This is a genomic window from Plantactinospora sp. B24E8 (genome assembly GCF_039871735.1).
In the GTDB taxonomy this organism is placed as follows: Bacteria; Actinomycetota; Actinomycetes; order Mycobacteriales; family Micromonosporaceae; genus Plantactinospora.
The window spans coordinates 1-57,671 of sequence record NZ_JBDPMH010000012.1; the positions used below are offsets into that span (position 1 = coordinate 1).

Sequence of the window (57,671 nt, forward strand, 5' to 3'; positions counted from 1 at the left end):
TCGCGCTGATCCGCTCCTACCTCGCCACCGCCACCGCACACGGCCGCAACATCATCAACGCCCTCACCGAACTCGCCGCCGGCCGTCCCTGGCTACCCACCGCCGTAACCACCACCTGATCAGTCACGCTGAGACGTCCCCCGCACACCCCTGATTCCAGTTCCGGTTGCGTATGGTCGCGCGAAGCGGCTCGCCGCGCGACAGTAGAGGTCTGGCACATTCCGGGGGTTTCGCCTCGTCACGATCCACTGGCAAGATGCGTTCGGTGAGATATGACGCCAGTGCCTCGCGGCGGATGTCGGAGCGCCGTACTCCTTGAACCTCGGCAAGGTTGTCGAGCTCGACCATGTTGACCGGCAGTCTGGAACTCGCCAGCATCATCGGTGCGTCAGGCGGCGTGGCCCGCTTCACGGGTTCGGCGGCTGGAGTCATCGCCAGCCAAGGCGGCGGCGAGACGTCTTACGTCACGTCTAACCAGGCAAGCACCTCATCCTTGGTCATCTTCTCGAAGTCGGAATCACTCACCGCACTCGCCTCCACCACTCATTCAGTTCCAGGCCCACGTGCCACACCGGCGGCTGTCAGGCGGCTTCGTCGGCGAGTACGCCCTCCTGGCGACGGATCAGGCGCCACGCCGCCCGACGGGCGCTGCGGTTGAGTGAGCTGCGGAAATCCTGTTGCGAGCCGAAGTAGCGGCGGCCCAGGTCAGCCGTCGAGTCGAAGTGGTCCATCATCTTCTCCTCGAAGACCGGCTCGAAGACGTGACCGAAGTTCTCCTCGTCGTTGGCGACCGCGGCCTGGCGTACCTTCGGGTCGGCGACCGCCTCGTTGAACGGCTTGACCACGTCCTCGTCGGTGAAACTGGTGCCGTACTTCTCGTTGAAGCGTTCGATCAGCTCGGAGAGCAGGTCCTTGTCCGGCTGCTTCGCGCCGCCGGCACCGTCGCCGAAGCCCTTCATCTCGGCCGGTCCTTCGGGGTTGAGGCTGACGTCGTGTTCGCCGGTCTTCTCCACCCGCAGGTGGCTGAGGTCGACCTCGCCGATGTCCACACCGCCGTCGTTCCGTCGCGGCAACCTGTTGAGCAGGTGCCGGCCGTAGAGGTAGAGCCGCTCCAGCTCGGCGTCGGTGTACGGGACGATCTGGGCGAGGAAGCCGTACTTGCGGACGTAGTCGTTGAGGTCGGCTCGGAAGTTCTCGGCCGTCTCCCGATCTTCTTCGTCCTCAGCATCGAGCAGTGCGGCGAACCGCTGCACCGCCGGTTCGAGGTGCCGGTACAGCTCGGCGTGCAACTTCGCCCATTTTGCCGCGTTGCCGGCCGCCTGTTCCTCGGCCGCCAGGTATGCCTCGACAAACGCCTGCATCTCCGCCTCCACCAGCAGCGGCGGGGACATCACCCGGCTCTGCGCCGTGTAGAGCAGGTTCGGGTCCGAGGGCAGGGTTTCGGCTTCCTCGAAGTACGGCCGGAACGCCTCCTTGATCTCCTCGGCGTCGTTGACGAAGTCCAGCACCGCCAGATCGCCCTGGCTCTTCCGCTCGGCGGTCCGGTTGAGCCGGGACAGGGTCTGCACCGCGGAGATGCCGGCGAGCTTCTTGTTGACGTACATCGTGGTCAACAGCGGCTGGTCAAAGCCGGTCTGGTATTTCTCCGCGACCACCAGGATCCGGTATTCGCGCTGGCCGGCGGCGGTGCCGGCGCGGGCGGTCCTGTCGTCGGCCCGGGTGTAGGCGAACGCCTTCGGCAGCGCGGTCTCCGGCAGGCCGCCGTTCTCCTTCGACTCGGTAGTCTCCTCGCCGTCGTAGCTGAGGGTGCCGGAGAAGGCGACGAGTACGCCCAGGTCCGGGTAGTCGCGGTCGTCCAGGTAGCGCTTGATCGCCCGGGACATCTGTACGGCGGACTGCCGCGACGCGGTGTCAGGGTCAGGAGGCATCGCGAGGTTCCGGCGGCAGCAGGGCGCCGCCGGTGAGGCCGGCCCCGAGGGTACGGGCCGACTCGTCGGCGAGCCGCCCCGCGAGTTCCGCGGCGGCCCGCAGGTCGTGCAGGTGCTGGAAGGCCCGACCGTACCGCCGCTGTTCCACAAGCGGTAGCAGCGGGACACGAAGCCGACGCGGGTCGAGTCGGACGATGGTGCTGCCGGTCGCCGCCGACCGCACGTTCTCGTCGGCGCCGAGGAAGCCGGCAAGGAACCACGGGTCGAGCCGCTCCGGATCCGGCCGCAGCAGGATCAGGTGCCGGCCGAGCGGCGTACCGGCGTCCCGGTCGTCGGCGACCCAGGCCGACGCCCCGGCACCGGCACCGGACGACATCCCGCCCCGGAGCAGCTCGGGCAGCAGGACGTCGCCGGCCTGGACGGTCAGCTCCGGGTCGGTGGCGGCGTCGTCGAGACCCCGGGTCGTCGCCGGGGCGCGCAGCAGGGTGAGCGCGTTGCCGCGCAGCAGGTCGGCGACGGTGGCGCTGCGCCAGGGCTGCCGCTCCTCCCCCGCCGGCGACCAGCCGTCGCCGCCGGTCAGCGCGGTCAGCTCCGCCGCCGTCGCGCGCAGCCGCGCCAGCAGCGCGGACCCGGTCTCGGCCAGTTCCTTCGGCGCGGCGGCGGCCGGCGCGGTCCGGACGTGTCGGGCCGGGGTCAGGTCGACGGTCTCGTCGAGCAGGTCGATGACCGGGACGGCCCGGGCGATCCCGGGTACGCCGTCGAACGTCTCCGGGTCCGCGCGCCAACGCTGCCACACGTCGAGCACGGTCTCCCGCAGGCTCGGCCAGTCGATCCCGGACCGGCCACCTGTCGACCCGCCACCGGCCGAGGTCGATCCGCTTCGGCTCGACGCGGCCCGGAGCGGGGATGACGTGGCCCGGGCGACGCTCGACGCGCTCCGGGCCAGCGGCGGCGACGCCGGCTCGACCGGGTCGACGAAGAGCACCGTTCGGGGTGCCGACTCCGCCGGGTCGGGGCGGCACAGCAGCCAGAGTTGCAGCCCGACGTGCAGCGGGGTGGCGGCCCCGGCCGGCAGCGCCACGACCGCCCGCAGCGCACCCTTGCGGAGCAGTTCGGCCCGCAGCCGGCGGCCGGCGGAGCGTTCGGCGGTGGCCGGTGGCATCAGCAGCACCGCCGGCCCGCCGGGTTTGACGTGGGCCAGGCAGTGCTGCGCCCAGGCGAGTTCCGATTCGCTCCGTGGCGGCAGCCCGAACAGCCAGCGCGGGTCGCCGGCCAGCTCCGCGTGCCCCCAGTCCCGGTCACCGTACGGGGGTACGCAGAGCGCGGCGTCGGCGGTCAACTGCGGAAAGGCGTCGGCCCGCAGGCTGTCGCCGGCCGCCAGGCGGGAGGTGGCGGACGGGTCCAGCACCCGCAGGCGTACGCCGGCCAGCGCCGCCTGGACCGTCACCAGATCCTGCCCGGACAGTTCCCGGGCTCCGAGGCCGAGGGCGGCGACCAGCAGACTTCCGGCTCCGCACGCCGGGTCGAAAACCCTGAGCGGGTACGACGACCCCGGCTCGGCGACCAGTGCCGCCATCAGCTCGGCCAGTGGTGCCGGGGTGTGGTAGCCGCCGCTGGCTCCGGTCACCTCGGTGTCGTGGTCGGCGAGCACCTCGGCGGCGACGGTCGCCCCGTCCCGTCGTACACAGGTCAGCAGCGCGCGGAGCAGGTCGGCCCGGTCGGCTCGGAAGGCGGGAACGTCGTCGGTGCCGGGCAGTTCGTCGGCGGCCGACCGGGCCAGTTCGGTGGCCCGGGTGCCGAGTCGGACATCGGACAGCTCGGCCAGGGCGTCGACCTGGTCGTCGGGGAGTCGGGACACGGCGAGGACCAGCGGCAGCAGTCGCAGCGGCAGCTGGTGACCGTGGTCGTCGGCAGCCCGCAGCGCCACCCGCAACTCGTCTGCCGCCGAGTCGGTCGGCAGCTGTCCCCGGCCGGAGAGCCAGCTCCGGACCGCCGCAAGGTCGTACGCCGGGCTCGCCTCGGTGCCGCCGGTCGGGGCCGGGAAGTCGGGGTGTCGGCGCCGCCAGTTGCTGACCGTGGCCCGGGTGACGCCGGCCAGCCGGGAGATCTCGGCGGCGGTCACCAGCGCACTGGACTTCGGCATCAACACGTCCTGTCGGTTCGGCTCGGACAGCGGTACTGCGGTGATCACCGTACACCGACAACCCTAAAGCGCTTAAACGCGTTTGACAACGCTTTCACGGCATGGTGTCCTGGATGAGCTTTCAACGGTCGCCGGTCACGCCGCCGGTACCGCTCCCCCTGCCTGCCGTCAGATCGCCGGCTCCCCCTCCCGCACCAGTTGGCCTTCCGAAGGAGTTCCCTCGTGTCCATCACCCTGCCCACGGCCGCCGTCGAGGGCATCCAACTGACCGTCATCCCGTTCCGCACCGATGCCGTGGTCGGCACGGTCGGGCTGCCCGCGCTGCTTCAGCTCGTACCGTCGCCGAAGCTGGAGGAGGACCGGCGGGCCATGCGGTACACCCCCGGCGCGATGCGCCGACACGCCGAGATCCGTAGCCTGGTCCAGCGCACCCTCAAGGCCACCCAGAAGGGGCGCAACGTCGAGGCGTACGCCCGCTACATCGCCGCCGGCATCTCCGGCGACTTCGGATCCGGCTGGTCGACGCCGCCGATCACCCTCTGGCTCGCCGACGAGCCGGGCGCGGTCAGCGAGGAACTCGTCCCGGGCAGCGGCATCCGGCGGATCACCCTGCTGGCCAACTCGCCGGTCGTGGCGATCGACGGCGAGACCCAGGTGACCGCCCTGCACGAGCTGTACGACGACCCGGAGCGTTTCGACCTCACCTACTCGGCCCTCGGCGCGGTCCGGCTGCCGTTCGAGCTCTACTGGGGACTTGCCGTCGAGGACGCCCGGCAGATCTTCTACGACCGCAACGTCGAAGGCGTCCCGGTGGCCAAGAACCTCGCCATGTCCATGGACCAGCGCGACTTCGGCACCCAACTCGCCCACCGGATCGCCGACTCGGTCAAGGTCGAACACGAGGGTCGACTCGTCCCCCTCAGCCGGCTCGTCCAGGCCCGCAAGCGCCAGCTCACCCGGACCGATCCGGAGTTGATCACCCTCTCCGCGCTTCGGGTCCTGGTGGTCACCACCATCTTCGGACGGGCCGGCCTCGGTCGCTCCTCCGCCACCCTCCGCACCGCCGACCTGCCGGAGGGAACGTCGCCGGAGCAGGTCGAGCGACGGGTCGTACCGCTGCTCTCCACGCTGCTCGGTCACCTCTTCCCCCAGCTCGCCGCCCGGTCTGCCGTCTCCGCCCCGGCGGTCCTGGCCGGCCTCGGCATCGCGGCGCACCACGCCACCGGCTGGTCCTCCTCGGGCGGCCCGCTGACCGACGACGACCTGCTCAACCTGCTCGCCGACATCCGCTGGGAGCGCGAAGCCCAGTACTGGGACGGCATCGCCGCCAGCGCCAACGCCGCCGGAACGCTCAACTTCGGCGGAGGCGCCAAGGACTCCGGCGGTCGGGTTGCCGACGCCGTCCTCTACCCCGACACCGAGAGCGGTCGCAAGATCCGCGGCCGGTAGTCCCGCACCCCATCCGAATCCGGAGGTACGCCGTGCCGACCCCAGAACCGGAAACCGTCGACCAGCTCCTGGCCGACCACCTCGACCGCGCCGACCTGCCCGAGAACGCCGCCACCCTGGTCCTCGCCGCCCTGCTCGGCGAGGACGAGTTCCAGCAGGCGCTCGGCGGCAACCCGCCCACCCCGCCACCGACCACATCGGACGAGGCATCCAAAGCCGCCGAACCGATCGGCACCTACCTGACCAGCATCGAGGTGACCGGCTTCCGGGGCATCGGCCCCACCGCCACCCTAAACCTCAAACCCGAACCAGGGCTGACCATCGTCACCGGCCGCAACGGCTCCGGGAAGTCCAGCTTCGCCGAAGCCGCCGAGTACGCCCTCACCGGCGACAACAAGCGCTGGTCCGGCCGCAGCAGCATCTGGCAGGACGGCTGGCGCAACCTGCACGCCGGACAGAACCCGAGCATCCGGGTCCGGCTCGGCGTCGACGGCCACCGCAACGGCGCCACCGTCGAACACCACTGGCAGCCCGAGGACGGCCTCGCCGACGGTACGGCGTTCTTCCAGCTCGCCGGCGAGCCCCGACAGTCCGTCGCCGCCCTCGGCTGGTCCGCCCCACTGGAGCTGTACCGCCCCTTCCTCTCGTACGCCGAACTCGGCGGCCTGCTCAGCGGCCGCCCCAGCGAGATGTACGACTCCCTGCACCGCATCCTCGGACTCGGCCGAATCGTCGAGGTCGAAACCATGCTCAAGACCGCCCGCCGCGAGATGGACCAACTCCGGAAGCTGCCCGCCGAGACCCTGCCCGCACTCCGTACCGCCCTGGCCGGTCTCGACGACGAACGGGCCCGGCAGGCCGAGGCGGCACTCGCCGGCAGGGTCGCCGACCTCGACCAGCTCACCGCACTGGCCACTGTGGACAGCGTCGACGACGACCGCGAAACGATCGTCCCGCTGCGCCAACTCGACCTGCTGGAACTTCCCAGCGCGGACGAGGTCAATGGGCTCGTCGACCGGCTCCGGACCGCGCTGACCCGGATCGAGGCACTCGCCGCCACCCCGGCCGAGACGTCCCGGGCGGTCGCCGGGTTGCTCCGCGACGCACTCCGGCACCACCACGAGCATCCCGACCAGCCCTGTCCGGTGTGCGGGGGTCGCACCCTGGACCGGGCGTGGGCCGATCGGGCTCAGCGGGAACTGGACCGGCTCACCCGGGAGGCCGAGGAGCTGGAGGCGGCACACCGGACCGTCGCCGAGAGCCGACGGGCGCTACGGGAACTCGTACCGCCGCAGCCGGCCGCCCTCGCGGCCGACCTCACCGCCGACGGGGTCACCACCGGCGACGTACGCCTGGCCTGGCAGCAGTGGACGGAGCTGGCAGCCGCCGACGACCCGGTCAAGGTCGCCGAGACCGCGCCGGCCGGCTACCTGGCGCTGCGCGCGGCGCTGGAACCGGTCCAGGCCGCCGCCCGGGAGGCGCTGCGGCGCCGCCGGCAGGCCTGGCAGCCGGTCGCCGACCAGCTCCGCGCCTGGGTCGAGAGCGAGCAGGCCGGCCGGCAGGCGGCCCGGATGTACGCCGCGCTGCGCAAGGCGGTCACCTGGCTGCAGCAGGTCGCCGACGAGATCCGCAACCAGAAGCTGGCCCCGGTCGCCGCCGAGGCGACCGGGATCTGGAACACGCTGCGTCAGGAGAGCAACGTCGACCTCGGCGGCATCCGGTTGGCCGGTGCCGGCCCCAGCCGACGGGTCGACCTGAGGGTGAGCGTCGACGGGGTGCCGGGAGCGGCGCTCGGGGTGATGAGCCAGGGTGAACTGCACTCCCTCGCACTCGCCCTGTTCCTGCCCCGGGCCACGATGCCGGAGAGCCCGTTCCGGTTCCTCGTCATCGACGACCCGGTCCAGTCCATGGACCCGGTCAAGGTGTACGGACTCGCCCAGGTGCTGGCCCGGGTCGCCGAACACCGGCAGGTGATCGTCTTCACCCACGACGACCGGCTCCCGGCCGCCGTACGCCACCTGGACCTCCATGCCCGGGTCCTCACCGTCAGCCGGCTGGCCCGCTCCCAGGTGACGGTCGGCGGCGAGGGCGGCAACCCGGCGCTGCGCTACCTCGCCGACGCGAAGACCATCGCATGTGACGAGGAGATGGCCGCCGAGGTCAAGGTGCCGGTGGTCGGCAACCTGGTTCGCGACGCCATCGAGTACGCCTGCCACGAGCGGGTCCGGGCCCGCGACTTCCGGGTGGGCCGGCCGATCGCCAAGACCGAGGCCGCCCTCGACGCGGTGCAGGGGCTGCGGGCGATCCTCGCCCTGGCCCTGCTCGGCGACCCGAAGCGGGTCGGTGAACTCGGTGAACCACTGCGCCGGCTGCACCCCGCCGCCCCGCACGTGGTCCGGGACGCCAACAGCTGCGCACACGGTGGTGGCACCGGCGTCGACCTGGTCCGGCTGGTCGACCAGGCCGGCCCGGTGGTAGAGAGGCTGGCCCTGCCGTGACCCCACAGCTGTTCCTCGACGCCGCCGCGCGGCTGATGACCGCACCGACCCCGAGCACCCGTCGCTGCTGGCAGCGTGGCAGCGCCTGCCTCACCCGGATCGCCCTCGAACACGGACTGCGCGGGTTCTGGCAGCGGCAGGCCCCGTCGGTGCTCGGCTGCCGGATGCGGCAGCAGCTGATCGTGCTGTCGAGCCTGCTCGACGCCGAAACCGCCCGCACCGCCCGGGCCGCGTGGTACGGACTGTCCCGGGCGATGCACCACCACACGTACGAGCTGGCGCCGACGATCGCCGAACTCGACAACTGGCACCGGGACGTGACCCGCCTGCTCGACCGCCTCGACAACCGCACGGAGGTGCAGCCATGAACCCGCAACCGCCCATCCCGCCGACGGCCGGTGACGGCGTACCGGTGAGCCCGGGCGGTTCCGAGCCGCCGCCGCTGCTGCACATCGAGCGGCTGTCGACACCCCCGACCCGGCCCAGCGCCCGCGGCCCGGTGCCGTGGATCGCCGGCATCGTCAGCGGCCTGGTCCTGGTCGGCGGCGGCATCGTCCTCGGGATCGGCATCGGGAGCAGCGGAAACGCCGGGCGGACCGAGGTCGCCGGTGGCATCGTGAGCACCCCGGCGGCCACCACCGCCGCCGCGACCCCGACCGGTACGCCGACGGCCACTGCCACCCCGGCCGCCACCCCGACGACGTCGAAGCCGAGCGCGCGGCCGACGTACCGGACGCTCAGCGCCCGGCAGTGGAAACAGCTGGCGAAGGACCCCGACTCGTACGTCGGCAGGACCTACCTGGTGTACGGGGTGGTGACCCAGTTCGACGCGGCGACCGGCGACGACACCTTCCGGGCCGACGTCGGGCCGAAGAACATGGCCGACGACTGGGACTACGAGACCAACACCCTGCTCACCGGCACAACCCGACAGTTGCGCAACGTGGTGGACGACGACGAGTTCCGGGCGAACGTGACCGTTCTCGGCTCCTTCTCGTACGACACCCAGGTCGGCGGCAACACGACGGTGCCGCTGCTCCGGATCGACAGCATCCGGATCCTCTGAGTCCGGGACTCCAGATCATGGAGCCGGATCGTCGTTCCCACGACGACCAGACTCCGCGTTCGGGAATCTCTCGGAATCGGGACGGCAGGCTATCCGAAGACGCGGCGGAACCGACGTGGCGGCAGCAGGGAGCGGAGCTTGTCGGCGGCGCCGGCGAAGTCGGAGATGTCGGTGAGGCATCCGTGGCCGGTGTGGGCAAGCCAGAGCGCGCCGTTGCGCTCGGCCACCAAGGCGTCAGAGAGCGGCACGGTGTGCACGTCGCCCTCTCCGTCGACTGTGGAAATGCGGTCCATGCCGATGACCAGCGTTCCCCGGTTGCGGCGCCGCTTCAGCAACGGCGGTCGGAGCACCTCACCCGAGGGCACGTGGCGGGTACGGGGACAGGGGTCCTCGGTGCAGCCCGACAGGCTCGGCCTCGCCCCGGACGGTACGACGATCGTCGCGGTCGACAGCCAGCCGGACATCAGGTCCCGCGCCGCCGCCGGGGTGAGGCCGCGAAGTTCGGCCCGAGCGTCCGGGATGTGGTTGTCGGCCGTACCGAACAGCTCCCGCCCGGTCGCGGGCTCGAGTTCGGCGACCGACCGTAGCCACTCCACCGACGCCAGCCTGGCCCGCAGGGCCTCCGGTAGGGCCGTGTTGGGCTCCTCCCGCGTCTCGTGGTCCAGCTCGGCCTGCTCGGGTCCGTCACGGACCAGCCGGAGCAGCTCGGTCCAGAGCAGCCCGGCCGCGGCCGTCGAATCGGAATCCCGGACCCTGCCACCCTTCGGGCTCACCGTCAGCCCGAACTCGTGCCGGGTGCTGTCGACGGCCAGGAACACGGGATACGCCGTGAGGGCGAGTCCGGCCCGGTCCAGGGCCGCCTGCACCAGCGTCATCAGCACCCGCAGCAGCAGGACCACCGCCGCGCCGGGTTCGGCACCGAACGACAGGCCCGGTCCGTGCACCTCGTCGGCGTACCAGATGGGTCCGGTCTGGTGTCTGACCGGCGGCGTGGGGTGACTGACGCGCGGGCCCGGCGGTAGTGGGAGGCGGAGGTCCGCCGGTATCGCGGCGGTCGTGGCCAGCACGGCGTTTCCGCCGGTGAAGTACGTCGTCACGTGCCGGCGGATCTCGTCGGCGGTGAAAAGTCGGTAGTCCACGACGGGCCAGCGGGCCAGGCCGGGGCCGGACGGTCCGAACCGTCGGGCGAGCAGCGAACCCCACGGATCCCGCAGGTCCTCGACATCCGGGAGGTACCGGTCCTCCGGGTCGGCGTCGGCGACCGCGTCGACCAGATCCTCGCCCGGAAGGTCGCTGACGGCGGCGCAGACGGCGGCGAAATGCTCCGCGATCTGCTCCGGAGACCCGGCCGCGGTGAACGACGTGTCGACGACGGAGGTGCCTTCCGTGGACCTGTCGGCCCGGTCGGGTTCGGCCCGTCCGACCAGCGCCTGCACCAGATGAGTCAGGCCGGTGGTGTCGAGTTCCTCGTCCCGGGCGCCGCAGCCGAAGGTCAGTGTCGCGGCCGGCACACCCGGCAGGTCCTCCCGGAGGACGGTGACTCCGTCGATCTCGCCTCGCCACATGGGCGGATCGTAGGCTGGCCGTTCAAGCCGGCAGCTACACACGTGACCGGGTCCGCTCGCGGTCCGCTCCTCCGAAGCGGCGTCACCAACCGGAGTCAGCGCGGACGCTGACCGGCAGATGACCCGGTGTCTGACATTTACCCGGGAGAGCCCCGGTTCGGCAGATCCGACCACCTCGACGTGTTGCGCGGATGGCGACAACCCCAGAACCCGGACGACCCCATCACATCTATGATCGTCTATCTTGCTCTGGTGATGTCCACCCGATCTCCATGGAGGCGGCATGCGTAGGGTACGGATGATGGCCGCGCTCGCGCTCGCGACCGGAGCGATGCTGGTCGGCGCCGGCGCGCCGGCGCAGGCGGCGGCCCAGACGAGCGGCAAGCCGACCGTCGGCACCTCGTTCCATTTCGGCACCTACTACACCGTCGAGGCGTGCCGGTACTTCGGCGAGAGTCTCGTGTCGGGCCCGCAGTTCAACTCGTACAGCTGCTCGCCCTACTGGTACCCGAACGACCCGCAGATGTACTGGGCGCTCTACGTCTACCCCTGACCGGTCCACCCCTGACCGACGTGTCGCCGACGCGATCCCCGGCCCGGTCGCCCACCGTCGAAGCGTGGACGACCGGGCCGGGGCGGCACCGTGACCACTCCGGGGCGGGTCGGCGGAACCGGAAGTTCACCCTGAACAGCACATATCCTTCTTGGGGCACTCTGCCGGTCCGGTGGACGCGGAATACCGGACGTCGTCCGGTTCGTCGCCACCTGTCGAGAAACTCCGAGCCGTCGGGTACCTCCGCTGTCGCACGGCTGTGCAAGACTCCCTAGCTGCGTCAACGGACGACATCTCGAGGCCGCGCCCGGCGGTGGAACGACGTGGGCAGGCCGCAGACACAGAAGGAAACCCCCGAACATGCAACCTGACGTGCTCCAGGCCCAGAGCCAGTTCCACATCCGGCAGCGGATCCGGCTGATGGTCAACCAGTACGAGGTCCACAGCGTCAACCCGGACGGTTCCGAGGGCGGGCTGCTCGCCTTCGCCCAGCAGAAGCGGATGGCGTTCAAGGAACAGGTGACCCTCTACACCGACGACACCAAGCAGACGCCGGTCCTCGGCTTCAAGGCCCGTGCGGTGATCGACCTCGGCGCGACGTACGACGTCACCGACGCCGCCGGCAGCCCGATCGGCCTGTTCCGCAAGGACTTCAAGGCGTCCCTGCTCCGCTCCACCTGGCACGTCGAGCAGCCCGGCCTCGGCCAGGCCACCGGCCAGGAGCGCAGCATGCCCGTCGCGCTGCTGCGCCGGTTCGTCGAAGGACTCTCCTGGCTGCCGTACCACTTCGACTTCACCAGCAACGGCCAGCCGGCGTTCGAGGTCGTGAAGAAGTGGGGCCTGCGCGACCGGTACGTCGTCACCATCCACCAGCCGCAGCTCGACCGCCGCCTGGTCATCGCGATGGCCGTCGCCCTCGACGCGCTACAGTCCCGCTGACCTGACGCCGTCCACCCCGCACCGGTATGCCGGGCGCGTCCCGCCTCGCGGGAACGCGCCCGGACCCGGCCGGTACGAGTTGACACCGCACCGCCCTGAGACCCGGCTGGCGCGGCACCCCCGGCAGAGGGCAGCATGACGGGCGTGTCCCAGCCTCCTCAGCTCGCCGCCGTCCAGGACCGCGCCCGGGCGCAGCACGGCGCCGGCGACCTCGCGGGCGCCCGCCGACTCCTCGGCCAGGCCCTCGACGCGGCCCGCCCCGCGTACGGCAACGACCACCCCGAGGTGCTCTCCACCGCACTCCTGCTGGCCCAGTGGCACCGTCAGGCAGACGATCCGGCAGCCGCCCGGCGAACCCTGGAGGAGGCGCTGACCGACGGCCAGCACCGCTGGGGCGATGCCGACCCGTTGATGCTCGCCCTCTCCTTCGAACTCGGTGCGGTCGCCGAGGAACTCGGCAACCGGCACGAGGCACGGCGCAACTTCACCCGGATCGCGACGATCGGTCCGGGGGTGCTCGGCGTCGACCACTGGCAGGTCCGGGCGGCCCGGGACTATCTCGGTGAGCCGCCCTCGACCGGCGCGTCCCCGGAGATGCCCTCGTCCGGCCTGCCGTCGGCCCCACCACCGCCGGTCCAGCCGGCAGCGGTCCCGCCGGCGCCGGTCGCCCAGCCAGGGCCGGTGGCACCGCCACAGCCCATTTCGGCACCGCACGCGCCGAACCCCGTCTCGGCGCCGCACGCCCCGAACCCCGTCTCGGCGCCGGTGGGTATGCCGGTCTCGTCGTCGCCGGCCAGTGCCGCGCCGTACCCGTCGAGCGGGGCGGGGTTCCCGACCAGCGGTACGCCGTACCCGTCCACGGGTTCGCCGGCGGTCCGCGCCACCGGACCCGGTTACGAGCCGGCGACGTACCCGCCGTACTCGGCGCAGTCGGCGGCGCAGCCGGAGACGTACCCGGTGGTCACGATGCCGGCGCCGGTCCCGGCCCCGACGCCCGTCGCGGAACCGGCACCACGGTCGTCGGGCCGGGGCTCGACGGTGGCGGCGGCGGTCGCGGCGGCCGCCGCGGTGATCGCCGCGATCGTGGTGGTGGTCGCCGTGGTGGCCGACAAGGACGCCCCGCCACCCCCGACCACCCAGGACGATCCCGGTGGCGTGGTCATCTCCGGCGAACCGCCGACCGAGGTGAAACTGCTCGACGAGGGGACCGCGATCACGATCACCTGGGCGGACCCCAGCGGTGGCACGGTGCCGTTCCTGGTCACCGGCGCGCAGCGCAACAAGGAGGCGCAGGCGATGGGGCGGGTCAGTGCCGGCGATCCGACGAGTTTCACGGTGAACGCGCTGAATCCCCGACTCGAATACTGCTTCACCGTGCTCGCGGTGTATTCGACGAGTGAATTCGCCCCGTCGGATCTCGTGTGTACCACCCGGGGCACCGGCGCAAGCCCGAACTGATCACGATTCGACACCAGCTTTACGTCGCTGACCTGCCCAAACAACCGTGACGGGAAGGCCAGTCCACAATTCGCGCGGGCTCTGTCCACAACGGCACGTTCCGGGTACCCGGCCGAAGAGGGCGGGCCATATGATGGCACCCGGTTTCGGGGAGATTCGCTGACGAGGGCGGTCGGAGACAGCACCGCCACGATGGGGAGGTCAGCCGGCTGTGGTCACCACAGGCAACGGCTTCACAGGCAGTGACGGCAATGCCGGAGGGGCGGCCGTGGTCGCGCCCGGCGGTCCCACCGCGCGTCGGCGGTCCCGCCGACTCCGGGGCGGACTCGTCACCGTCGCCACCGTGTCGGCGCTCGCCGCCGCGATGGGGCTGACCGTGCTCGGTCTGGGCGCGGCGGACAACGCGGTGGCGGGTTACGACGCCAGCTCCTGGCTGTGGAGCGCGGCCAAGAGCGAGCTGGCCCGGGTCAACGGGGTGACCGGCCGGGTCGACACCCGGATGCAGGTGCCGGACGGCCGTGGCCACCAGATGCAGGTCGTCCAGACCGACCGGCTGCTCATCCTGCGGGACCTGAACACCGGCACGATCAGCTCGCTCGACCTCGCCACCCTGCAGGTCATGGCCACCACGAAGAGCACCGCCGGGATCGGCGTCAACATCGCCCTGCACGAGAACTCCGCGTTTGTCGTCGACGCGGTGCAGGGCATCGTCCGACAGCTCGACCCGCGGTCGCTCACCCCGGTCGGTGAGCAGATCAACTATCCGCCGGGGATCACCGGCGGCGCCTTCGACGGCACCGGCAAGCTCTGGGTCGCCGTGCCGAGTCAGGGCACCGTCTCCGCGATCACCCCTGCGGAGCTGTCCGAGAACGCCAACGCCAACGCCGTCCAGGGCGGCGGCGGCTCCGCCGGCGGGATCAGCCCGAAGCAGATCCGCAGCGAGGCGGTCGCCGAGCCGAGCCACGACCTGAAGGTCTCAACCCTCGACGACGGCATCGCCGTGCTGGACCGGACCACCAACACCCTCACCACGCTGGCCGGCGAGGCCGCGCCGCAACCGGTCACGCTGCCGCTGACCGGCCCGGGTCAGCTGCCAACGCGGACCACCGGCGAGCAGATCCCGGTGACGGTGATCGACGACCGCAACGTCGTGGTCAGTGTCAACGCCGCCGTCGGGCAGCGGTTCACCGTCCCCGGTGAGGGGACCCAGCTCGACCCGGCGGTCGCCTGGGCCGGCCGGTTCTACTGCGCCGACCAGGGCACCGGCAAGGTCTACTCGTTCGACGAGGCGGGCAAGCTGCTGGAGACGATCGAGGTGCCGGGCGCGAACGGGCCGCTGGAGCTGGAGGTCCGGGAGAACCACCTCTTCGTCAACGCGCCGAACTCCGACCGGGCCAAGGTGATCGACGACCACCACCTGGTCCAGGACGTCAACAAGTACGCCAACGACATCCTCGGCGGCGACCCGCCGCCGACCCCGCCGCCGCCTCCGCCGCCGAAGGATCCGGTGGTCAGCAAGCCGGGCGCGCCGCGCGCGGTGACCGCCTCCGCCGGCAACGCGCAGGCCCGGGTGAGCTGGCGTCCGGCGGCAGCGAACGGCGCTGCGATCACCCGGTACGTCGTCGAGGGCGCCGGGAAGACCTTCCAGGTCGGCGCCGACCAGCGGTCGTTGGAGGTCACCGGCCTGACCAACGGCGAGACCTACCGGTTCTCGGTGCACGCGGTGAACGCGAAGGGTGCCGGCCCGGCCCGGCGGAGCAACCCGGTGACGCCGACCTCCGAGGTGCCGGACCCGCCGGCCAATGTCACCGCCGAGGCCCGGCCGGACGGCACGGTGGTGGTGAAGTGGCCGGAAGCGAACGGCCAGGGTTACAAGATCAACAAGTACGCGGTCACCGCCATCTCCGCCGGCGCGAACGCACCGGCCGGCGAGGCGACCGGCACCGAACTGGTCATCCCGGCCGGTGAACTCACCTACGGCAGCCAGTACGCCTTCACCGTCGTCTCCATCAACGAGAAGGGCGCCGGCTCGGCCGCCTCCCCGGTCAGCGGCACGGTGGTGCCGTTCACCACCCCGGAGGCCCCGGTCAACCTCAACGCCACGACGGTTACCGACGCGAAGGGCGCCATCCGGCTGACCTGGGCTACCCCCGCCGACAACGGTCGGCCGATCACCAAATACCTGGTCGACGCCAACGGCCAGAAGAGCGAGGTTCCCGGGTCGGCGACCGGGACGACGGTGAACGGCTTCGGCAACGGCGCCCCCGTCACGGCCCGGGTTCAGGCGGTCAACGAGGCCGGACCGGGTGCCGCCGCCACCAAAACCGCGCAGACCCTGGGTATGCCCAACATCACCGTCACCGGTGGCGGCACCACCACCACCTCGATCACGGTCGAGTTCACCATGGCCGCCAACAGCGGTACGCCGCAGTGCTCGGTCACCGCGGCGGGCCGCCCCAGGGTGAACGCCCCCAACTGCAAGAGCGCCCAGATCACCGGCCTGACCGCGGATACGGCGTACAGCGTGACGGTCACCGCGACCAACGCGGCGGGCACCTTCACCACACCCGCCGTCAACCGGAGGACCGCCATCGCCTACGGGATCGCCACCTGCAAGAACGGTCAGAACGGCGACACCGCGACGTACTGCGACCGGGACCGGGACGGCCGCAACGGCAACGAGATCTTCTCCGGCACCCAGCAGGACAACGACAAGCAGGTCGGCTGGGCGAAGCCCGGCACCCGGCTGCGGGCGTACTGCAAGAAGTCGGGTGAAGAGGTCTACGCCTACATCTACAACAACGACAAGCGCAGTACCTGGTGGGTCCAGGTGAACTACGAGGGCCGGAACTACATCCCGTGGGCCTGGCTGAACCTGGAGGGCGGGGACAACATCAACGTCCTGCCGACCTGCTGACCGCGCCACCCGTACGTCAGGAGCACCACGACCGTGAACCACCACGAGCCGCTTACCCAGCACCATGTGCAGGGCTTCGCCAGTCTGGCCGCCCGGATCGCCGAGAACATCAACTCGGTGGTGCTGGGTAAGCCGCACGTGGTCCGACTCGCCCTGACCGCGCTCTTCGCCCAGGGGCACGTGCTGCTGGAGGACGTACCGGGGGTCGGCAAGACCACCCTGGCCCGGGCGATCGCGGCCACCGTGCACGGCCAGTGGCGCCGCATCCAGTTCACCCCGGACCTCCTCCCGGCCGACGTCTCCGGGGTGACCATCTTCAACCAGGCGAACCGGGCCTTCGAGTTCCATCCCGGCCCGATCTTCGCCAACATCGTCATCGCCGACGAGATCAACCGGGCCTCGCCGAAGACCCAGTCCGCGCTGTTGGAGGTGATGGAGGAACGCAACGTCACCGTCGACGGGGTCCGGCACCCGGTGCCCCGACCGTTCCTCGTCGTCGCCACCCAGAACCCGGTCGAGATGGACGGGACGTACCGGCTCCCCGAGGCGCAGCTCGACCGGTTCCTGGTGAAACTCTCGGTCGGCTACCCGGACGAGATGGTGGAGATCGAGGTGCTGCGCGGTGCGACCGTCCGCTCCCCCGAGGCGTTGGAGCCGGTCACCGACACCACCACCGTCGGCGAGATGGTCCGGATGGCGCAGCGGGTGCACATCGCCGACCCGCTCTACGCGTACGCGGTCCGGCTCGCCGCCGCCACCCGCAACCACCCGCACGTCCGGGTCGGGGTCAGCCCCCGGGGCGTCATCGCGCTGACCCGGGCCGCCTGCGCCTACGCGCTGATCGACGGCCGGGGCTGGATCCTGCCCGAGGACCTCAAGCTGCTTGCCGAGCCGGTCTTCGCCCACCGGATCCTGCTCACCCCCGACGCCCAGGTCCGCGGAGTCACCCCGACCGAGGTGCTGCACGAGGCGGTGGCGTCGGTACCGGTGCCGCTGCCGTCCGGACAGCTCGCCACGGCGCAGACCTGACCGCCGGGGCACCATGACGATCACCTCGCGCGGCTTCGGTCTGCTCGCCGGCGCCGCCATCCTGCTGCTCGTCGGGTTCCGTTTCGGCTACCCGGAACTCGCGCTGCTCGGCACCACCGCCGGCATCGCGGTCGGCTGCGCGGTCGGCAACGCCGCCTGGCGGCCCCGGCTCGACGTGACCCGGGTCGCCGACCCGGACCGGGTCGGCCGGGGCGAACCGGCGACCATGACCCTCACCATCCGGAACAGTGCCCGGCTCCGCTCGGCCAACCTGGTCGCCGAGGACCGCTGCGGCAGCCGACCGGTACCGGTGCCGGTGCTCCGGCTGCGGCCCGGCCGGGACACCACGGTCAGCTATCCGGTGCCGACCCACCGGCGCGGGGTGGTCACCGTCGGGCCGCTGCGGATCACCGGCCGGGACGCGCTCGGTCTGATCACCGTCGCCCGCTCGCAGGGCGGCACCGCCCAGGTCTGGGTGCATCCCCGGATCCACCCGCTGACCGCCACCCCGGCCGGGGTGTCCCGGAGCATGGACGGCCGGGTCGACAAGGTCCCCCAGGGTTCGATCACCTTCGACTCGTTGCGGGAGTACGTCGTCGGCGACGAACTTCGCCGGGTGCACTGGCGGACCAGTGCCAAGGTCGGCGAGCTGATGGTCAAGGAGCAACTCGACACCAGCCTGCCCCGGATCGTCGTCCTGCTCGACAACCGGGCGGCGGCGTACCCGAGACCGGTCGACGGGGTGGTCGAGACGTTCGAGTCGGTCTGCGAGGCCGCCGCCTCGGTGGTGGTGGCCGCCCGCCGCGAGGACCTGCCGGTGACGATGCTGCTGGTCGGCGCCGACCCCGGTGGCGAGTTCCTGGACCGGCTCGCCGCCACACAACTGACCCCGGGCGCCCGGGGAGGTGACGACGACCCGCTGCGTACCGCCACGCTCCGGCTGCGTCAGGAGCGGCTCGGCGACACCCTGGTCTTCCTCACCGGGCCGGCGGGCCGCGCCGACCTGGGCTACCTGAACGGGCTCCGGTCGGCGTACCCGTCGGTGGTCGTCGGGGTCTTCGGCGCCGACGGGCCGACGCCGGCCGGCGGGGCGGGTCTGGTGGTGGTCGACGCGGCGGACGGCGCGGAGTTCGCCGCCGAGTGGGACGGGGTCCGCCGGTGGTGAGGTTCCTCAAGAGGCTGGCGGTGCCGGTGGCGCTGGTCGTGATGATCGGGCTCGCCGGTGCCGTGCTCGGCCGGGTGTACGCCGGACCGCTGCTCGGCCAGCTGGTCCTCGGCGCGGCGGTCGGCGCGGTCGGGGTCAGCCTGGCCACCCGGCGGGCGCCGTCCTGGCTGGTCGCCCCGCTCTCGGTGCTGGCCCTGCTCGGCTACACGGGTTTCACGCTCTGGTTCACCGCCCGACGGGCCGACCTGCCCGGCGGACTGCCCGACGTCGCCGCCGACGCGGTCCGCAACGGCATCCCCCGGCTGCTGACCGCGCTGATCCCGATCGAGCCGACCCCGGACACCGTGATCGTGCCGGTGGTCGCGGCCTGGCTGGCCGGACTCGCCGCCGCCGAGGTGGGGATCCGGGCGGCGAGGGTGCTGCTCGGGCTCGCCGCCCCGGTCGCCCTGTACGCCGGGGCGCTCTACGTCGTCGGCCCGAACGCCGAGTCGACACCGTGGCTGACCGTCGCCTTCGCCGGCGCGGCCGCGTTGGCGCTGGCCACCGGCGGACGACCCGACCGGCGTGGCCCGGCGAACGGGGCCGACGCCGGGGCCGGCCTGACGCCGGCGGTCCGGGCCGCGCTGCGGTTGCGGACCGCCGCCAGCACCGCCGTCGGGCTGGTCGTGGTGGTCGGGCTCGCCGCCGTGGTGGCCCCGGTGGTGGCCCGGCAGGTCGGCGCCACCCCGGTCGACCCGCGTCGCTACGTCGAGCCGCCGCAGGTGGAGAGTCTGGACGAGAACCCGCTGATCCGGATCTCCGGCTGGGCACTGCATCCGGAGCAGACCCTGCTCGAGGTACGGACCACCGGCGCACCGCCACCGGACGAGCCGCCGCCCACCGAGCCGGCTGCCGGTGACGGCGAGGAGGAGCCGCCCGAGGACGGCGAACCGGCCGACGAGCAGGACCTCGCCGAGCAGTCGCGTGCGGTACGGATCCGGCTCGCCGTACTCAGTGACTACGACGGGGTGACCTGGCGGGTCGGCGGCACCTACCGCAACGCGGGGCGGGTGCTGCCGGCCACGGAGCAGGTGCCGGAGCCGGCCGCGGTGGACCGGATCGAGCAGGAGATCACCATCAGGGAGCTCAGCGGCCGGCTCCTGCCTGCGGTCCCGACACCTCGCGAGGTGACCGGTTCCCGGGTGGCGTACGAGCAGGCCAGCGGCACCCTGATCCGCCCGGAGGGGCTGACCGAGGGTCTGCGCTACACGGTCAGCTCGGAACGGGAACACCCCGACTACAACCTGCTGCCGGCGGCGAACGTGCCGTTCGGGGACGCGGTGGCCCGGTTCCTCCGGGTCGAGCCGGGCGCGCCCGAGCAGGTGCAGCGCCTCGCTGACCAGTTGGCCGAGGAGAACGGCGCCCCGTACGACCGAGCGATCGCGATCGAGACGTACCTCGCCGAGCACTACCGGGTGGTCGACGACGCGCCGAGCGGGCACGCCTATCCCAACCTGGCGTTCTTCCTCTTCGGACCGCCGAACGGGGGCGGGCAGCGCGGCACCTCCGAACAGTTCGCCGCCGCGTACGCGGTGCTCGGCCGGATGATGGGTCTGCCGACCCGGGTGGTGGTCGGCTTCAACTCGCCGACCGGTACCGGCCCGGTCCACGGCGCGGACGCGCTGGCCTGGCCGGAGGTGCTCTTCGAGGGTCTCGGCTGGGTGGCGTTCAACCCGCTGCCGCTGCCGAACACCCGACCCCGACCGGTGGAGGACGAGTTCAAGCCGGAGCCGGAGGATCCGACGCCGCCGCCGGAGGAGGCCACCCCGCCGCCGGAGGCGACCCCGGAGGCGTCGGCGGAGGCGGTGGCCGCGCCGGGCGGCGGCGGTGGACCGGGCGTACCGGTGCTGGTCGGTGGCGGCACCGGCGGCCTGCTGCTGGTGCTGACCGGGTTGGCCCTGGTCGTGGTCGGGATGCGGCGGGCCCAACGTCGCCGTCGACTCGCCGACGGTCCGCCGGCCCAGCGGATCGCCGGGGCGTGGCGGGAGCTGACCGACGCACTGCGGCTGGCCGGCAGGCCGGTGCCGGAGCATCTGGCCGCCACCGAGGTGGCCGCCCACGCCCGGTCGAGCCTGCGGGAGCCGGGGCAGCCGCTGCCGCCGGGCCCGGAGGCGGGATCGGAACCCTCGGGCGGCGTCGGGGCCGGACCGTCGACCGGTGGGCTCCGGCCGGCGGTACCCGGTGTCGACGACCTGGCCGAGTTGGTCAACCTGGCCGCGTTCGCGCCGGCCGTCGCCACCGACGAGCAGGCGCGACGGGCCGCCGACCTGGCTCTGGCGTACGCCGCCGAGCTGCGGGCGAAGCGGTCCTGGTGGCGACGGCTGGTCTGGTCCCTGCATCCCGGCCCGCTCCGCTGGCGGGACTGACGACATCCTCGGGCGGGGGCTCGGTACCCGTGGACGGGGTTGTAGTCTCGCCGCGTGACGTTCTCGATCGTGGCTCGCTCCGACGACGGCCGGATGCACGGTGTCGCCGTGGCCAGCAAGTTCCTCGGGGTCGGTGCCCTGGTACCGGCCGCCGAGGCCGAGGTCGGCGCGATCGCCACCCAGGCGCACGCCAACCTGGCCTACCGTCCGCAGGGGCTCGCCCTGCTCCGTACCGGGGTGGCCGCCGCCGACGTGGTGGCCGGACTCGTCGCCGCCGACGGTGGGCGGGCACAGCGCCAGCTCGGGGTGGTCGGCGCGGACGGTGCCGGTGCCAGCTGGACCGGGCCGGAGTGCCACGACTGGGCCGGTGGGCAGGCCGGCGACGGCTGGGCGGTCCAGGGCAACATCCTGGCCGGTCCGCAGGTTGTCGACGAGATGCGCGACGCCTGGCTGGGGCTGACCGACCACGGTTTCACGGAGCGGCTGCTCGGCGCGCTCCGGGCCGGTGACCTGGCCGGCGGTGACCGGCGCGGTCGGCAGAGCGCCGCACTGCTGGTGGTGGCCCGGGGCGGCGGCTACGGCGGCGGCAGCGACGTCGTGGTGGATCTGCGGGTCGACGACCATCCTGACCCGGTGGCCGAACTCGGACGGCTACTCGGGGTGCACACCATGCTCTTCGGCAAGCCGGATCCGGCGACCCTGCTCGACCTGACCGGCGCGCTCGCCGACGAGGTGTCCACGCTGCTCGCCGCCGCCGGTCACCCGGACGACGGCTCCGGGCTGGACGCCCGGCTCGCCGCCTGGGCCGGCGTGGAGAACCTGGAGGAGCGGATCGTCCCGGCCAGAATCGACCCGGTGGTCCTGGCCCACCTCCGCAGAAGCTGACCGACCGAGGTCAACCGAAGGCGGGCCAGCGCACGCCCCGGCGGTCGACCACCTGTTGTTCGGCTCGGGTCAGCGGCGAGCGGCCGGTCGCCTTGGCGATCAGTGTCAACCGGTCCCAGCCCAGCTCGTCGGTGAGCCCGGCCCCGGCCGGGCCGGCGGCGTCGGTGAGCAGCCCGGCGACGAGTTCGGCGGCCGGTGGGGTCAGCCACGGCTCCCGGTCGAGGGCCGCCGCCAGGTCCAGCCCGTGTACGCCCAACTCCACCACCCGGGTGGCCAGGAAGTCGTCGACGGTCATCGGATCCCCGTGCCGGGTCCGGACCACCCGCTCCCCTGGCACCCGACCCGTGACGTCGTACGCCTCGCGCCAGGTGCGGTCGAAGTCGGCGGCGAGTTCGCGGCCGGTGGTGAAACCGCTGCCGTCCCGGCGCGCGGCGTCGATCCGGGCCGTGTCGGTTTCGGGAGTGAACTTGGCCGGCCCGAAGTAGCTGGCCGGGTCGACCTCGGCCCGGGCCGGTGCCGGTTGGGCGAGCATGCCGACGATCCGGCCGGCGCCGGTACGTACGTGCCCGAGCAGGTCGCGGACCGACCAGGGTGGGCAGCCGGTGGGGCGGTCGAGGTCGGCCTCGGTGAGCCCGCCGAGCACCTCCGACAGTCGCCCGGCCTCGGCGCGGAAGGCGTCGCGGGTTCGCATGTCGCGACCCTACCCGCCAAGATCCGTCATTCCGTCGCCGCCGGGTCGGGTCGATTGATGCGTCGGGGCACCACCCGGTGCACCGTACGCAGCACCAACGCCATCACCAGCGCGGCGGTACCGGCGATGCCGGCGGCGCTGCCCGCGTACGCGACGAGGAGCCGTCGCCGGCCGAACTCCTCGATCGGGGTCATCCGCTCGCCGTCCGTCCAGCCGATCGCGACCGCCGCCGCGACCACCAGGACCAGGCCACCGATCGCGAGCACGTTTCGGACCACCAGGTGTCCGTCACCGGGCTCCACCTGCACGGTGTCGCCCTGGACCAGCAGCAGGACCAGGCTGGCCAGGCTCCCCCACGCGCCCACCACGAGCAGGGCGGCGACCGCGTCACTCGGCCGGTGCCAACCGGCGGACAGGGTGGCCACGCCGGCGGCCGCGGCGTAGCCGGCGCCGAGCAGGGCGCCCAGGCCGCGCAGTCGCGGCGGCAGGACCATCACCAGCGCGATCGCGACCGAGGCGGCGACCGTGGTGTGGCCACTGGGCAGGCTGTTGCCGGCCGCCGCCCGCTCCGGGTCGATGCCGAAGTCGGGCCGCTCGATGACGTACTTGAGCGCCTGGGTGGTCAGGTTCGCGCCGGCGATGAGCACGATGGTCACCACCGCCAGCCCGATCCGGCCCCGGATCAACGCGATGAATCCGATCACGACGGTGGCGGCCAGCAACGACAGCAGGGAGACCGCGTTGAGTACGCCGCCGACCACTCCCACGATCCGGTGCTGGCCGATGGAGTTACCGGTGAGCGCGATCGTGTCGAGCAGTTGACCATGCTCGGTGCGGACGGCGAACCACCAGACCGCGACGAGGACCACCACCTGTAGCAGGGTCGACAAGCCGAGCCAACCCGCCGTCAGGACCGTCTTCCGCCCGCTCATGGCGGAAACCGTAGTCGGGCATCCGGTGCTCCGCACGGCGACCCCGGTCGGGTCGCGATTCGCCTGGTGGCGGGCGGTATGCCGGCGGCGGTGCGGGGCGCGGTCGCACCCGTCGGAGAAGCCGTGGGGAAACAGCAGAGGGAGAGGCCGCCACGGGGGAAGCGGCCTCTCCCTCTGCCCGCCAGAATACTCCCTCCGCCCCCGTACGGCACGCCCAGCTGACTGGAAACTCAGCCGGAGGCCGGGGACGGGCCCGGGAGGCCGGTGGGGAGACGCCGCGGGCGGGCGACGTCGTGTCGCCCGCCCGCAGGTCGGTGCTGGGGTCCCGCCCGGGGAGCCCGCCCCGGGTGGGGAGTGGCGGGCCGACCGGATCGCTGCGTTGGCCAATCCGGCCGGACCCGCCACGGGTGGCCTGACCGTGGGAATCAGGCCCGTCTGTCGACCGGCGTCAGCCGAGCAGCCGGTCGTAGTCGTGCAACGCCATCGCGACGTCGATCTGAGCCCAGAACCGGTGGTACGTGAAGGTCGGCACCGGGCCGCCGTTCAGGTACGACTCCACCTTCGGCCAGTCCGGGTCGTCCTCGAGGAACGACCGGATGCTCAGGAACGTCGAGTTGGAGTTGATCGGGTCGCCGTTCGGCATGGTTCCGGTGAACCCGGACGGGATGTAGAGGCCCTGTCCGGTGCTGCTGTTGTAGGTGTCGTCGAAGCGGTTGTAGTCCGCCTTCGTCTCCGGCACCGCCACACCCTTGTCGTCCTTGTGCTGCAGGACGGCGTCGAGCAGCGCCTTGGCGGTCGCGGCCGCCTGGGCGTTGCCGGACCGGGCGGCGTAGTGCACCAGGACTCGGGCGTACGCGCCGGCGACGCCGACGTCCTGGGTGTGGTCGAGGACCTCGACCCGCAGGTTGGCGTTGTTGACCGACGTGGTGCCGGCGCTCCAGCTGCCGCCCGGCTGGCCGGACCAGCGCAGCGTCGACGGGATCTGGTAGGTGGCACCGTCGACGGTCGTGTTCGCGATCGCCCAGGGCACCCACTTGTCCAGGATCGCCTTGGCCTTGGCGTTGCCGGTCTCGTTGTAGAGCTCGGCGACCCGGCCGAGGCTCCACGCCTGGAAGCCGAACCACTGGTTCGACGGCGGGTCGTGGTAGACCGGCTTCTCGTCGTACACCATGCCGTAGAAGGTCGGCACGCCGGACGGCCGGGCACTGTAGTCGCCGTTCCAGCTGTTGGTGGCCCCGCCGGCGATGGCCCCGTCGGCGGACTGCAGCCAGGTGTAGAAGTCGAGCTGCCGGTCGAGGCTGGTCTGCCAGTCCTGGCGGGCCGTCGGCGACCGCGGGATCAGCTCGGTCACGTTGGACAGCGCCCAGGCCGCAAACGGGTTCTGGTAGCCGCCGTGGTTGTGGCTGGAGCCGATCCGCCACGACCAGCTGCTGCTGCCACCCTGCGAGCCACCCCAGGCGTAGTACCAGGAGAGCAGGTACGCCGCGCTGTTCTTGCCGGTGCCGGTGGCGCAGGACGGTGAGGCGCACCCGGGCTGCTTGAAGTACTTGTCGTACATCGAGTAGCGCAGGTAGTCGCCCATCTTGGCGGCGTTGGCGATGGTGGCCGAGATCTGGCTCTCCGCGCCCTGCTCCTTGGCCCACTTCAGTGCCCAGTACGCGGCCTGCACGGCGCGGGCGTCGGCGTCCGGGGCGTTGGTGTAGCGCCACTGCTGGGCGTAGGACGAGTCACCGATGAAGATCGGCAGGTAGCCGTTCGGTCCGCCGTGTTCGAAGGTCTCGCAGGAGGGGTGCGGAACGGTCTCGAAGACCGACTCCTGCGGGCCCCGCTGGTAGGTGTTGATGTACGCCGGCTTGGTGGTGCCGTCGCCGCACCGGCCGTAGCCGTAGACGTTGTCCACGTCGAGCAGCCAGTGCATGCCGTAGACCCGGCCGCTGTTGTAGGTGGACTGCAGCTCCTGCGCGATCGGGTCCTGACCGACCTGCACGCTGGCGTCGAGCTTGCCGCCCTGCTGCGGGTAGAGGTCGGGCCGGTTGGCCTCGGGCGCGTAGTCGGCCGGGTCACTCGGGTTGTAGTTCGACTGGGTCTCGGACGGGATGATGTACCGGTCCATGACCTGCCAGGCCTGGTTGAACGGGCCCCACTGGCCGGTGGTCCGGCCGTACATCGCCTCGAGGAAGAGCCAGTAGCTGAACGCCTCGGAGGTGGTCTCGTGACCGTGGTCCGGGGCCTCGACCAGCAGCGTCTCGATCGAGTGGTACGGCACGCCCTCGGGGCTGAAGTAGCCGTTGCCCGGAGCCTTGATCTTGTTGTACAGCTCCATGAACTCTTCGCCGTACTCGCCGCTGGGGCCGCCGCCCTCGTCGTCGCTGACGGTCACCTGGGTCACCGACGGCGTACGACCGCTGGCGCTGGCCGTGATGGTCGCGGTGTCGTTGGTGTCGTCCGCGTCCTGGGCGGCGTTGACCGCGACGTTGACCCCGGTGCTCCAGTTCTGCGGGGTGATCGTCGCGCTGGTCGCGCCGAGCGTGACGTCGGCGTCGCCGGTCTTGCTCAGCGAGACGGTGACGTTGCTGGTCGGCGCGGCGCTGAGCTTGACGTTCAGCTGGCCGCTGGCGCCTTCGGCGAGGGCGAGCGTCGCGGGGGTGACCACGCTGGCCTGGCTGGTGCCGGTGACGGTGAAGGCCACCTCGTCGGTGCCGGCCAGGCCGGCGCTGTCGTACGCCCGGGCCTGGGCGGTGTACGTGCCGGCCGGCAGGGCGGTGTTGGTGTAGCTGTACGGCGCGGTCGTGTCGGTGCCGACCAGCAGGCCGTTGCGGTAGAACTCGACGCGGTCGACGGGGCCCTCGGCGTCGCTGGCGGTCGCGGTGACGGTGACGTCGGCCGGTGCGGTGAAGCTCGCGTTGTTCGCCGGGCTGGTGATGTCGACGGTCGGCGCGGTGTTCTGCGCACCGTTGCAGGCGACGCCGTTCACGGTGAACGAGGTGGGACTGGTGTTGGTCCCGGAGTACGAACCGTTGAATCCGATCGTGGTCGACGCGCCGGTGGCGAGGTTGCCGTTCCAGGACATGTTCGTCGCGGTGACGTTCGCGCCGGACTGGGTCCAGTTGGCCGACCAGCCCTGGGTGACCCGCTGGTTGCCCGGGAAGGTGAACCCGAGACGCCAGCTGGTCATCGGGTCGCCGACGTTGCGGATCGTCACGGACGCGGTGAATCCGCTCCCCCAACTGTTGGCGGTGTAGGTGACGTCGCAGCCGGGGGCGGCCTGGGCGACCCCAGGTGCGACAGCGACACCCCCCACCACCAGTACGCCGGCGGCGGCCACCGCTATCCGGCGTCTTGCTGACCTCAACTTCATTCGTGCATCTCCTCGCGGACCAGCCGCGGCGGTGCCGCGGCGAGGCGCCTCCTGCGCGTGGAGCCGGAGCGGTGCGCGTGGGTGGGAAGGCGCCGGGATGGTGGTGGTCAACCCGTCCCGGACCGGGGTCGGCAGACGCCGGAGGAGGCGCCGGACGTGGCGGCTCCGGTGGGTGGGCGCCGTACCGATGTTCGGATGCCCTCGGCGGCCCGCGATCGCGTCGGTGTGGCTCCCTGGCGCGATAGTTCGACAGTCTTGCATGGGAGCGCTCCCGCATCAAGTGGGAGCGGTTCCATGATCCTGAAAAGACGGTCGGGAGCCGTTCTGACCTGGACACTTGTCGACCGGTCCGGGCACAACGGAGTTTCCTCGACGTTGGCCAGATGTTTCGATCTTATTTTGGGTCTTTCACAAACCCGTGACGCGGGCTACAGTCCAACCAACGTCGATGGGAGCGCTTCCATTGATGAGGATGTAAGTAGCTTGTATCCGCACCACCACGGAGCTCGCGGACGTCGGCCCGACCAATCGTCCGCACTCCCGTTGGCAGGTTACCCGCTCCGGCGAGGTAGCCGCCGACCACTCAGCCACTAGGGCTGACGGCGGGCCAGCCCGGACTCCGCCGCCAGCCGCGACACCACCGTCGAGAGGAGGTGGAACCAGAGCCACTCGCGTGGCCCGGCTCCCGCGCGGCACGCACGACCTGGACGCCAATTCCGCTCGTGCGTGTTGGTAACTCACGGTGGGGACGGGGGTTGCCCTCCCCGTCCCCACACTACCCCCCGACCACAAGGGGGGTGCATCGGTCATCGGTACCACGCCCCGGCGTCGAACCGGTGCTCCGACCGCGCCATCGACATTCCCCGGCGACCGGCCCCGTCGCGACGCGACGCCCGGTCGCCTTGCTCATGGCGCACGTGGGGACGGGCAATGGACGAGGCCCAGACCCGCCATTGCCACCCGAACATCCCATACGCAACCGGCCCAGGGATCACTTACCCTTCTCCATGGGAGCGCTCCCGGCCATCTGCGGAGGGCCCCACACACGAGGAGACAGCATGTCCGTACTGACCCGGCGGCATCTGCTGCGCCGCGCCGCGTTATCCGCCAGCGCCGTTCCAGCCAGCCGCCTGTCGGTCGGCTCGGCCGCCACCGCCGCTGCGGGCACCGGCGCGACACTCACCGGCTGCGACGCCGAGTCCGACCCCGAGCGACGTACCTCGCCCGAGGCGCGCCTCGGACTGCGCTTCCCCGAGGGCTTCGGCTGGGGCGCGGCCACCTCGGCGTACCAGATCGAGGGCGCGGCCAAGGAGGACGGCCGCGGCGAGTCGGTCTGGGACACCTTCAGCCACACCCCGGGTCGGGTCCGCAACGGCGACACCGGCGACGTCGCCGCCGACCACTACCACCGCTACCTCGGCGACCTCGACCTGATGCAGGAGCTCGGGCTCGCCACGTACCGCTTCTCCATCTCCTGGCCCCGGATCCAGGCCGACGGCACCGGTACGCCCAACCAGCGCGGCCTGGACTTCTACCGGCGCCTGGTGGACGGCCTGCACCAGCGGGGCATCGCGCCGATGGCCACCCTCTTCCACTGGGACCTGCCACAGTCCCTCCAGGACGGTGGCGGCTGGGAGTCCCGGGACGTCGCCTACCGCTTCGCCGACTACGCCGAGGCCGTCTTCGAGGCGCTCGGCGACACGGTTCCGGTCTGGCTCACCATCAACGAGCCCAAGACCGTCGTCCAGAACGGCTACCTGGGCGGCCACCACGCGCCCGGCCTGCGCAACCCCAGCGCGGCCTACCTGGTCGCCCACCATCTGCAGCTCGCGCACGGACTCGCCGTACAGGCACTGCGCGCCACCGGCGCCGACAGCCGGATCGGCGCCGCGCTGAACCTGCACCCCTGCTACCCGGCGGACGACAGCGACGGCGTCGCGGAGGCCACCCGGCTCTACGACGGATACGAGAACCGGCTCTACCTCGACCCGATCTTCAAGGGTGCGTACCCGGCGGACGTGCTCGCCGACCTCGGGCCGGACAGCCGGCTGGTGCAGGGCATCCGCGACGGTGACCTGCGGATCATCTCGGCCCCGGTGGACCTGCTCGCGGTGCAGTACTACACCCCGCTCTACGTCACCGCCGCCGGCGGCACCATTCGCAAGTGGCCGACCTCGATGGCGAGCTGGCAGCAGATCTTCCCCGACGGGATGTACGACATCCTGACCCGGGTGACCCGGGACTACGGCGACGTCCCGCTCACCATCACCGAGAACGGTCTGCCCACCCCCGACGTACTGGGCGCCGACGGGACCGTGGACGACCCGGCCCGGATCGAGTTCCTCCGCGACCACCTCGCCGCCGTACACCGGGCGATCGCCGACGGGGTGCCGCTGGAGAGCTACCACGTCTGGTCGCTGATGGACAACTTCGAGTGGAACGAGGGGTACGAGCAGCGCTGGGGGCTGATCTACGTCGACTTCCCCACCCAGCGACGGGTTCTCAAGCGCAGCGCACACTGGTACCGAGGTGTGATCGCGGACAACGCCATCTGACCTCCTGACCGGCGTACCGGCCACCACCCGGGCGGCGATCCGCCACCCGACCGCACCGCCACCTGGAGGATCCATGGAAGTACAGACCCTGACCCGCCGACACGTCACCGACACCGAACTCCGGATGCTGGTCCATCGCTCCTTCGGTGACCGGGGCGAGGTCGACACCTGGAGCGAACTGACCGGCGGGACCTACAACGCGGCGTACGGGGTCACCCTCACCGACGGCACCGACCTCGTGCTCAAGGTGGCACCGCCGCCCGACCTCAAACTGCTCAGCCACGAGGTCGACCTGATGCGCACCGAGGCGGACTTCTACCGCCGCGCCGGCCAGGTCGGGGTGCCGGTGCCGGAGGTGGTCCACGCCGACTTCGGCCGGGAGATGATCAACACCGACGTCATCTTCCTCAGCCGGATCCCCGGCGCGGACCTGCGCCAGGTCCGGGAGAGTCTGACCCCGGCACAGGTCGCCGCCGTCCGCGGGGAGATCGCCGCACACGCGGCCCTCCTGCACACCGTCACCGGCCCGGCCTACGGCTACCCGCTGCGGGGCAGCCGCAGCTGGCAGCCGTCCTGGCGGGCCGCGTTCGGCGCGATGGTCGACGACATCCTCGACGACGCCGTACGACTGGGCAGCACCCTGCCCCGTACGCCCTCGCAGATCCGCGAACTGCTCCGGCGGCACGCCGACGTGCTCGACGAGGTACGCCGCCCCGCACTGGTCCACTTCGACCTCTGGGACGGCAACGTCTTCGTCGAGGCCGGCAACACCGGCCCGGCCCGGGTCACCGGGCTGATCGACGGCGAACGGGCGTTCTTCGGCGACCCGCTGGCCGAACTGGTCTCGCTGACCCTGTTCCGGAACCTCGACGACGAGCCGGAGATCCTCGACGGGTACGCGTCGGCCGGACACGGCCGGCTCGACCTGACCGACTCCGGCCGCCGCCGGCTCGCCCTCTACACGTGCTACCTGTACCTGATCATGTGTATCGAGGGAGCCACCCGGGGCTGGGACGGCCCGGAGCGGGCCGAGTTCGAGAGCTGGCTCGCCGGGCTGCTGGAGGCACAGCTCGACGGGCTGGACCGGACGCCGGTGCGGTGAGACCGGCGGAACGCGGCAGGCGCCGCCCCGCCGGCCGGCCTCGTCCGGTCAGCGGGGCAACGCCTGCTGCAGTTCCGCCCGCAGCGCCGGGGTCAGCATCTCGCCCGCCGCCTTCGCCAACTTCGCCATCTCGTATCCCACCACACCGATGTCGGCCTCCTTGGCAGCCAGCACCGCCAGGATCGAACCGTCCCGGATCTGCATGACCAGGAAGTAGCCGCGGCCCATCTCGACCACGGTCTGCTTGACGATGTCACCGTCGAACATCTCCGCGGCGCCGGTGGTGATGCTGGACAGTCCCGAGGTCACCGCGGAGAGCTTGTCCGCGTGGTCCCGGGGCAGGTGCTCGGAGACCGCCACCAGCAGCCCGTCGGCGGAGACGACGATGGCGTGCGCCACCCCCGGCACCCGCTCGGTGAAACCGCTGACCAGCCAGTTCAGATCCTTCGCCGCTTGACTGAGCGTGCTCAATACCTATTTCTCCTCTTCGGTGCGAACGCCCACCGGCGTCATCGGTATCACCATCGTGTCCTCGGCCTCGGCCTGCCGGACGCCGCGGTAGTACCGCGACAACATCCCGCCCACCTGGTCCGGATCCGGCTCCTCGCGCGGTCTGGGGACTTTCGGCTGGCTCGGGCCGGAGTTGGTCGGCAGCTGGGCCATCGGCACCCGGATCGGCAGGCCCCGGGAGTTCACCCCACCGGTCACCGGTATCGCGGGCGGGGCGTTGCCGGCGGCGGGCACCACCGGGGTGTCGGCCGCCCCGGCCGCCGACACCGTAACGCCCGCCGTGGACCGGCCCTGCCGGGACCACCAGGTGCTCGGCGGTGCCCCGACCGGGCCGGCCGCGCCGAGCACGTCCTCGGCCCGGGTCGGGATCTCCCGTACCGGCCGGACGGCGGGCAGGCCCGGTCCGGACGGGACGACGTCCGAAGTGGCGGCCCGGACCGCCGACGGCTGACCGCTGTGGGAACCGGCGACGGTGGCGAGCATCCGCCGGCCCGGGCCACGGCCCTGCTCCGTCGTCGGGGCCGGTGCCAACAGGCTGGTCGGCAACCGCACGCTGGCCACCAGACCACCCCGGCCGGTGGGGGCCAGCGCCACCCGTACCTGCTGGCGGGCGGCCAGGTGGCTGACCACGAAGAGGCCCATCCGTTCGGAGGCGGCGACGTCGGCCGCCGGCGGCACCGCGAGTACCTCGTTCGCCTCCCGCAGCGACGTCGGACTCATACCCAGACCCTCGTCGACGATCTGCACCAGCACACTGCCGTCCGGATGGGCGGCCGCGTCGATCTGCACCACGGTGTCCGGTCGGGAGAACGCCGACGCGTTCTCCAACAGCTCGGCGAGCAGGTGGACGAGGTCAGCGACGGCGTGCCCGACGACGTACAGGCCGTCGGGTGCGGTGTGCCGGATCCGCTGGTACTGCTCGATCTCGGCGACCGCGGCCAGCAGGACCGTGGAGAGCGGCACCGGCCGGTTCCACCGCCGGGTCGCCTCGGTCCCGGCCAGCACCAGCAGGCTGTCGTCGTTACGCCGCATCCGGGCCGCGAGATGGTCGAGCTTGAACAGGTTCGCCAACTGGTCCGGGTCCCGCTCGTCCTGCTCCAGTTCGTCCAGCAACTCCAGTTGGCGTTCGACCAGCACCTGGCTGCGCCGGGCGAGGTTGACGAACATCGCGTTGACGTGCCGGCGCATCGTCGCCTGCTCCAGGGCCACCGTCACCGCGCTGCGGTGCACCGCGACGAACGCCTCGGCGACCTCGCCGATCTCGTCCATCGACCGCACGTCGGCCGGCGGTACGTCGATCTGGGCGGTCGCCGGGTCTGCGGTCCGGAGCCGTTCCAGCGTCTCGGGCAGCTCCACCTGGGCGACCCGCAACGCCTGGCTCCGCAGGATGCGCAGCGACCGGGCGATGGACCGGCCGATGGCGACCGAGGTGAGCAGGGCGGCCAACAGGACCGCCAGCACCCCGCCGGCGGTGAGCAGGGTACGGCGCAGTTGCGCCGCGCTGCGGGTGTCGGCCTCCTCGATCGCGTCGTCGAGCGCCCCCGACTCGACCTGACGCAGCAGGTCCTGCCGGTGCTGACTGGCCGACCACCACTCGGCCGGTTTCAGCAGCGCGGCACCCCGCTGACCGGAGGCGATGGTGCTCTCCTCCAGCTTGATCGCGGTCACGAAGCCGGGGTCGGCGCTCGCGTCGGCGTACCGCTGGATCTGCCGGTCGGTCGCCGACAGCCGGAAGCCGGCGATCCCGCTCAGCTGCTGGGCCCGCAGGTCGGCCAGTTTGACCAGGTCGACGGAGTCGTACCGACCGGAGCGGGCGGCCCCGTACAGCTCGGCCCGGATCCGGGAACTGACCTCCTTGAGCCGGGCGAACTCGACGTACCGCTGGACGGCGTCGGTCAACTCGGGGCGGTCGGTGCCGGGCGACGGCTCGGCGAGCAGCACCAGCAGGACCTCGATGACCCGGTCGTACTCGGCCAGGAGCGGGTCGGGGGTCAGGCCGGCGGCCGGCACCGCCGACCGGACGTCGGCGAGTCGCCTGAGCGCGTCGTCGGCCCGGTCGTAGGAGATCCGCCAGGAGGCCTCGCCGAGCGCCAGTGGGGCGGCCACCTCGCGGAACCGGGCGATGGCCCGGTCGGAGACCGGGTAGAGCGGCTCGAGCGCGGGCAGCGGCCGTCCCGGTTCGACCCGGCCCGGGGTCAGACTCAGTGCGGCCAGTTCGCCGGCGGTCTGGTCCCGTTCCCGCTGCAGCTCGTGCACCAGCGTGGTGATCTCCCTGCCCACCCGGACCTGGTCGGCGAACTCGTCCAGCTGGTCGGCCTGGCCGATCAGCTGGGCGGTCTGCACCCCGGCCATGAGCAGGAACGCGACCGACGGGACGACCAGCACCGCGGCGAGCTTGGTACGCATCCGCCAGTCCCGCAACCGGAAGGGCGAACGACGACGGTGCGGTACGACCCGGACGTCGAGACGGCGTCGACGGTGCCGCGAGACAGCACCGTACGACGGATCCGGGGCCACAGCCACCATGCCTCCTACCGTCCTCGATGCCGGGCGCGCCAAGGAGCCGAGTCATTTCAAATCAGGCCCGGTCCCGCTGTCAATGATCCAGTACGCAGAACAGCTCAGGAAGGATACTGCCGGTGACGCGATCTTGTCGCTGTCCTGACTAGCCCTCGTCCGTCCGGACGATACGTTCGCGACCCTTCGCACCGTCGAGCCGATCGATCGCCACCAGTGCCGCACCGACCGCACCGATCTCCGGATCGGGGACGTGGTGCACCTCGCGCGGCGCCAGCACGGCGGCGAACGCGTGCCGCCACCACGCCGAGGCGGCCATCGCACCGCCGCCGAGTACCACCTGGACCTTGTTGTCCAGGGTGGACTCGATGGCGGCGACACCGACGCCGACCTCGTCGCACAACGCGGCCATCAGCGCGGCCAGGATCTCGACCGCGGAGGTGTCGAGACCGATCCCGTCGACACTGCCGGAGCCCCCCGGGGCCAGGCCGGGTGGACGGTCACCACCGAACCGGGGATCGGCCCGGAGGGTCACCTGGTGCGGCGGGATCCGGGTCAGCGCCTCGTCCAGCGCCGCCCCCTCCGGCAGCCGCAGCTCCCGGCGGGCCCAGGCGTAGAGGCTGCCGCCGGCGGAGAAGGCGGTCCCGGTGATCACGTGCCGGTGGTCGACCCGGTACCGCCAGAGCTCGTCGGGCAGCGGCGGCAGTTCGGTGTCCGCCGGCGCGGACTGGACCAGTCGGACCGCGGCGGAGGTGCCGACGGTGACCGCGGCCCGCCGGGTGTCGTAGCAGGCGGAGCCGACGTTGGAGGCGGCGCCGTCGCCGGTGGGCGGCGTCCAGCGCACGTCCCGCAGCGCCGGCCAGCGACGGGCGTACTCGGCCCGGAGCCGGCCGTGCCAGTCCGCCGGGGCCAGCGGCGGCAGCTCGCCCGGTCGGACCCGGGCCAGCTCGCACGCCTCGACGTCCCAGTCGAGGGTGCGCAGGTCCAGCAGCCCGGTGCCGGACGCCTGGGAGATCGACATCGCCGGTTCCTCGAGCAGCCGGCCGAAGATGTACTCGACGAGGCCGGCGAAGCGTGCCGGGCGGACCTCGCCCATCTCCCGCAACCAGGGCAGCCGCACCGACCAGTAGAAGCGGTGCCACCAGGTTCCGGTTCGGTGGTGGTAGTCGTGCGGGTCGGCCGGCCCGGGGATCCCGGGCGGCGCGGTCGGCCGGGTGTCGAGCCAGGTCAGCACCGGGCCGAGTGGCTCGCCGCCGGGGTCGAGCGGCACCACCGAGTGCCACTGCGCGGAGGTGGCGACCAGCTCGACCCCGTCGAGGTGGCCGGCGGCGGAAAGCTCGTCGAGGCACTGGGTGAACCCGTCGAGGTAGGCCCGCCCGTCGATGGTGGCGGCCCCGCCGTCCACGATCGTGATCGGGGTCTTCCGCCGGGCCAGCGCACCGGGCAGCGGCCGGGCGTCGGCGTCCAGCACCAGGCCACGCACGGACGACGTACCCAGGTCGAAGGCGAGAATGCTCATCGAGCGAAACGTACCCGGTTGTCGTGCCGCTGATGCCGAGGTCACGCCAGTCGGTCCGGCTCCGGGCCGGATCGGCGCGGGCCCGACGGCCGGCGTTGTCCACCTGATGGTCGGTGACACGTTCGGGGCCCCGGATCCGTCCCGGCTCGCCTACACTGACCGTCATGTTCGCGCGACTCAACTCCTGGTGGCCCGCCATTCCGGCGGCCGACCTCCGCGCGTAGCTTTCCCGACGCGGCCGCCCACGTGGCGGCCGCCGATGGTTCCTCTCCTGGACCGGCCACCACGCCGGACGGCCCCCAGCCGAGAGGAACACCTCCGATGACCCAGCTGCGCCACCTGCTGGCCTCGATCGCCGCCGGCGCCGATCCGGGGCCGTTCGCCCTGGTACGCCGGGAGGGCGCCGACACCCTCGAGGTCTTCACCGGTGCGCTGTGCACCGTCGACCGGCTCGCCGACATCCCCCTCGGCGCCGGGCCGGCCGGCCCACGCACGCTCGCCCTGGTGCCGTACCGGCAGATCGCCGAACGCGGATTCGCCTGCGTCGACGACAACGCCCCGCTGGAATGCCTGCGGATCTCCGGGCACGACCGGGTCCCGCTGGCCGAGGCGCTGGACCTGCTGCCCGGCAGCACCGTCCCGGTCCGCGACGGCGGCTTCGACATCTCCGACCCCGAGTACGCGGAGATCGTCGGCCGGGTGCTCCGGGACGAGATCGGGCGGGGCGAGGGCGCCAACTTCGTGATCCACCGCACGTACCGGGGCAGACTGGCCGGACCGCCGCTGCCGGCGGCGCTGGCCGCGCTGCGTCGGCTGCTCACCGACGAACGGGGCGCCTACTGGACGTTCCTGGTGCACACCGGCGGCCGGACCCTGGTCGGGGCGTCACCGGAGCGGCACGTCAGCGTCGAGGACGGCCTGGTCATGATGAACCCGATCAGCGGCACGTTCCGACACCCGGACGGGCCGGCGGACCGGGACACCCTGCTGGAGTTCCTCGCCGACCCGAAGGAGATCGACGAGCTGTACATGGTGCTCGACGAGGAACTCAAGATGATGGCGACGGTCGCCGAGCACGGTGGTCAGGTGATCGGGCCGTACCTGAAGGAGATGGCGCACCTGGTCCACACCGAGTACCTGCTCGCCGGGCGGGGGTCGCTGGACGTCCGGGAGGTCCTCCGGCAGACCATGTTCGCGCCCACCGTGACCGGCAGCCCGATGGAGAACGCCTGCCGGGTCATCGCCCGGCACGAGGACCGGGGCCGGGGCTACTACGCCGGGGTCCTGGCGCTGCTGGGGGTCGACGAGGCCGGCCGGCAGACCCTGGACGCGCCGATCCTGATCCGGACCGCCGAGATCTCCGCGGGCGGTGAGCTGCGGGTGCCGGTCGGCGCGACCCTGGTGCGGCACTCCACCGCCGCCGGCGAGGTGGCCGAGACGCACACCAAGGCGGCCGGGGTGCTGGCCGCCCTCGGGCTGCGTCCACCGGCGGCCGGGCCACGGACCGCCGGACGGCCGGCCGACGTCGGGGTCCGACCCGCCACGCCTGGGGTACGCCCCGGACCGGCCGAACCGGCGGTGGGCACGGATCGGGCGGCGCCGCTGCCGGCCGTGTCGACGGAACTGCGGCTCGCCGACGATCCGGCGGTACGGGCCGCACTGGCCGCCCGCAACCACGAACTGGCGCCGTTCTGGCTGGAGCAGCGGAGGCCGGGGGTGAACGTGCTGCCCCGGCTCGTCGGTCGGCGGGCGTTGATCATCGACGCGGAGGACACCTTCACCGGCATGCTCGCGCACCAGCTACGGTCCCTCGGCCTCACCGTGGAGCTGCGCCCCTGGCACGGGCTGACGGAGCCGCACCGTGGTTCGGCCGACGGCCCCGCCACCGACCTGACCGACGGGACCGTCACCGACCTGACCGACTCCGACCTGGTCGTGGTCGGCCCGGGGCCCGGGGATCCGGGCGACCTGACCGAGCCGAAGATGGCGGTGCTGCACCGCCTCGTCGACAGCCTGCTGGAGACCGGTCAGCCGGCCCTCGGCGTCTGCCTCGGGCACCAGGTCCTGGCCGGGCGGCTCGGCCTGCGACTGCACCGGCGTTCCGCGCCGTACCAGGGTCTGCAGCGCGACGTGGACCTCTTCGGTACGACCCGACGGGTCGGCTTCTACTCCAGCTACACCGCGCTGGCCGAGGCCGACGAGGTCGGCACCGGGTACGGGCCGGTGCGCCTGGCCCGGGACTCCGCCGACGGGGCGGTGCACGGCCTACGCGGTCCGACGTACGCCGGGGTGCAGTTCCATCCCGAGTCGGTGCTGAGCCGCGACGGTCTGGCGGTACTTGCCGACCTGCTCGGCTGGCTGCTGCCGGCCGCTGGCGGGGCGAGTACGGGCGGCGCCACAGCGGACGGGGCGGTGGCGGACGGGGCGGTGGCACCGGCCGGACGGCCGGGAGGCGTCGCCGGGGCATAGCTGTCGCCATCGCGGGTAGCCAGCGTCGAGCCGGTGGTCCGGGCGGGTCGAAAGCCCTCGCCCGGGCCACCGGTGCGGGATCACCGGTCGGTGGCGCGCGACGGACGCCCCGATCCGTCGGCATCCGGCGCCACAGCGCCCCGGGCGGTCAGCGCGTAGCTGATCCGGGTGGGTGGGCCGGGCTCCGTCCGCCGGACCAGCAGCCCTTCGTCGGCCAGCTGACGGAGGCGTTCGGCCAGCACCCGGCGGGAGATCCCCGGGACGGCCCGGACGAGGTCGCTGAACCGGGCCTCCCCCCGACGGAGCACGTCGAGCAGTTCCGGGGTCCACCGCCGAGCGAGCAGGTCCGACGGGGTTCCGGGGCGGGACGGCGCGCCCGACGGGGTAGGTAACCTGGTTACTTCCGTCGGCGACGACGCCATCCCCGGTGCCGGCTGCCGGAGCACCACCCCGATGCCGTCGAGCACCCGCTGCAGGCCGAACTCGAAGTCCTTGACCAGGGATTCCGGCGCCCCGCCAGCCTCGGGGACCAGCCGGGACAGGGTCGGGAACCGCCCGGTCCGCAGCAGCCGGGCCAGTTCCGGGGTACTCGCCGCCCACCACTGCCCGACGCTGATCCCGGTACGCCGTTCGTCCTCGACCGTGCCGTGCACGTACCGGGCCGCGCCCTGCACGTAGTCGCTCACCGCGTAGTAGACCTGGAACATCGTCCGGGCGTCCAACCCGTGGCCGTCGACGGACCGCAGCAGCCACTCGGCGTTGGCCAGCACGTTGGGCCCCAGGGGCGGCCGACGGGTGCCCGCGACGACCGACAGCGCCCAGGGGTGACGCTGGTACATCGCCCACTCCTGTCGCGCCGCCCACGCCAGGCGCGCACGCCACCCCGGCGGGCCGGGATCGGGGTAGGCGATCTCGCCGAACACCGACTCCACCATCAGGTCGACCAGTTCGGCCCGGCCGGACAGGTGACGGTAGAGGGACATCACGCCGGCGTCCAGCGCGTCGGCGACCCGGCGCATCGACAGGGCGTCCAGGCCGTACGCGTCGGCGACCCCGATCCCGGCACGCACGATGTGCGCGAGTCCCAGCTGGGTCGACCCACCCCGGCCCATCGCCCGCTCCTCACCCGAGGTTCCGTCAGTGCCTTGACACCGGCGGGGCTGGCATCCCGCACCGGAGTGCGTACAGTGTACCCATCGTCGTTCACGGCCCGGACGGGTCCGCCGAGAGTGCAGGTGATCATGAGCGGTCTGGTGACGGTACGCCGAGCCGGGTCGGCGGAGGCGCCGGCGGTGCTGCGCGCCCTCGGCCAGGGTTGTCTCGACGAGGCGGTGTTCAGCTGGGTGGTGCCGGACGGCGCGGCCCGCCACGAGCGGACGGCCACCTGGGCCGGGGAGGCGACCGCGTGGGTCGACGGCATGCTCGCGACAGGGGTACTGCTGGTGGCGCAGCACGGCTCCGGGGAAATCGCCGGGGTGTCGTGCTGGGAGTTCGTCCCGGGCGACCCCGCACCGTCGCCGCCGGCCGACCCGGCCGAGGAACTCGCCCGGCTCACCTGGGCCTACGGTCCCGAGTACGCGCCGCGGATGGCGTTGGTCAACGAGCTGACCCGACGCCGTCATCCCCGAGGTGAGCCGCACTGGTACCTGCAACAGATGGTCGTGGTGCCGACCTGGCGCGGCCACGGACTCGGCGGCGCGATGCTGCGTCACCAGCTCGAACTGGTCGACGTCGCCGGCGTCGGGGCGTACCTGGAGGCGAGTTCGCGCCGCAACCGACGGTTGTACGAGCGGAACGGCTTCCGGGCCCACGGCGACCCGATCCGGCTACCGGAGGACGGGCCGGCGATCCAGCCGATGTGGCGGCCACCCGTCGGCCAGCGCTGACGGCCGGACCGGTGGCCGCGGCCCGGCCGGAATCGGCGACCGTTCCGCGCCCGCTGGCAGCTGTCCGCCGTCGGGCAGGGTCGGCCACCCGCGCCCCTACCGCGGCTGTCCGCCCTCGAAACCCTCCCGGCCGGTGGAGCGGGTGCTGGCCAGCCAGATTCCGAAGATCATGGCCAGGACGGCGGGTATCTCGACCAGCAGCCGCAGGCCGCCGAACGACATCGTCTCGTGGAAGGCGGTCACCCCGATCAGCACGCTCGCCACCGGGTCGACCAGGGTGATCGCGGTCAGCGGCGCGGCGAGCGGACCGTTCTGGAAGGCGTTCTGGTTCAACGCCACCGCCGCCAGCCCGAGCACGCCGAGCGCGTACAGGTGCCAGTCGGTGAGCACCGCGAGCGGATCGGCGGAGACCCGCCCGGCGAACGTCTTGAGCAGTGACGCCGTGCCCGCGTAGAGCAACCCGGAGGCGGTCCCCAGCAGCGTTCCGCGCAGGGCGCCGGTGACCCGGCAGGCGAGGGCCAGACAGATCGCGATCAGTGTGACGCCGACCAGCCCCACCCCGAGCCAGCCCGTCGGCGAGGGCTCCGACACACCCGCCCTCGGCCGGGCGGCGGCGAGGAACACCGCCAACCCGAACACGCAACAGGTGACCGCCGTGACGTCCCGGGGATGGGGCCGCCGATGGTCCAGGGCCGCCTCGAGCGGGATCGCCAGGAACATGCCGCTGATCATGAGGGGCTGTACGAGGGTGAGCGGGCCCATCCGTAGGGCGAGTGCCTGCAGCACGGTGCCGGCGAGATCAGGGGACTTGGCGAGCAGCCAGCGCCGGCGGCGGAGCAACCGGACGAACAGCCGCGGATCGAACGTCCCGTGCTGCGGCTCCCGCCGGGCGGCACGCTGCTGCAGCGCCGCACCCAGCGCGAAACAACTGGCGGAGACAAGCGCCAGCAGCACCGCGGCGACGATCACGCCCGGACTCCGCCGCCCCAGGTTACCGCCGGTCCCGTACCCACAAAATCACGCTACGTGTTCGAGCCTCCGCTGACCGGCGGTTCTGGCTGGTACGGAACCTGATCCAGGTCCGCGCTCCGGCGGAGGGTGCCGGATCCTGGCCGGCCGGGACGACAAACGCCCGGCCGGCCAGGACGGGGTCAGGTGGCGAGCGCCCCGGCGGACCGCCCCTCGTGCAGAGTCAGGTTACGGCCGTTCGACGGATCGAACAGGTGGATCTTCTCCAGGTTGAACCAGATCCGCCGGTTCTCCCCCTCGGTCACCGGGGACTCCGCCGACAACCGGGTGACCAGGTTCGTCCCCGAACCGCTCAGCTCGTCCGCGCCGACGTCCGCGGCCAACTCCTCCAGCTCGGCCGCGCTGGCCCGCTCCCCCTCCACGCTCAGGTAGACGTACTTGTCGGAGCCCATCGACTCGACGATCTCGACCGGCGCCTCGAACTCCATGCCCCGGGACCGGCTACTGTCGTCGATCAGAGCCGCGTCCTCGAAGTGCTCCGGACGGATCCCCAGGATCAGTTCCCGGGGTGCGTTCTCCGCCTCCAGCTCGCGCCGGACCCGGTCACCGATCGGCACCGCACCGAGCGCGGTACGCAGCTGCCCCTCCTCGACCGCCGCATGCAGGAAGTTCATCGACGGCGAGCCGATGAACCCGGCGACGAAGAGGTTGACCGGGTGGTCGTACAGCTCCTGGGGCGGACCGACCTGCTGCACCGCGCCGCCCCGCATGATCACCACCCGGTCGCCGAGCGTCATCGCCTCGGTCTGGTCGTGGGTGACGTAGACCGTGGTGGTGCCGAGCTGCTTCTGCAGCCGGGAGACCACCGTCCGCATCTGCACCCGGAGCTTGGCGTCCAGGTTGGAAAGCGGCTCGTCCATCAGGAACGCCTTCGGGCTGCGGACGATCGCCCGCCCCATCGCCACCCGCTGGCGCTGGCCGCCGGAGAGGTTCGCCGGCTTCCGGTCCAGCAGCGCGGTCAACTCCAGCACCTTGGCCGCCTCGGTGACCTTCTGCTCGACCGTCGCCCTGTCGAGCTTGGCGAGCCGGAGCGGGAAGGCCATGTTCTCCCGGACCGTCATGTTCGGATACAGGGCGTACGACTGGAACACCATCGCGATGTCCCGGTCCCGGGGCGCCCGGTCGTTCATCCGCTCGCCGCCGATCCGCAGCTCACCGGAGCTGATGTCCTCCAGCCCCGCGATCATGTTCAGGGTGGTCGACTTCCCACACCCGGACGGGCCGACCAGGATGACAAACTCGCCGTCGGCGATATCCAGGTCGACGTCCCGGACCGCCGTGGTGCCGTCCGGGAACTGCTTGCTCACCTTGTCGAGCACGATGTCAGCCACGACGATTCACCCCTTGACCGCGCCGGACGTCAGGCCGGAGACGATGCGACGCTGGAAGAACAGCACGAACAGAATGATCGGTACGGTGATCACCACGGCGGCGGCACAGATCGCCCCGGTCGGATCCTCGAACTGCGACTCCCCGGTGAAGAACGACAACGCCACCGGCACCGTGCGGGACCGCTCGGTGGAGGTCAGCGAAATCGCGAAGAGGAAGTCGTTCCAACAGAAGATGAAGACCAGGATCGCGGTGGTGAAGACCCCGGGAGCGGCCAGCGGGGCGATCACCCGACGGAACGCCTGCCCCTGGGTCGCGCCGTCCATCTTGGCGGCCTTCTCCAGATCCCACGGGATCTGCTTGAAGAACGCCGAGAGCGTGTAGATCGCCAACGGCAACGCGAACGTGATGTACGGCAGGATCAGCCCCGGCCAGGTGTCGAAGAGCCCGACCGACCGCTCGATCTCGAACAGCGGCGAGACGAGAGAGACCTGTGGAAACATCGCGATCAGCAGGGAGACCCCGACCAGCGCCTTCTTGCCCGGGAAGTCCAGCCGGGCCACCGCGTACGCCGCCATCGTGCCGAGCACCACGGCGATCACGGTGGCGATCAGGGCGATCCCGATCGAGTTGACCAGCGCCCGGACGAACTGGTCGGTGGAGAAGATCGTCCGGTAGTTGTCCACTGTCCACTCCCGGGGGATGAAGTTCCCGTCGGTGAGTGTCGCGGTGGTCTTGAACGACAACGACGCGATCCAGAGCACCGGGACCAGTGCGAAGACCACCACAACAACGTCGAGCAGTCCCCACCGCAGCCGGGCACGGGTGGTGGTGTCGGCAGCCATCAGTGTCTCCTCCCGTTCGCGACTGCGGGGCTCCGCTTCGCTACGCTCCTCGCGCTCACCGGAGCCGCCCCTTCGTTCGCGACTGCGGGGCTCCGCTTCGCTACGCTCCTCGCGCTCACCGGCGGCCTCCCTCTGCTGAGCTGCCCGGGGCAGCCGTGCCGAAGAGCCTCACGAAGACGAACGCGATGACCGCCACGGTGAGGAAGATCAGCACCGACATCGTCGACCCGATCCCGAGGTTCAGCCCGCGCATCAGGTTGTTGTAGGCGAGCATCGACACCGACGAGGTCTCGTTCGCCCCGGCGGTCAGCACGTAGATGTTGTCGAAGACCCGGAACGCGTCCAGGGTGCGGAACAGCAGCGCCACCAGGATCGCCGGCTTCATCACCGGCAGCATCACCCGGGTGAACCGTTGCCAGGCGGTGGCGCCGTCCATCGACGCCGCCTTGAGCAGGTCCTCGGGCACCAGCGCCAACCCTGCCATCAGCAGCAACGCCATGAACGGGGTGGTCTTCCAGATCTCCGCCACCATGATGATCGCCAGGGCGCTGGCCCGCTCGGTCAACGGAGCCCCCTCGCCGAAGAGGGTGGCCAGATAACCGGTGCCGGGCGTCCAGGCGTACCGCCAGGAGAAGGCGGCGACGACGGTGACGATCCCGTACGGGATCAACGCCGCCGTGCGGACCAGCCCACGCCCGACGATCGTCCGGTGCATGACGATGGCCAGCCCCATGCCGAGCACCAGTTCCACCGCAACGGTCACCACAGTGATCAACATGGTCACCCCGAACGCGGTCCACCAGTACTCGTTCGTCAGCACGGTCGCGTAGTTGGCCAGGCCGACGAACTTCCGCTCGTCCGGGAACTTCAGGTCGAAGCGCTGCAGCGACAGCCAGACCGAGTAGAGGATCGGGTACGCCGTGACGGCGAGCATCACCAGCGCCGCCGGGGCGCAGAGCAGCCAGCCGAGCCGGCGCTCGGCCCGCTTACCCTCGCTCGATCGCGCCCGGCCGCCAGGCCGGGTCGGCTCCACTCCCCGGGGCGCCGGAACCCGGGGCGCCGCGTCGACGTCATGACCTGACCCATCCGGCCCGCTGATGACCTCGCTCCGCTCGGTCATGACCTCTCCTCGCTACGCTCGTCGATGCCATGACCCGGCCGACTGCACCCGCTGATGACCTCGCTCCGCTCGGTCATGGCAGCACCCCCTTTGATTCGAGCGCGTCCTGCGCCGCCTCGCGCATCTGCGCCGCGGTCCGCTCGGGCTGGATCTCCGACGGCGGCGAGAGCATCGCCGACAGCACGGTGGAGATGTTCTGGTACGCCGGACTGCGCGGTCGGGTCGTGGCGTCCTTCAACTCCTCGAGGATGGTCTCCTTCATCGGGTACGCCTCGTCCATCTCCGGATCGGCGTAGACGCTCTCGATCGTCGGCGGCACCCCGTCGTTGATCGCGGAAAACTTCTGGTGCTCGGCGTCGCGCAGGCAGGCGGCGGCCGCGAAGGACTCCTCCGGGTGCCGGGAGTATCGGCTCACCGCCAGGTTGAAGCCGCCCACGGTCACCCGGCTCGGCCGGTCCGGATCCACCCCCGGGTACCGGGCCCAGCGGACCTTCTCCGCCAGCGCCGGGTCGGCCTCCTGCATCGCCGGATAGACGAAGGGCCAGTTGAGCTGGAACGCGCCGGCACCGGACTGGAAGTCGAGCCGGGCCTGGTCCTCGTAGGTGTTGGTGAAGGACGCGGTGGTGATGCCGGCGGTGGCGAAGCGGCGCAGCACGTCCAGCGCGCGAACCGCTCCCGCGTCGAAGACCGCCCGGGTGCCCGCGTCGTCCAGGATCTTTCCGCCGGCACTGGCGACCAGGTTGTTGAAGAGGACAACAAGGCCCTCGTACTGGGCCCCCATGGTGATCACCTGGTACGGCTGGCCGCGTCCCTTGAGCTCCTGGGCCGCACTGATCATTTCGTCCCAGGTGCGCGGCGGCTGCGGCACCAGGTCGGTGCGGTACCAGAGCAGTTGCACGTTGGTGTTCTTCGGCGCGGCGTAGAGCCGGCCCTCGTACCGGGCCGTCTCCAGCGGCCCGGCCAGGGTGCCCCGTTCGGCCTCGGTCTTCCGGTCACCGGTCCACTCCCGGAGCCAGCCGGCGCTGGCGAACTCCTGGGTCCAGGTCACGTCGAGACCCAGCACGTCCATTCCGCTGTCCTCGGCGGCGAGCCGCCGGACCAACTGGACCCGCTGGTCGTCGGCGGCCCGGGGCAGGATCCGGTACGCGATCCGGTACCGGCCCTGCGCCTGGGCGTTGCAGTCGTCCACGACCTTCTGCAGGTTCTGCTCGGGCGAGTAGTACAGGTTCACCGTGGGCACACCGCCGTCGTCGCCGGAGCCACAGGCGGCCAGCGGCACCAGCAGGGCCAGCACGGCGGCCGCGCCGGCCAGCCGGGTCCGGCCACGCCGACCACCCGTACCGACGTCCGCCTCGGTTCGTCGCGGCCCGTTCCTGCTCCGCCCCGACCCGGCCACCGGCACCCGGTGCCCGCCGTGCGGGCCACCCGTCCGCTCCACAACGGCTCCTCTCGACGACGGCCGGGGCTCATCGGGCGCCCGACACGGCGAAAACACCCGTCCTTCTGGCGGCGGGCCGGATGGCCGTACGCTGACCGGAAGCGGGCGTGACAAACCTGGGCTCCCCACTGCCCCACCACCCCGCCGGCGAAACCTCCAACCCGGCGCGTCGTCCCCGAACCAACCGTTCGCCCGGTTTCGCCCGAAACTGGCCGGCTGACCCGCCCACCCCGGCGGGCGCCGCCGGTCCACGGCGCTCCGAACCGCTCCACAGTGCTATTCCCGGCCGGCGGCGCCTCGGCTACCGTGGTCGTAACCTCCGGCACCAACGGTCGCCGTCGACGCCGACCCGCCCCCGGACGCGCACCCGTCGCACCGGTCGGCACCGGTTCCCCGCCGGGCGACCCCGCCGGCGACCGGGCGATCCACCCCGGCCCTCCGGCGAGCCGATCCGCGACCCCGGCCCGGTCGGCGTACCGCCCCGATCGGGTGAAACCCGCCCCGCCCCCGCGATCCGTTCGGCAGGATCGTCATCAGAGGAGGTGCAGCCGTGCAGGACACCCGGGCCCTCACGCTGTCGTTCGAGGTCAGCGGTCCGCCCCCGGTCAGGACCGAGGCGCTGTCCATCTTCGCGGCCGGACACCGCCAGGCCGCCCGGGTCCGGGCCCTGTTGGAGGCCGCCTGCGGCGCGGCCCAACGTACCGGCTGGACGGCACTCACCGAGCCGGTCTCCCTGGAGGTCGTCCTCCGCTGCCCGCCGGGTCGACGCACCTCGGACGCGGCGACACTGCTCGGCGGCATCGGCGCGGTCCTGCAGGACAAGAAACGGGCGGCCGACATCGGGCTGGCACACCTGGGTGCGCTCGCCGACGTCGCGCTCTACCTCGACGACCGGCAGATCCGGCACATCTCCTACCGGGAGGAGCCGGCCGAGCAGCTGTCCTACCTGGTCCGGGTGGCGGCCCTACCGGCGACGGTTTGACCGTCGGTGCGGACCGGGTAACGCCGACCGGCGACGAAGGAGGTAGCCATGTCGGAGCCACACGTCACGCTCGACGACGACGGGCTCGGCGGGGTGCCGGAGCACCTGCGGGCGCCGCTGGAGGAACAGCTCAGTTCGGCGCTGCGGGCGGCGACCGAACGGGTCCGCGCCGAGTACGCGGGTGAGCCGGTCGAACAGGTCTGCCGGCGCCTGCTCGACGAGACCCGGGCCGGGCTGCATCCCGACATCGCCGACGGCTTCACCCCGGACATGGACGAGTTCTGCCGGGTGGCGGTGGCCATCGTCCGACGGGACCTGCCCGAGCCGACCTGACGATCGTCGGACGGTCCCGGCTGACGGTCGCCGCCGTGACGGTTGACGATGTGGGTACGGCGGCAGCGGTCCGGGCGGCGCCATTGGCGATCACGTCCGGCCTCCGTACACTCGGTTGCCTCACAGCCGGTCATGCGTGCCCGCTGTCCCCTGCCCGGACTCGGCCGATCTCTACGGGAGGCTCAGTGCCCGCACAGCCGAGTGTGCCCGCCGCGGTACTCGACGCCATCTCGACACCGCTGCTGACCACATCGGAGCAGGGCGTTGTCCACTGGTGCAACGAGGCGGCACGGCACCTCGGCCGACTCCTCGGCACGGATCCGGACACGCTGCCGTTCGGCGCCGTGACGCCGGACGGCCCGCCGGTGGTCGTACACCGGGCGGCGGTGGACGGTACCACCCGGCACCTCCGGGTGAGCTGCCGGCGGCTGCCGGCCGGGGCAGGCGGGGAGCCGACGCTGACCGACCCGCACCAGCCGCCGGTCGGACCGGACGACCGGCCGGGGCCGCCGACCACGCCGCTGCTGTACGAGTTCACCGACGTCACCGAGCAGGTGGGCGCAGAGCGCCGGGCCGACGACTACGCCTGGCGGCTGAGCCACATCGAGGAACTGGCCCGGGTCGGCACCTGGGAGTGGCACCTGCCGACCGACCAGGTGGTCTGGTCGCCGACCCTGAAGACGATGATCGGCCTGGCCCCGGAGACCCACCTGGACTACCGGACCTACCGGTCGATGATCCACCGGGACGACCTCGCGCTGGTCGACGCGGAACTCGACCGGGCGATCCGGGAGGCGACCTCGTTCACCTTCACCCACCGGATGAGCCTCCCCGGCGGCCTGCAGACCCGGATCCTGCGGTGTTACGGCGAGGTTTTCACCGACGAGGCCGGCCGACCGCTGCGGATGCTGGGTACCGCGCACGACATCACCGAGTTCCGTCAGGTGCAGGACGAACTGGCGTACCTCGCCGCACACGACCCGCTGACCGGGCTGCCGAACCGACGGGCGCTCACCGCCCGGATGAGCGACCTGACAGCCGCCGGGAGCGGCGCCACCACCGCCCTGCTCCTGCTCGACATCGACAACTTCAAGGACATCAACGACCTGCGTGGACACGCTGTCGGTGACGAGGTGCTCCGGCTGCTGGCCCGGCTGCTCACCGAGCACCTGCCGGCGGAGGCCGTACTCGGCCGGCTCGGCGGTGACGAGTTCGCCGTCCTGCTGCCGGACTGCGACGCAGACCGGGCGCTGGCCATCGGCGCCGGGCTCTGCGACCTGGTCGCCCGGACCCCGCTCGCGGTCCGTGGGGAGCCGTTGCGGGTGACGTTGAGCATCGGCGCGGCACCGCTGGACACCGCCGACGACGACACGCTGCTGCTGGCGCACGCCGACCTGGCGCTCTACCAGGCCAAGGGCGAGGGGCGGAACCGGGCCCGCCTGTTCGCCCCGGAACAGCAGGAGGTGGCCGCCCAGCGGGTGCACGTGGTGTCCCGGGTCCGCCGTGCCCTGGAAACCGGTCAACTGCAACTCGACGCCCAACCGATCATCGACCTGCCCGACGACCGGATCCACAGCTACGAACTGCTGATGCGGGTCCGGGACGAGCAGCGCCGCCAGATCGGGCCGGGCGAGTTCCTGCCCGCGCTGGAGCGCGGCGACATGATCTACGAACTGGACCGTTGGGTGGTGGAGACCGCCACCCAGGCCCTCGCCTCGGCGCGTACCGCCGGTGCGGAACTACGGTTCGACGTGAACATCTCCAGCCGGTCGATGGAGGATCCGACCTTTGGCGACTGGGTGGTCGCCACCCTGACCGGCGCGGGGGTGCCGGCGACCCAGCTCGGTCTGGAGATCACCGAGACGACCGCGATCGCCAACCTCGACGCCGCCCGCCACCTGGCCTCCACCCTGACCTCGGCCGGTTGCCGGTTCAGCCTCGACGACTTCGGCGCCGGGTACGGCTCCTTCGTCTACCTCAAGCATCTCCCGTTCAACACGGTGAAGATCGCCGGGGAGTTCGTCCGGCAGGCCGACCACGGCGGGTCGGACCCGATCCTGATCGACGCCGTGGTCCGGGCCGCGCACGGGCTCGGGATGCGGACCGTCGCCGAACACATCGACCGGCCCGAGCTGGTGCCGGTGCTCCGCGACCTCGGTGTGGACCGGGGGCAGGGATACCACCTGGGCCGGCCGGAGCCGCTGCGGACGCTGATGGCCCGGACCACCACCACCGACCGGACCACCACCACCGACGGGAACGACAGCGCCGCCGCGACCGTCTCCTGCGCCGCCCCACAGTCCTGAACCCGCGCCGCACCACGGTCCGGCCCCCCGCCTGAAGCCACGCCGCACCGCAGTCCGGGCCGCCTGAGCCCGGGCCGCCCGCCGGGGTCAGTCGGGTACGGCGGAGGCCGCCCCGACCAGGGCGACCACCTCGTCGGCGCAGCCCCAGGCCAGGGTCACCCCGGCACCACCGTGCCCGTAGTTGTGGATCAGTCGGGTGCCGTCCGGTCCGGACGGGTCCACCGCCACCCGGGGCCCGCCGTGCCGGGCCGGGCGCAGGCCGGTGAGCTGCCCGAGGACCGGGGCGCCGGCCAGCTCCGGCACGAGCTCCACACACCGGGCCACGATCGCCCGCCCGGCCTCGTCGTCCGGCGCGGTGTCCGTCTCGTACGGCTCGAAGGTGCCCCCGAGCACCACGTCCCGGCTGCGCGGGTGGACGTACGTCGGCCCGCCCGGGTGCCCCTCGTCCCGCATCGAGGTGACCAGGCCGGGATTGGCGACCAGCACGATCCGTCCCCGGACCGGGTGGACGGCGGGATCGTCGGCGAGCACCCCGGCCGCCAGTCCGGTCGCGTTCACCACCACCGGCGCCTGACCGGCCAGCTCGTGCAGGGTTCGTACCCGGTGCCGCCGGATCGGCACGCCGAGTCCGGCGAGTCGGTCCACGAGCCAGTGCAGGTACGGCTCCATCTCCACGGTCGGTACGGTGAACCGCCACTCCCCGCCGTACCCGGGGGGCGGCGGGACCGACCGGAAGTCGGGCACCGCGGCGGACCACCACGGGTCCTCGGCGACCGCGCGGCGCAGCAGCATCCGGGTCGGCCGCAGCACCACCCCGGGGATCTCCCGGCGGGCCTGGTCGGCGAGTTCGTCGAAGGTGCGGCGGGCCCAGTCGAGCACCCGGGGGTCGGCCTCGGTCCGGGTCGGATACCAGACCGCGGCGGCGATCCGGGAGACGGTCGCGACCGGCTCGTCGGCGGCGAGCACGCTCACCCGGACCCCCGCCTCGGCCAGCCGTACCGCGCAGCTGAGTCCCACCACTCCGGCGCCGAGCACCAATACGTCAGCCATGGTGTCAAGGGTGCCGGCAACAGATTCGAATGAACAGGGTGAGCACTCTGTCACGCACGGACGACAAAATCAATACAGGTAAATCCCCGCTGCTCTCGCTACTCTCACCGCAGGGCTGGAGGCTTTCCACGCGCGAGGAGGGCAGGCGGCATGACCAGGACGGGAACGGTCACGAAGCTCGACGAACCGGGATGGCTGACGGAGAGTCAGGCAGCGGTACGCCCCGCGATGGCGGCGGCCGTCGGGCACCTCAGGCCACAGATGCGAAGAGTCTGCGAGTACCAGCTCGGTTGGCGTGACGACGCGGGCCGCCCGGTCCAGGCCGGCGCCGGGAAACTGATCCGGCCGACGTTGACCCTGGTGAGCGCGGCGGCGGTGGGCGGTGCGGTGGAGAGCGCTCTGTCGGCGGCGGTCGCGGTGGAGCTGATGCACAACTGCACGCTGCTGCAGGACGACGTGATGGACCAGGACCCGGTCCGCCGGCACCGTCCCACCGCCTGGGCGGTCTTCGGGCCGTCCGCCGCGGTCCTCGCCGGGGACGCGCTGCTGGCGCTCGCCTTCGCGGTCCTGGCGCGTACGCCGGCGCAGCTCGCCGGTACGGCCGCCGCGCAACTCGCCCGCACCATCGACGAGCTGATCGAGGGGCAGGCCCTGGACCTCTCCTTCGAACGGACGATCGGGGTGAGTGTCGCGGACGCGGTACGGATGTCCGCCGCCAAGACGGCCGCCCTGCTCGGCTGCGCCTGCGCACTCGGCGGGCTGTACGGTGGCGCCGACGAGCCGACCCGTGTCCTGCTCGACCGGTACGGCCGGCACCTCGGCCTGGCCTTCCAGCACCGGGACGACCTGCTGGGGATCTGGGGCGACCCGGAACGGACCGGCAAGCCCGCGATGGCGGATCTGCGCCGGCGCAAGAAGAGTCTGCCGGTGGTCGCCGCCCTGGCCGCCGACAATCCGGCCGCCGCCCGGCTCCGTACCCGCTATGCCGACCCGACCCCCTTCGCCGACCCCGACGAGCTGCGGGAACTCGCCGCGCTGGTGGAGGAGGCCGGCGGCCGGGACTGGTCGGAACGGGCCGCCGGGGACGAACTGCGGCAGGCCGCCGGGGTGCTGGGCGAGTTGGGCCGGGTCGGGGTCGCCACCGACCGGCTCGCCTCGATCGGCGAACTGATCGTCACCCGCGACGGCTGAACCGCCCCGACCGACGCCACCCGCCGACGGGGCCGGCCGGGCGCGCCCGAGACCGCGCCGTCCGGCCCCACCCCCGGGCTCCACCGCACCGCCGGGGCCCGAGCGGCGGGCTCACTCGCGGATGCCGGCCAGCTCGACCGGACCGGACCGCAGGGCGAGCCGGATCGGCAGCAGCGCGCCCAGCAGCGCCAGTACGGCACCGGTCGCGGTGATCACCGCGACCGTCCCCCAGGGCACGGTGACCGGGGTGGGGCCGACCAGTTGTCCCAGGGCGAGCCGCAGTCCGGCCAGGTTCACCGCCGACGCGCCGGCCGCCAGCAGCACCCCGACGCCGACGACCAGCAGGGACTCGGCCGCGAAGACCCGCAGCGTCTGACCTGGGGTGGCCCCGGCCAGCCGTAGGATCGCCAGGTCCCGCCGCCGGTCGGCGGCCGCCATCACCAGGGTGTTGACGACGGCGATGAAGCAGAAGACGATCGCGATGCCCAGCACCAGCACCATGCCGAGGGTGCTCGCCTCGCGGTTCTCGCCGCTCTCCTCGCCGAGCCACTGCTCGGCGGCGACCACGCGGGCGCCGAGCCCGGCGGTCGCGGACGCCAGGGCGGCCCGGACGGCCGCCGGGTCGGCGTCCGGGCGCAGCGTCACGTAGATCCGACGGGCCAGCCCGGTGGAGGCGTACGCCGCGGTGCCGGCGAACCGCTCGCTCAGGTAGGCGACATCGTTGCTGCCGGTGGTGGCGGAGAGGACGGCCGCCACCCGCAGCGGCGCGGTGCCACCGTCGGCGAGCAGTACCTCGACGGTGTCGCCGACGTCGGCGAGGAAGGCCGCGATCCGGGCCCGGTCGGGCCGACGGCCGGCGAGCCGCAGCGGCAGTGCCACGTTCTGTTCGGCGGTCAGCGCGGGCAGCAGGTTGAACGCCTGGAAGACGAAACCGACCCGGTCCCGCCGGAGCAGGGTCAACCCGGTCTCGTCGAGCCCGGCCAGGTCGGTACCGGCGATCAACACCCGCCCGCTGGTCGGCCGGTCCAGCCCTGCTGCGCACTGCAGCAGCGTCGACTTGCCGGAGCCGGACGGTCCCATCACGGCGGTGAAGCTGCCGGCCCGCAGGCGCAGTGACACGTTCCGCAGCGCGGTCACGGTGTTCCGGCCCGACCCGTAGGTCCTGCCCAGCGATTCGAGACGTACGACGTCATCCACAGCGACGAGCCAATCATCGACCGTCACATCGACACATCGGACCGAACCCTGAGACGTCCCCGAGCGTCGGCCCTGAGATGTCCCGGGTCGCCACCCCGACCCGGCATCGCGCCGCCGAGCCGGGCCGGCACCTACCCCGGCCGGTCGGACAGCCATTAGCCTGCCCAGATGCGACACACCCTCACCCCGGACGACGCAACTCTGCACGGCTACTTCTCCCGGGACCTTCCGCCGGTCCTCACCATCGAACCCGGCGACACGGTGAGCTACCGGACCCTGGACTGCTGGTGGTCGGCCGGGCCGTACCCGGGCGGACGCAACCGGGAACGGCCCCGGGTCCCGCAGTACCAGCCCGACTACGGTCACGCCCTGATCGGACCGGTCGCGGTCCGCGGTGCCCGGGCCGGCCAGACCCTGGAGGTACGGATCGACGCGGTCGTGCCGGCGGCCTGGGGCACCACCGTGGCCGGCGGCTGGCCGAGCGACTTCAACCGCAGCTACGGCGTGGAGGAGGAGGGAGTGGTGCACGCCTGGCAGCTGGACCCGGTCGCGATGATTGGCCGCAACCAGCACGGGCACACCGTCGCGCTCCGTCCCTTCATGGGGGTGCTCGGCATGCCGCCGGCCACGCCGGGCCGGCACTCCACGGTGCCGCCCCGGTCACACGGGGGCAATCTGGACTGCAAGGAGCTGGTCGCCGGCAGCACGCTGCTGCTGCCGATCCCGGTCGACGGTGCGCTCTTCTCGGTCGGCGACGGGCATGCCGCCCAGGGCGACGGCGAGGTCGGCGGCACCGCCGTCGAGTGCCCGATGGACGAGGTGACCCTCACCTTCGGCGTACGGGACGACTTCCCGGTCACCGGACCGGTGGCCCGTACCGCCGACTCCTGGGTGACCATGGGGGTCGGGACGACCCTCGACGAGGCGACCTTCACCGCGTTGGATTCGATGCTGGACCTGCTGCAGCGGCAGTACGGGGTGAGCCGGGCCGACGCGGTGGCGCTGGCCAGTGTCGCGGTCGACGTACGGGTGACGCAGATCGTCAACCAGACGGTCGGCGCGCACGCCGTGCTCCGGGACGGTGCGATCCGCTGAGAGTGCGATCCGCTGAGAGTGCGATCCGCTGACGGGCCGTCGAGCGGGAACATCCCGACGGCTGACGGCGCGCGGGGCGGGAGGGGGCCCGTCCACGACCGGAAAGGACAGTGGCGGGCCCTTGGCTACCGGCGGAGGGTGAGGATCAGGTCGGCGACCAGGGCGGTCCAGCCGGTCTGGTGCCAGGCGCCGAGGCCGGCGCCGTTGTCGCCGTGGAAGTACTCCGGGAAGGCGATCAGGTCCTTCCAGTCCGGGTGCGTCTGGAAGAGTTCGGCGATGCCGTAGATGGGGCGGCGGCCCCACTCGTCGGGCAGGAACAGTGAGATCAGCCGGGCGGAGAGGTCGTCGGCGATCTCGGTCAGCGTGTGCTTGCTGCCGGACCGGGTCGGGTACTCGACCAGCAGGTCGTCGCCGAAGAAGGCGGCGTGGTCGCGCAACGCCGAGATCAGCATGAAGTTGGTCGGCATCCAGATCGGACCCCGCCAGTTCGAGTTGCCCCCGAAGAGTCCGCTGGTCGACTCGGCCGGCTCGTAGCCGACGGTGAACTCCTGCCCGCCCAACTCCACGCTGAACGGCTCGGCCAGATGCCGCCGGGAGAGGGTCCGCAGCCCGTACGGGGACAGGAACTCCTCCTCGTCCAACATCCGGGCCAGCAGCCGGACCACCTGGTCCGGGCCGACCATGGAGAGCAGTCGCTGCTGCCGGCCGTCGCCACCGAGCCGCCGCGCGCCGATCACCCCGGCGTACTCGGGTTTGTTGGCCAGGAACCAGCGCAGCCGGGCGGTCAGCTCCGGCAGCCGGTTGAGGGTGACGGTGGTGAGCCGGGTGATCGCGGCCAACGGCAGCAGCCCGACCACCGAACGTACCTTCAACGGCACGTTGCTGCCGTCCGGCAGCCGCAGCACGTCGTAGAAGAACGAGTCCTCGTCGTCCCAGAGCCCCTGGTCGTACGCGGCCGCCGCGATGTACGCGAAGTGTTCGAAGAACTTCGTCGCGATGTCGGAGTACGTCGGGTCGTGCACCGCCAGGATCAGCGCCATGTCGAGCAGGTTGAGCGCGTACATGGCCATCCAGCCGGTGCCGTCGGACTGCTCCAGCACCCCGGCGACCGGCAGCGCCGCCGACCGGTCGAACGGGCCGACGTTGTCCAGCCCGAGGAAACCGCCCTCGAAGACGTTGTTGCCGCCGACGTCCTTGCGGTTGACCCACCAGGTGAAGTTCAGCAGCAGCTTGTGCATCATCCGGGCGAGGAAGTCGAAGTCCCGCCCGCCGTCGATCTCGAAGACCTTCAGCGCCGCCCAGGCGTGCACCGGCGGGTTGACGTCACCGAACGCCCACTCGTACGCCGGGATCTGCCCGTTGGGGTGCAGGTACCACTCGCGCAGCAGCAGGAGCAGTTGCGCCTTGGCGAAGCCGGGGTCGACCCGGGCGATGCTGACGCAGTGGAAGGCCAGGTCCCAGGCGGCGTACCAGGGGTACTCCCAGGGGTCCGGCATGGAGATGACGTCGAAGCTGTTCATGTGCCGCCACGAGCTGTTGCGGCCGTGCCGGCGCCCGGCCGGCGGCGGCGCGGCGGCCGGGTCACCGGTCAGCCACTGCTGCACGTCGAAGTGGTAGAACTGCTTGCCCCACATCAGCCCGGCGATCGCCTGCCGGGCCACCTCGGCCTCCTCCCGGGACGCCCGGTCCGGGATCAGCCGGGCGAAGAACCCGTCCGCCTCGGCCCGCCGGGTCGCCATCGTCGCCTCGAAGTCGGCGCCGAGGTCGAGGGCGGGCGGCGGCTCCTCGCTCGGCGGCGGCGCGGTCAGGGTGAGCCGCAGCCGGATCCGGGTCTCGCCCCGGGCCGGTACGTCGAGTACGTAGTGCAGCGCCCCCCTGGTCCCCTCCCCCGCCGGGTTGACCGTGTCGGCGCCGTTCACCACGTGGTCGTTGATGCCGTCCTTCGGGTACCGGCTGCGGCCGGGCAGCCCCCAGAGCCGTTCGGTGTTGGTCTCGTTGTCGCAGAGCAGCGCGGCCGGCTCCCCGTCGCCTTCCAGCACCAGCTGGCCGAGCACCCAGTGCTCGCCGACCAGCCGGCCGGGCGTACCGACCAGTTTCGGCACCTGGTCCCGGCCGGGCAGCCCCCAGGACCAGGTGTTGCGGAACCAGAGGCCGGGCAGGACGTGCAGCCGGGCCGGCTCGGGACCCCGGTTGGCGACGGTGACCAGGACGCACAGGTCGGTCGGCGACGCCTTGGCGTAGTCGACGGTCACCGCCCAGTACCGGTCGTCGTCGAAGACACCGGTGTCGACCAGCTCGTACTCGGGCTCGTCCCGGCCCCGGGCCGCGTTGACCGCGACCAGGTCGTCGTACGGGAAGGCGGCCTGCGGGTAGTGGTAGCGCCAGCGCATCCAGGAGTGGGTCGGGGTGGAGTCGAGGTACCACCAGTAGTCCTTGGCGTCCTCGCCGTGGTTGCCGCCGTCGCCGCCGAGGCCGAACATCCGCTCCTTGAGGATCGGGTCCGCGCCGTTCCACAGCGCGAGCCCGAAGCAGAAGGTCTGCCACTCGTCGCAGACCCCGGCCATCCCGTCCTCGTTCCACCGGTACGTCCGGGACCGGGCGTGGTCGTGCGGGAAGTAGTCCCAGGCGGTGCCGTGCTCGCTGTAGTCCTCCCGGACCGTGCCCCAGGCACGTTCGGACAGGTAGGGGCCCCAGGCCCGCCACGGCTGCTCGCCGGCGTCGGCCTCGGCCAGCCGGGTCCGTTCCGCGTCCTGCCCGTCGTCCATTCGCTTCCCGCCCGTCATCCGACCGCTCCCGTACGGTCATCCTGCCGATCATTGTCGTCGGTTGCCCGGCGACCGGCCAGGATCCGACGGATCCTCAGGGTGTGTCCGGGGCGCTGACCGGGCATCATGGGCGCCATGCTGCCTATCGGGTTCGGACCGCGGGTCTGCGGTCGGCTGACGTCCGCGACCGACCGGGAGTGGCTGGTCCCGGACGGCCTCGGCGGGTACGCGATGGGCACGGTCGGCGGGCTGCGGACCCGGCGCTACCACGGACTGCTCGTGGTTTCCGGCGCCACCCCGGCGGCCCGGCGGCTGGCGCTGGTCAGCCTCGACCCGGAGCTGACCCTGCCGTCCGGCGCCACGGTCCGGCTCGGCGCGCACGAGTGGCGGTCCGGGGCCGTCGACCCGGCCGGGTTCGAGCTGCTGGAACGCTTCGACCTGGTCGACGGGCTGCCACGCTGGCGGTGGCGGATCGGGGACCTGGTCGTCGAGCGCGAGCTGGCCATGGCGTACGGCCGGTCCTGCCTGGCGGTGCGGCACCGGCTGCTCTCCGGCGGGCCGGCCCGGCTGGGGCTGGCTGCGGTGGTCACCTGGCGGGACGCGCACGGTGAGCGGCGCGCGGACGGGCCGGCGCCGGTGGTCGAGCCGGTCACCGGCGGTGCGGTGGTCGAGGGTGCGTTCCGGCTCGCCGGGCCGGACTGGTCCCCGGCGGGCCGCTGGTGGTACGGGGTGCACCACCGGGCGGAGGCGGCCCGGGGCCTGACCCCGGAGGAGGATCTGTGGTACGCGGGCCGGTTCGCCGGCGCGCTCGACAGGCCCGGCGACACCGTCTCGGTGCTGGCCTGGGCCGGCGACCCGGACACCCTGGCGGTCGAGCCGCCGCCGGCCGGCGAGGTGATCGAGACGGCCCGGCGCCGGAACCGTCGGGTGGTGGCGGCGGCGAAGCCGGCGGACCCGGTGGCGGCGACCCTGGCCCTGGCCGCCGACGCGTTCGTGATCCGGTCCGGGGGTGCCGGGCGTGCTGAGGCGGCGCCGGACGTGGTCGCCGGTTATCCCTGGTTCGGGGCCTGGTCCCGGGACACGATGATTTCCTACGAGGGGCTCTTCCTGGCCACCGACCGGGCCGACGAGGGCCGGGACCTGTTGCGGGCGTACGCGGCGACGCTGTCGGACGGCATGCTCGCCAACACCGCCGACACCGGGCGGGTGGAGTACAACACCGTGGACGGCACGCTCTGGTTCCTGCACGCGGTGGCCCGGCACGTGGCCGTCGCCGGGGACACCGACCTCGCCGCCGAGCTGCTGCCGGCGCTGCGGGACGTGGTCACCCGGCACCTGGCCGGCACCGGCCGGTACGGGATCGGCGTGGACCCGGCGGACGGACTGCTCGCCCAGGGCGCCGCCGGGGCGGCGCTGACCTGGATGGACGCCCGGGTCGACGGCGAACCGGTG

The 57,671-nt window shown here is 72.2% G+C and carries 40 protein-coding genes and 1 pseudogene (1 of these 41 running past the window's edge); 22 read left to right on the forward strand and 19 right to left on the reverse strand.

Features of this window, described 5'->3' with window-relative positions:
* Positions 1–581: 581 nt before the first annotated feature.
* Positions 582–1,928 carry a hypothetical protein gene (locus ABGB21_RS18860; protein ID WP_347678735.1) on the reverse strand — a complete coding sequence of 449 codons (1,347 nt, stop codon included), beginning with the start codon at positions 1,926–1,928 and terminating at the stop codon, positions 582–584.
* Positions 1,918–4,071, reverse strand: a complete 2,154-nt coding sequence (locus ABGB21_RS18865) for an N-6 DNA methylase (RefSeq protein WP_347678737.1) — start codon at positions 4,069–4,071, stop codon at positions 1,918–1,920. The genes ABGB21_RS18860 and ABGB21_RS18865 overlap by 11 nt, the downstream gene beginning before the upstream one ends.
* Before the next feature lie 222 nt (positions 4,072–4,293).
* On the opposite strand from ABGB21_RS18865, the gene ABGB21_RS18870 reads away from it, so the two are divergent.
* Genes ABGB21_RS18870 through ABGB21_RS18885 form a run of 4 tightly spaced genes read left to right on the forward strand, consistent with a single transcriptional unit; the run spans position 4,294 to position 9,084 of the window.
* Positions 4,294–5,520 carry a DNA sulfur modification protein DndB gene (locus ABGB21_RS18870; RefSeq protein ID WP_347678739.1) on the forward strand — a complete coding sequence of 409 codons (1,227 nt, stop codon included), beginning with the start codon at positions 4,294–4,296 and terminating at the stop codon, positions 5,518–5,520.
* Between the two features lie 32 nt (positions 5,521–5,552).
* Positions 5,553–8,018, forward strand: coding sequence for an AAA family ATPase (locus ABGB21_RS18875; protein ID WP_347678741.1), 2,466 nt, complete (start codon positions 5,553–5,555; stop codon positions 8,016–8,018).
* A complete protein-coding gene (locus ABGB21_RS18880; protein WP_347678743.1) occupies positions 8,015–8,386 on the forward strand; it encodes a hypothetical protein in 372 nt (123 codons plus the stop codon). Before ABGB21_RS18875 ends, ABGB21_RS18880 begins: the two co-directional genes overlap by 4 nt.
* A complete protein-coding gene (locus ABGB21_RS18885; RefSeq protein WP_347678745.1) occupies positions 8,383–9,084 on the forward strand; it encodes a hypothetical protein in 702 nt (233 codons plus the stop codon). Before ABGB21_RS18880 ends, ABGB21_RS18885 begins: the two co-directional genes overlap by 4 nt.
* Before the next feature lie 89 nt (positions 9,085–9,173).
* Here the strand turns inward: ABGB21_RS18885 and ABGB21_RS18890 are convergent, their stop codons facing one another.
* Positions 9,174–10,649, reverse strand: a complete 1,476-nt coding sequence (locus ABGB21_RS18890; RefSeq protein WP_347678747.1) for a hypothetical protein — start codon at positions 10,647–10,649, stop codon at positions 9,174–9,176.
* A 283-nt stretch (positions 10,650–10,932) separates the two neighbouring features.
* Here ABGB21_RS18890 and ABGB21_RS18895 point away from each other — a divergent pair, with 283 nt between their 5' ends.
* From ABGB21_RS18895 to ABGB21_RS18930, 8 genes are all read left to right on the forward strand, one after another.
* On the forward strand, positions 10,933–11,202 hold the full coding sequence (locus ABGB21_RS18895) for a hypothetical protein (protein WP_347678749.1): 270 nt from the start codon (positions 10,933–10,935) through the stop codon (positions 11,200–11,202).
* A gap of 360 nt (positions 11,203–11,562) precedes the next feature.
* Positions 11,563–12,141, forward strand: coding sequence for a hypothetical protein (locus ABGB21_RS18900; protein ID WP_347678751.1), 579 nt, complete (start codon positions 11,563–11,565; stop codon positions 12,139–12,141).
* A 144-nt stretch (positions 12,142–12,285) separates the two neighbouring features.
* On the forward strand, positions 12,286–13,599 hold the full coding sequence (locus ABGB21_RS18905) for a tetratricopeptide repeat protein (protein WP_347678753.1): 1,314 nt from the start codon (positions 12,286–12,288) through the stop codon (positions 13,597–13,599).
* 268 nt (positions 13,600–13,867) lie between these two features.
* Positions 13,868–16,516: a fibronectin type III domain-containing protein gene (locus tag ABGB21_RS18910; RefSeq protein WP_347678755.1), complete on the forward strand. Its 2,649-nt coding sequence runs from the start codon at positions 13,868–13,870 to the stop codon at positions 16,514–16,516.
* Between the two features lie 33 nt (positions 16,517–16,549).
* Positions 16,550–17,545 (forward strand): MoxR family ATPase, encoded by a 996-nt coding sequence (locus ABGB21_RS18915; protein ID WP_347678757.1) that lies wholly within the window; start codon positions 16,550–16,552, stop codon positions 17,543–17,545.
* 13 nt (positions 17,546–17,558) lie between these two features.
* Positions 17,559–18,710, forward strand: a complete 1,152-nt coding sequence (locus tag ABGB21_RS18920) for a DUF58 domain-containing protein (RefSeq protein ID WP_347678759.1) — start codon at positions 17,559–17,561, stop codon at positions 18,708–18,710.
* Positions 18,711–18,751: 41 nt separating this feature from the next.
* The gene (locus tag ABGB21_RS18925) at positions 18,752–21,115 is read left to right on the forward strand and encodes a transglutaminaseTgpA domain-containing protein (RefSeq protein ID WP_347678878.1); all 2,364 of its coding nucleotides are present in this window, start codon (positions 18,752–18,754) and stop codon (positions 21,113–21,115) included.
* 54 nt (positions 21,116–21,169) lie between these two features.
* Entirely contained in the window at positions 21,170–22,000 is an 831-nt protein-coding gene (locus ABGB21_RS18930) for a DUF1028 domain-containing protein (protein WP_347678761.1), read from the forward strand.
* A gap of 10 nt (positions 22,001–22,010) precedes the next feature.
* Here the strand turns inward: ABGB21_RS18930 and ABGB21_RS18935 are convergent, their stop codons facing one another.
* From ABGB21_RS18935 to ABGB21_RS18945, 3 genes are all read right to left on the reverse strand, one after another.
* Entirely contained in the window at positions 22,011–22,691 is a 681-nt protein-coding gene (locus ABGB21_RS18935) for a maleylpyruvate isomerase N-terminal domain-containing protein (protein ID WP_347678763.1), read from the reverse strand.
* Positions 22,692–22,717: 26 nt separating this feature from the next.
* Entirely contained in the window at positions 22,718–23,623 is a 906-nt protein-coding gene (locus tag ABGB21_RS18940) for a phosphatase PAP2 family protein (RefSeq protein WP_347652272.1), read from the reverse strand.
* A gap of 448 nt (positions 23,624–24,071) precedes the next feature.
* A complete protein-coding gene (locus tag ABGB21_RS18945; RefSeq protein WP_347678765.1) occupies positions 24,072–26,981 on the reverse strand; it encodes a glycoside hydrolase family 48 protein in 2,910 nt (969 codons plus the stop codon).
* A 1,058-nt stretch (positions 26,982–28,039) separates the two neighbouring features.
* Here ABGB21_RS18945 and ABGB21_RS18950 point away from each other — a divergent pair.
* On the forward strand, positions 28,040–29,536 hold the full coding sequence (locus ABGB21_RS18950) for a GH1 family beta-glucosidase (RefSeq protein ID WP_347678767.1): 1,497 nt from the start codon (positions 28,040–28,042) through the stop codon (positions 29,534–29,536).
* Positions 29,537–29,609: 73 nt separating this feature from the next.
* Positions 29,610–30,638: a phosphotransferase gene (locus tag ABGB21_RS18955; RefSeq protein WP_347678769.1), complete on the forward strand. Its 1,029-nt coding sequence runs from the start codon at positions 29,610–29,612 to the stop codon at positions 30,636–30,638.
* A 48-nt stretch (positions 30,639–30,686) separates the two neighbouring features.
* On the opposite strand, the gene ABGB21_RS18960 is transcribed toward ABGB21_RS18955, so the two are convergent.
* From ABGB21_RS18960 to ABGB21_RS18970, 3 genes are all read right to left on the reverse strand, one after another.
* The gene (locus tag ABGB21_RS18960) at positions 30,687–31,109 is read right to left on the reverse strand and encodes a roadblock/LC7 domain-containing protein (protein ID WP_347652276.1); all 423 of its coding nucleotides are present in this window, start codon (positions 31,107–31,109) and stop codon (positions 30,687–30,689) included.
* 3 nt (positions 31,110–31,112) lie between these two features.
* A complete protein-coding gene (locus tag ABGB21_RS18965) occupies positions 31,113–33,674 on the reverse strand; it encodes a nitrate- and nitrite sensing domain-containing protein (RefSeq protein WP_347678771.1) in 2,562 nt (853 codons plus the stop codon).
* A 139-nt stretch (positions 33,675–33,813) separates the two neighbouring features.
* On the reverse strand, positions 33,814–35,184 hold the full coding sequence (locus ABGB21_RS18970; RefSeq protein WP_347678773.1) for an FGGY family carbohydrate kinase: 1,371 nt from the start codon (positions 35,182–35,184) through the stop codon (positions 33,814–33,816).
* A 321-nt stretch (positions 35,185–35,505) separates the two neighbouring features.
* On the opposite strand from ABGB21_RS18970, the gene ABGB21_RS18975 reads away from it, so the two are divergent.
* Positions 35,506–37,653 (forward strand): chorismate-binding protein, encoded by a 2,148-nt coding sequence (locus ABGB21_RS18975; RefSeq protein ID WP_347652279.1) that lies wholly within the window; start codon positions 35,506–35,508, stop codon positions 37,651–37,653.
* 80 nt (positions 37,654–37,733) lie between these two features.
* Here the strand turns inward: ABGB21_RS18975 and ABGB21_RS18980 are convergent, their stop codons facing one another.
* Complete coding sequence (locus ABGB21_RS18980; protein ID WP_347678775.1) at positions 37,734–38,765, reverse strand: TetR/AcrR family transcriptional regulator C-terminal domain-containing protein; 1,032 nt, start codon at positions 38,763–38,765, stop codon at positions 37,734–37,736.
* A gap of 129 nt (positions 38,766–38,894) precedes the next feature.
* On the opposite strand from ABGB21_RS18980, the gene ABGB21_RS18985 reads away from it, so the two are divergent.
* Positions 38,895–39,539 (forward strand): GNAT family N-acetyltransferase, encoded by a 645-nt coding sequence (locus tag ABGB21_RS18985; protein WP_347678777.1) that lies wholly within the window; start codon positions 38,895–38,897, stop codon positions 39,537–39,539.
* Positions 39,540–39,635: 96 nt separating this feature from the next.
* Here ABGB21_RS18985 and ABGB21_RS18990 read toward each other — a convergent pair whose 3' ends face one another.
* The 5 genes from ABGB21_RS18990 to ABGB21_RS19010 form a co-directional block, all read right to left on the reverse strand.
* The gene (locus ABGB21_RS18990; protein WP_347652282.1) at positions 39,636–40,508 is read right to left on the reverse strand and encodes a DMT family transporter; all 873 of its coding nucleotides are present in this window, start codon (positions 40,506–40,508) and stop codon (positions 39,636–39,638) included.
* Between the two features lie 182 nt (positions 40,509–40,690).
* Entirely contained in the window at positions 40,691–41,899 is a 1,209-nt protein-coding gene (ugpC, locus tag ABGB21_RS18995) for a sn-glycerol-3-phosphate ABC transporter ATP-binding protein UgpC (RefSeq protein WP_347678779.1), read from the reverse strand.
* A 6-nt stretch (positions 41,900–41,905) separates the two neighbouring features.
* Positions 41,906–42,742: a carbohydrate ABC transporter permease gene (locus tag ABGB21_RS19000; protein ID WP_347652284.1), complete on the reverse strand. Its 837-nt coding sequence runs from the start codon at positions 42,740–42,742 to the stop codon at positions 41,906–41,908.
* Positions 42,743–42,857: 115 nt separating this feature from the next.
* Positions 42,858–43,862, reverse strand: a complete 1,005-nt coding sequence (locus ABGB21_RS19005) for a sugar ABC transporter permease (protein ID WP_347678781.1) — start codon at positions 43,860–43,862, stop codon at positions 42,858–42,860.
* A 73-nt stretch (positions 43,863–43,935) separates the two neighbouring features.
* Positions 43,936–45,174 carry an ABC transporter substrate-binding protein gene (locus tag ABGB21_RS19010; RefSeq protein WP_347652445.1) on the reverse strand — a complete coding sequence of 413 codons (1,239 nt, stop codon included), beginning with the start codon at positions 45,172–45,174 and terminating at the stop codon, positions 43,936–43,938.
* A gap of 676 nt (positions 45,175–45,850) precedes the next feature.
* Between ABGB21_RS19010 and ABGB21_RS19015 the strand changes: the two genes are divergently transcribed.
* The 3 genes from ABGB21_RS19015 to ABGB21_RS19025 all read left to right on the forward strand — a co-directional run bounded on the left by ABGB21_RS19015 (position 45,851) and on the right by ABGB21_RS19025 (position 48,921).
* Positions 45,851–46,282, forward strand: a complete 432-nt coding sequence (locus tag ABGB21_RS19015; RefSeq protein WP_347652286.1) for a hypothetical protein — start codon at positions 45,851–45,853, stop codon at positions 46,280–46,282.
* Positions 46,283–46,330: 48 nt separating this feature from the next.
* A complete protein-coding gene (locus ABGB21_RS19020) occupies positions 46,331–46,615 on the forward strand; it encodes a hypothetical protein (RefSeq protein ID WP_347652287.1) in 285 nt (94 codons plus the stop codon).
* 185 nt (positions 46,616–46,800) lie between these two features.
* The gene (locus tag ABGB21_RS19025; RefSeq protein ID WP_347678783.1) at positions 46,801–48,921 is read left to right on the forward strand and encodes an EAL domain-containing protein; all 2,121 of its coding nucleotides are present in this window, start codon (positions 46,801–46,803) and stop codon (positions 48,919–48,921) included.
* A gap of 87 nt (positions 48,922–49,008) precedes the next feature.
* On the opposite strand, the gene ABGB21_RS19030 is transcribed toward ABGB21_RS19025, so the two are convergent.
* Positions 49,009–49,971 (reverse strand): FAD-dependent oxidoreductase, encoded by a 963-nt coding sequence (locus tag ABGB21_RS19030; protein ID WP_347678785.1) that lies wholly within the window; start codon positions 49,969–49,971, stop codon positions 49,009–49,011.
* A 150-nt stretch (positions 49,972–50,121) separates the two neighbouring features.
* On the opposite strand from ABGB21_RS19030, the gene ABGB21_RS19035 reads away from it, so the two are divergent.
* Entirely contained in the window at positions 50,122–51,162 is a 1,041-nt protein-coding gene (locus tag ABGB21_RS19035; protein WP_347652290.1) for a polyprenyl synthetase family protein, read from the forward strand.
* Positions 51,163–51,273: 111 nt separating this feature from the next.
* Here ABGB21_RS19035 and ABGB21_RS19040 read toward each other — a convergent pair whose 3' ends face one another.
* Positions 51,274–51,663 (reverse strand): FtsX-like permease family protein, encoded by a 390-nt coding sequence (locus tag ABGB21_RS19040; protein ID WP_347652446.1) that lies wholly within the window; start codon positions 51,661–51,663, stop codon positions 51,274–51,276.
* 333 nt (positions 51,664–51,996) lie between these two features.
* Positions 51,997–52,359, reverse strand: a pseudogene (locus ABGB21_RS19045) (ATP-binding cassette domain-containing protein); the annotation flags it as partial.
* A gap of 168 nt (positions 52,360–52,527) precedes the next feature.
* Here ABGB21_RS19045 and ABGB21_RS19050 point away from each other — a divergent pair.
* Positions 52,528–53,454 carry an acetamidase/formamidase family protein gene (locus ABGB21_RS19050; protein ID WP_347652291.1) on the forward strand — a complete coding sequence of 309 codons (927 nt, stop codon included), beginning with the start codon at positions 52,528–52,530 and terminating at the stop codon, positions 53,452–53,454.
* Between the two features lie 125 nt (positions 53,455–53,579).
* On the opposite strand, the gene ABGB21_RS19055 is transcribed toward ABGB21_RS19050, so the two are convergent.
* Positions 53,580–56,237 carry a glucosidase gene (locus ABGB21_RS19055; RefSeq protein WP_347652292.1) on the reverse strand — a complete coding sequence of 886 codons (2,658 nt, stop codon included), beginning with the start codon at positions 56,235–56,237 and terminating at the stop codon, positions 53,580–53,582.
* 117 nt (positions 56,238–56,354) lie between these two features.
* Here ABGB21_RS19055 and ABGB21_RS19060 point away from each other — a divergent pair, with 117 nt between their 5' ends.
* Positions 56,355–57,671: the 5' portion of an amylo-alpha-1,6-glucosidase gene (locus ABGB21_RS19060; protein ID WP_347652293.1), read on the forward strand. 648 nt of this gene lie beyond the right edge of the window; the window shows 1,317 of its 1,965 coding nt (coding positions 1–1,317); it begins with the start codon at positions 56,355–56,357; the stop codon falls past the right edge of the window.

Excerpts from the sequence above, each read along its gene's own strand:
- ABGB21_RS18860 (WP_347678735.1), bottom strand. The coding sequence starts at position 1,928 with ATGCCTCCTGACCCTGACACCGCGTCGCGGCAGTCCGCCGTACAGATG.
- ABGB21_RS18865 (WP_347678737.1), bottom strand. The coding sequence starts at position 4,071 with ATGCCGAAGTCCAGTGCGCTGGTGACCGCCGCCGAGATCTCCCGGCTG.
- ABGB21_RS18885 (WP_347678745.1), top strand. The coding sequence starts at position 8,383 with ATGAACCCGCAACCGCCCATCCCGCCGACGGCCGGTGACGGCGTACCG.
- ABGB21_RS18890 (WP_347678747.1), bottom strand. The coding sequence starts at position 10,649 with ATGTGGCGAGGCGAGATCGACGGAGTCACCGTCCTCCGGGAGGACCTG.
- ABGB21_RS18895 (WP_347678749.1), top strand. The coding sequence starts at position 10,933 with ATGCGTAGGGTACGGATGATGGCCGCGCTCGCGCTCGCGACCGGAGCG.
- ABGB21_RS18900 (WP_347678751.1), top strand. The coding sequence starts at position 11,563 with ATGCAACCTGACGTGCTCCAGGCCCAGAGCCAGTTCCACATCCGGCAG.
- ABGB21_RS18920 (WP_347678759.1), top strand. The coding sequence starts at position 17,559 with ATGACGATCACCTCGCGCGGCTTCGGTCTGCTCGCCGGCGCCGCCATC.
- ABGB21_RS18925 (WP_347678878.1), top strand. The coding sequence starts at position 18,752 with ATGATCGGGCTCGCCGGTGCCGTGCTCGGCCGGGTGTACGCCGGACCG.
- ABGB21_RS18935 (WP_347678763.1), bottom strand. The coding sequence starts at position 22,691 with ATGCGAACCCGCGACGCCTTCCGCGCCGAGGCCGGGCGACTGTCGGAG.
- ABGB21_RS18940 (WP_347652272.1), bottom strand. The coding sequence starts at position 23,623 with ATGAGCGGGCGGAAGACGGTCCTGACGGCGGGTTGGCTCGGCTTGTCG.
- ABGB21_RS18945 (WP_347678765.1), bottom strand. The coding sequence starts at position 26,981 with ATGAAGTTGAGGTCAGCAAGACGCCGGATAGCGGTGGCCGCCGCCGGC.
- ABGB21_RS18950 (WP_347678767.1), top strand. The coding sequence starts at position 28,040 with ATGTCCGTACTGACCCGGCGGCATCTGCTGCGCCGCGCCGCGTTATCC.
- ABGB21_RS18955 (WP_347678769.1), top strand. The coding sequence starts at position 29,610 with ATGGAAGTACAGACCCTGACCCGCCGACACGTCACCGACACCGAACTC.
- ABGB21_RS18965 (WP_347678771.1), bottom strand. The coding sequence starts at position 33,674 with ATGGTGGCTGTGGCCCCGGATCCGTCGTACGGTGCTGTCTCGCGGCAC.
- ABGB21_RS18970 (WP_347678773.1), bottom strand. The coding sequence starts at position 35,184 with ATGAGCATTCTCGCCTTCGACCTGGGTACGTCGTCCGTGCGTGGCCTG.
- ABGB21_RS18975 (WP_347652279.1), top strand. The coding sequence starts at position 35,506 with ATGACCCAGCTGCGCCACCTGCTGGCCTCGATCGCCGCCGGCGCCGAT.
- ABGB21_RS18980 (WP_347678775.1), bottom strand. The coding sequence starts at position 38,765 with ATGGGCCGGGGTGGGTCGACCCAGCTGGGACTCGCGCACATCGTGCGT.
- ABGB21_RS18985 (WP_347678777.1), top strand. The coding sequence starts at position 38,895 with ATGAGCGGTCTGGTGACGGTACGCCGAGCCGGGTCGGCGGAGGCGCCG.
- ABGB21_RS19000 (WP_347652284.1), bottom strand. The coding sequence starts at position 42,742 with ATGGCTGCCGACACCACCACCCGTGCCCGGCTGCGGTGGGGACTGCTC.
- ABGB21_RS19005 (WP_347678781.1), bottom strand. The coding sequence starts at position 43,862 with ATGACCGAGCGGAGCGAGGTCATCAGCGGGCCGGATGGGTCAGGTCAT.
- ABGB21_RS19020 (WP_347652287.1), top strand. The coding sequence starts at position 46,331 with ATGTCGGAGCCACACGTCACGCTCGACGACGACGGGCTCGGCGGGGTG.
- ABGB21_RS19030 (WP_347678785.1), bottom strand. The coding sequence starts at position 49,971 with ATGGCTGACGTATTGGTGCTCGGCGCCGGAGTGGTGGGACTCAGCTGC.
- ABGB21_RS19035 (WP_347652290.1), top strand. The coding sequence starts at position 50,122 with ATGACCAGGACGGGAACGGTCACGAAGCTCGACGAACCGGGATGGCTG.
- ABGB21_RS19040 (WP_347652446.1), bottom strand. The coding sequence starts at position 51,663 with ATGGTGCTGGTGCTGGGCATCGCGATCGTCTTCTGCTTCATCGCCGTC.
- ABGB21_RS19050 (WP_347652291.1), top strand. The coding sequence starts at position 52,528 with ATGCGACACACCCTCACCCCGGACGACGCAACTCTGCACGGCTACTTC.
- ABGB21_RS19055 (WP_347652292.1), bottom strand. The coding sequence starts at position 56,237 with ATGACGGGCGGGAAGCGAATGGACGACGGGCAGGACGCGGAACGGACC.